The sequence below is a fragment of the Kordia sp. genome (assembly GCF_022447245.1).
Classification (GTDB): domain Bacteria; phylum Bacteroidota; class Bacteroidia; order Flavobacteriales; family Flavobacteriaceae; genus Kordia.
Genome location: NZ_JAKVBC010000041.1, coordinates 1 through 40860 on the forward strand (window position 1 = coordinate 1; position 40860 = coordinate 40860).

33 protein-coding genes and 3 pseudogenes are annotated in these 40860 nt (G+C 32.9%); 16 read left to right on the forward strand and 20 right to left on the reverse strand.

What is annotated here, in order from left to right:
* Positions 1–545 precede the first annotated feature (545 nt).
* The 3 genes from MK119_RS20820 (at position 546) to MK119_RS20830 (ending at position 4620) form a co-directional block, all read left to right on the forward strand.
* Positions 546–938 (forward strand): HU family DNA-binding protein, encoded by a 393-nt coding sequence (locus MK119_RS20820; protein WP_290682991.1) that lies wholly within the window; start codon positions 546–548, stop codon positions 936–938.
* Between the two features lie 100 nt (positions 939–1038).
* The gene (locus MK119_RS20825; protein WP_290682993.1) at positions 1039–1857 is read left to right on the forward strand and encodes a GLPGLI family protein; all 819 of its coding nucleotides are present in this window, start codon (positions 1039–1041) and stop codon (positions 1855–1857) included.
* 54 nt (positions 1858–1911) lie between these two features.
* Positions 1912–4620: a carboxypeptidase-like regulatory domain-containing protein gene (locus MK119_RS20830; protein WP_290682995.1), complete on the forward strand. Its 2709-nt coding sequence runs from the start codon at positions 1912–1914 to the stop codon at positions 4618–4620.
* Positions 4621–4750: 130 nt separating this feature from the next.
* On the opposite strand, the gene MK119_RS20835 is transcribed toward MK119_RS20830, so the two are convergent.
* The 9 genes from MK119_RS20835 to ffh form a co-directional block, all read right to left on the reverse strand.
* Positions 4751–5077 (reverse strand): hypothetical protein, encoded by a 327-nt coding sequence (locus MK119_RS20835; protein ID WP_290682997.1) that lies wholly within the window; start codon positions 5075–5077, stop codon positions 4751–4753.
* Between the two features lie 83 nt (positions 5078–5160).
* Positions 5161–5310 carry a hypothetical protein gene (locus tag MK119_RS20840; RefSeq protein ID WP_290682999.1) on the reverse strand — a complete coding sequence of 50 codons (150 nt, stop codon included), beginning with the start codon at positions 5308–5310 and terminating at the stop codon, positions 5161–5163.
* Between the two features lie 348 nt (positions 5311–5658).
* On the reverse strand, positions 5659–6069 hold the full coding sequence (locus MK119_RS20845; RefSeq protein ID WP_290683001.1) for a hypothetical protein: 411 nt from the start codon (positions 6067–6069) through the stop codon (positions 5659–5661).
* A gap of 64 nt (positions 6070–6133) precedes the next feature.
* Positions 6134–6376, reverse strand: a complete 243-nt coding sequence (locus tag MK119_RS20850) for an SRPBCC domain-containing protein (RefSeq protein WP_366512852.1) — start codon at positions 6374–6376, stop codon at positions 6134–6136.
* 3 nt (positions 6377–6379) lie between these two features.
* Positions 6380–6574, reverse strand: a complete 195-nt coding sequence (locus MK119_RS20855) for a hypothetical protein (RefSeq protein ID WP_290683003.1) — start codon at positions 6572–6574, stop codon at positions 6380–6382.
* A 46-nt stretch (positions 6575–6620) separates the two neighbouring features.
* Positions 6621–7214 carry a hypothetical protein gene (locus MK119_RS20860; protein ID WP_290683005.1) on the reverse strand — a complete coding sequence of 198 codons (594 nt, stop codon included), beginning with the start codon at positions 7212–7214 and terminating at the stop codon, positions 6621–6623.
* Between the two features lie 138 nt (positions 7215–7352).
* Positions 7353–8240 (reverse strand): tetrahydrofolate dehydrogenase/cyclohydrolase catalytic domain-containing protein, encoded by an 888-nt coding sequence (locus tag MK119_RS20865; RefSeq protein ID WP_290683007.1) that lies wholly within the window; start codon positions 8238–8240, stop codon positions 7353–7355.
* A gap of 86 nt (positions 8241–8326) precedes the next feature.
* Positions 8327–8602 carry a four helix bundle protein gene (locus MK119_RS20870; protein ID WP_366512851.1) on the reverse strand — a complete coding sequence of 92 codons (276 nt, stop codon included), beginning with the start codon at positions 8600–8602 and terminating at the stop codon, positions 8327–8329.
* A gap of 115 nt (positions 8603–8717) precedes the next feature.
* Positions 8718–10049, reverse strand: a complete 1332-nt coding sequence (gene ffh, locus MK119_RS20875) for a signal recognition particle protein (protein WP_290683009.1) — start codon at positions 10047–10049, stop codon at positions 8718–8720.
* A gap of 485 nt (positions 10050–10534) precedes the next feature.
* On the opposite strand from ffh, the gene MK119_RS20880 reads away from it, so the two are divergent.
* The 5 genes from MK119_RS20880 (at position 10535) to MK119_RS20900 (ending at position 18429) form a co-directional block, all read left to right on the forward strand.
* On the forward strand, positions 10535–11002 hold the full coding sequence (locus tag MK119_RS20880; protein WP_290683011.1) for a two-component regulator propeller domain-containing protein: 468 nt from the start codon (positions 10535–10537) through the stop codon (positions 11000–11002).
* Between the two features lie 54 nt (positions 11003–11056).
* Positions 11057–13354 (forward strand): sensor histidine kinase, encoded by a 2298-nt coding sequence (locus MK119_RS20885; protein ID WP_290683013.1) that lies wholly within the window; start codon positions 11057–11059, stop codon positions 13352–13354.
* Between the two features lie 83 nt (positions 13355–13437).
* The gene (locus tag MK119_RS20890) at positions 13438–14178 is read left to right on the forward strand and encodes a LytTR family DNA-binding domain-containing protein (protein ID WP_290683015.1); all 741 of its coding nucleotides are present in this window, start codon (positions 13438–13440) and stop codon (positions 14176–14178) included.
* A 326-nt stretch (positions 14179–14504) separates the two neighbouring features.
* The gene (locus MK119_RS20895) at positions 14505–17579 is read left to right on the forward strand and encodes a choice-of-anchor Q domain-containing protein (RefSeq protein ID WP_290683017.1); all 3075 of its coding nucleotides are present in this window, start codon (positions 14505–14507) and stop codon (positions 17577–17579) included.
* A gap of 28 nt (positions 17580–17607) precedes the next feature.
* Positions 17608–18429: a T9SS type A sorting domain-containing protein gene (locus tag MK119_RS20900; RefSeq protein ID WP_290683019.1), complete on the forward strand. Its 822-nt coding sequence runs from the start codon at positions 17608–17610 to the stop codon at positions 18427–18429.
* A 202-nt stretch (positions 18430–18631) separates the two neighbouring features.
* Here the strand turns inward: MK119_RS20900 and MK119_RS20905 are convergent, their stop codons facing one another.
* The gene (locus tag MK119_RS20905; protein WP_290683021.1) at positions 18632–20635 is read right to left on the reverse strand and encodes a LamG domain-containing protein; all 2004 of its coding nucleotides are present in this window, start codon (positions 20633–20635) and stop codon (positions 18632–18634) included.
* Positions 20636–20832: 197 nt separating this feature from the next.
* Here MK119_RS20905 and MK119_RS20910 point away from each other — a divergent pair, with 197 nt between their 5' ends.
* The 7 genes and pseudogenes from MK119_RS20910 to MK119_RS20940 all read left to right on the forward strand — a co-directional run bounded on the left by MK119_RS20910 (position 20833) and on the right by MK119_RS20940 (position 26423).
* Complete coding sequence (locus tag MK119_RS20910) at positions 20833–21348, forward strand: sigma-70 family RNA polymerase sigma factor (protein ID WP_290683023.1); 516 nt, start codon at positions 20833–20835, stop codon at positions 21346–21348.
* A gap of 116 nt (positions 21349–21464) precedes the next feature.
* Positions 21465–22361, forward strand: a complete 897-nt coding sequence (locus MK119_RS20915; protein WP_290683025.1) for a FecR domain-containing protein — start codon at positions 21465–21467, stop codon at positions 22359–22361.
* Positions 22354–23676 carry a TonB-dependent receptor gene (locus MK119_RS20920; protein WP_290683027.1) on the forward strand — a complete coding sequence of 441 codons (1323 nt, stop codon included), beginning with the start codon at positions 22354–22356 and terminating at the stop codon, positions 23674–23676. The genes MK119_RS20915 and MK119_RS20920 overlap by 8 nt, the downstream gene beginning before the upstream one ends.
* Before the next feature lie 24 nt (positions 23677–23700).
* Positions 23701–24660: pseudogene (locus tag MK119_RS20925) on the forward strand (TonB-dependent receptor); the annotation flags it as partial.
* A 122-nt stretch (positions 24661–24782) separates the two neighbouring features.
* Complete coding sequence (locus MK119_RS20930) at positions 24783–25232, forward strand: hypothetical protein (RefSeq protein WP_290683031.1); 450 nt, start codon at positions 24783–24785, stop codon at positions 25230–25232.
* A 99-nt stretch (positions 25233–25331) separates the two neighbouring features.
* Positions 25332–26039 carry a DUF6304 family protein gene (locus tag MK119_RS20935; RefSeq protein WP_290683033.1) on the forward strand — a complete coding sequence of 236 codons (708 nt, stop codon included), beginning with the start codon at positions 25332–25334 and terminating at the stop codon, positions 26037–26039.
* A complete protein-coding gene (locus MK119_RS20940; RefSeq protein WP_290683035.1) occupies positions 26040–26423 on the forward strand; it encodes a hypothetical protein in 384 nt (127 codons plus the stop codon). It abuts the gene before it with no gap.
* 21 nt (positions 26424–26444) lie between these two features.
* On the opposite strand, the gene MK119_RS20945 is transcribed toward MK119_RS20940, so the two are convergent.
* The 10 genes and pseudogenes from MK119_RS20945 to MK119_RS20990 form a co-directional block, all read right to left on the reverse strand.
* Complete coding sequence (locus MK119_RS20945) at positions 26445–29615, reverse strand: S41 family peptidase (RefSeq protein ID WP_290683037.1); 3171 nt, start codon at positions 29613–29615, stop codon at positions 26445–26447.
* Positions 29616–29837: 222 nt separating this feature from the next.
* Positions 29838–30950 carry a hypothetical protein gene (locus MK119_RS20950; protein WP_290683039.1) on the reverse strand — a complete coding sequence of 371 codons (1113 nt, stop codon included), beginning with the start codon at positions 30948–30950 and terminating at the stop codon, positions 29838–29840.
* Positions 30951–31136: 186 nt separating this feature from the next.
* Positions 31137–33047: an arginine--tRNA ligase gene (gene argS / locus MK119_RS20955; RefSeq protein WP_290683041.1), complete on the reverse strand. Its 1911-nt coding sequence runs from the start codon at positions 33045–33047 to the stop codon at positions 31137–31139.
* A gap of 77 nt (positions 33048–33124) precedes the next feature.
* Positions 33125–33538, reverse strand: a complete 414-nt coding sequence (locus tag MK119_RS20960) for an Rrf2 family transcriptional regulator (RefSeq protein ID WP_290683043.1) — start codon at positions 33536–33538, stop codon at positions 33125–33127.
* A 285-nt stretch (positions 33539–33823) separates the two neighbouring features.
* Positions 33824–35047 (reverse strand): DUF418 domain-containing protein, encoded by a 1224-nt coding sequence (locus MK119_RS20965; RefSeq protein WP_290683045.1) that lies wholly within the window; start codon positions 35045–35047, stop codon positions 33824–33826.
* Between the two features lie 76 nt (positions 35048–35123).
* Entirely contained in the window at positions 35124–36059 is a 936-nt protein-coding gene (gene ctlX / locus MK119_RS20970) for a citrulline utilization hydrolase CtlX (RefSeq protein ID WP_290683047.1), read from the reverse strand.
* Between the two features lie 111 nt (positions 36060–36170).
* The gene (locus MK119_RS20975; RefSeq protein WP_290683049.1) at positions 36171–37310 is read right to left on the reverse strand and encodes a tetratricopeptide repeat protein; all 1140 of its coding nucleotides are present in this window, start codon (positions 37308–37310) and stop codon (positions 36171–36173) included.
* Positions 37311–37640: 330 nt separating this feature from the next.
* The gene (locus tag MK119_RS20980; protein ID WP_290683051.1) at positions 37641–38201 is read right to left on the reverse strand and encodes a transporter; all 561 of its coding nucleotides are present in this window, start codon (positions 38199–38201) and stop codon (positions 37641–37643) included.
* Between the two features lie 41 nt (positions 38202–38242).
* The gene (locus tag MK119_RS20985; RefSeq protein ID WP_290683053.1) at positions 38243–39160 is read right to left on the reverse strand and encodes an arginine deiminase family protein; all 918 of its coding nucleotides are present in this window, start codon (positions 39158–39160) and stop codon (positions 38243–38245) included.
* 79 nt (positions 39161–39239) lie between these two features.
* Positions 39240–40526 (reverse strand): annotated as a pseudogene (locus MK119_RS20990) (citrate synthase).
* Between the two features lie 128 nt (positions 40527–40654).
* Here MK119_RS20990 and MK119_RS20995 point away from each other — a divergent pair.
* Positions 40655–40860, forward strand: a pseudogene (locus MK119_RS20995) (MOSC domain-containing protein); the annotation flags it as partial.

Consider the following 40860-nt stretch of genomic DNA (forward strand, 5'->3'; position numbering starts at 1 on the left):
TCAATAGAATATTAAAATTAAACAATTCAGAAGCTTCTCCGTAAGTAACATTTGATTCTTATCCTTATAAAAGCATTTCAAATCCATTTAATAACTCAATCAATCCATTTTGCCTAAAGACATTATAACTTTCAATTGCGGATCTATACCAAGCAATAGAACCTCCAATAGTAACATATGTTCATAGATATTATCTTCCCTAATTACAAGTTTATTGAATAGTTAGAAATAAATCAATATTTACAAAAATACAATGTAGTTTCCAGTAATTGTAATATAATAATTAACATATTACCACAAAACAACCCACACGCTCATCAACTATTCCTAACCATTTCCTCTTCACATTCCAATCAAAACATCAAAGAGTTTTAAAACTTTAATACGTATTAAAAATGATTTTGATACGTATTAAAAACAAATTTGATACCTGTAAAAATTATTTTTTGACTTTATAAACGTACATAAATATCAAGGAGTTTTGTTTAGATTTACTTGATGTTATGTGCAAAAGCTCTCTATAAAAATTAATAAACTACAAAATAATGGCAATAAGATATAAAGTTACAGAGCGCGGAACGCCAGGTGTAAAAGGCGGCGGTTCTAAAAAATACTATGCTTCTGCAACGGCACGTAAAAAGATAGACTTAAAACAATTAAGTGAACGACTTGCTTCTATTTCAACAGTCACTGAGATTGATACCATTGCAGTACTGCAAGGTTTGGTGCATCTGCTACCCGAATATTTATGCAATGGCAATAGCATTTCCTTGGGTGATTTTGGTACGTTTACAGTACATATTAAAAGTGAAGGAAAAGATACACCTGAAGCCGTAAATGCAACGTCTATCAAAGATATAAATGTTACCTTTAGACCAAGTGTAGAGTTTAAGAAACGTATGAAAGCAGTTGATTTTAAAAAACATAGCCTACCGTAGGTTCTACACTTAAAGAAATGTTAATTTCTTTTGATTCCAAGTTAATTGTTTAATGTTTTAGTATATTCGTTGAACAAAAATCAACTTAATCGCGCAAATCATGAAATCATTTTTACTAAAATTCCTGTCCCTTTCCTTGATAGCACTGCTTTCTTTTAAAGCAGATGACACACAAGAATTTAAAGGAAAAGCCTACTATTTTTCAAAATCTAAAATGCAACTCGGTAGTTGGGGCGCACGTTTGAGCGAAGCACAAAAGAAAGATGTCGCCGCACGTTTAAAAAACCGATTGGAGAAATCGTATGTCTTAAGCTTTAACAAAGAAGAATCCGTTTTTAAAGAAGAAGATAAACTTGACGCTATTTCTGGTGCAACAGATTCTTGGGGTGCTAACTTTTCTAGAGGATACCAATATAAAAATGTTAAAGATGTTACATTGGTACAAAGTCAAGAGTTCTATGGAAAAAAGTTTTTAGTAAAAGATAAACTCCATACCATCGATTGGAAAATGGGAAAAGAAACGAAGCAAATTGGACAATATACTTGTTTCAAGGCAACGGCAACTATTTCTCAAGCCGAATTATCTTGGTATAATTTCTCATGGAGTGATTTACGAAGAAAAGATGAAGACGGTGATGGAAATCCTGATGTTCCTATGGTAGAAGTAGAAGCTTGGTATAGCTTACAAGTTCCTGATAGTCATGGCCCTGCAGAATACTGGGGATTACCAGGATTGATTTTGGAAGTAAGTGCTGGCGATACAACCATGCTTTGCTCTAAGATTGTGATTAACCCTGAAGAGGAAATTAAAATTAAAGCGCCAACTGGTGGAAAAGAAATTACCAAGAGTAAGTATCAAGAGACCGTGAAGGGAAAAATGCAAGAAATGATGAGCAATAGAGGACGAAGAAGAGGCTAACATTTAGTACTTTCGTTTTGCAAAAAATCTTATAAATATATTCAATACTCGATCATGAAAAAATTATGCTGTTTGCTACTGTTCTTTGTGGCCACGATTTCTTACGCACAAATTAAAATGGAAGGAGTCGTTAAAGACAGCCTGAATAAGCCGTTAGAACTGGCGAATGTTATTGCTTTAAACAAAGCATCAGGTACCTTAGAATCATATGGGATTACGGACAAGTTTGGAAAATATCGATTGAAATTAACCAAAAATACTGACTATAAGATACAAGTGAGTTACATTGGCTTAAAAAACATCGAAGAAGACCTTTCTGCCAAAGAAAATGATATTAACAAAGACTTTGTAATGAAAAGTAGCAACTCACTAGAAGCTGTTGAGCTAACCTATGAGATGCCTGTAACCATTAAAGGTGATACTTTGGTCTATAATGCTGATTCTTTCAAGAACGGAACCGAGCGGAAACTGGAAGATGTCCTCGAAAAACTTCCTGGCGTCGAAATTAATGAAGATGGGCAAGTAGAAGTAGAAGGAAAAGTCGTAAATAAGCTGATGGTTAATGGGAAAGACTTTTTTGACGGTGATACCAAATTGGCTACCAAAAACATTCCTTCTAAGGCAGTAGATAAGATTCAAGTGTTACGCAATTATTCAGAAGTAGGACAATTGCGTAGCGTAACTAACAATCAAGATAGTGTTGCTATTAACATTAAATTAAAAGAAGGAAAGGAAAACTTTTGGTTTGGTAATATTACTGCAGGGAGCGGATCGTCACCCGATAATGAACTCTATTTATTACAACCCAAGCTCTTTTATTACAGCCCAAAATATAGTATAAATTTTATAGGTGATTTAAATAATATTGGAGAAGTGGCCCTATCTCGTCGTGATATTCGAGGATTTACTGGAGGCTTCCGACCGCCGAGTCGAAGTAGCGGAACCAATATCAATCTTGGAGATAATGGCTTGAACTTTTTGACAAGTCAGAACAATGCTTTAGAAATTGAAAGTAAATTGGCAACGGGAAATTTTAGTTATTCGCCTAACAAAGCTTTGGACTTGAGTGGATTTTTAATTTACAGCAGTAGCCGTATTTTATCAAGAGAAACAAGTTTTGTGCAGTACACTGATCCTGCATTAGGCATTCCTGATGAATCTACCGAGCAACGAAGTAGAGAGCGTTCTGACCAAGCAGTGGCAAAGCTCAGTGCTTCATATCAACCAAACCTTAACAATCAATTAGATTATGATGTGATTGGACGTATTGCTAATGATACCCAAAATCAAGGTGTATTTTCATCTGTAATTGGAAGCACAGATCAAATTGATGAAATAACTCCCTATAGCTTTAATCAAAACCTTAATTATTATTATACCCTTGACGAAAATAATATTTTCGCCCTAGAAGCCCAACATTTGATTAAGAATGAAGATCCTTTTTACAATGCTATCTTAGAAAACACAACCAATAGTGCTTTTGATACTACAGCAGATGCTTTAGGATTAGATACCACAGTTGATCAATATAATTTGAGACAAAACAGACGTATTAAATCCAATCAATTGGATGCCAAACTAGATTATTACAATATTTTAAATGCGCGAAGTAATATTAACATCACATTCGGATCTATATTGAGTCGTCAGCAATTCAACTCAAATTTATTTCAGTTTTTAGGACCTGGATTGATTACAAATCCAATTCCAAATTTTAATGATGGACGTGCTTCTAATGATACTGAATATAATTTTAGTGACATTTACTTAGGCTTTCATTACCGTTTAAAAAGTGGAAAGTTCACCTTTACACCAGGTTTTTCAGTGCATGCCTACGGGAACAAGAATAGCCAGTTTGGAGCAGAATACAAAGACAATTTCTTTAGAGTTTTACCAGACTTTGAAACACGTATTCAGTTTAAAAAGAGTGAAGCCCTGACCTTGCGTTACCAAATGCGAAATCAGTTTACAGATGTGACACGTTTGGCAGAAGGCTTGGTTATGAACAACTTTAATAGTTATCAATTTGGAGAACCAACTTTGCAGAATGCATTGTCGCACAATGTAAGTTTAATTTACACTAGCTTCAATTTGTTTAATTACACCAATGTATTTGCCAGAGCATCGTACTCAAGCAACATAGATCAGATTCGTGGCTTGACCGATTTTGAAAGTGTTATTCGCACAAGTACTTTCTTTAATTCAAGTTTTGCAGACGAAAATGTGAATGTTTTTGGGCGCGTGCAACGTACGTTTGGAAAGGTTCGTGCAACTTTGAATGCTAGTTTTAATTATAGTAAAATAAATCAGTTTATTGAGCGACGTAGATCTTTGAATGAAGGATTTACACAAACATACATTCCAGGCATCCGAACAAACTTTAGAATTGCACCCAATGTGCAGGTACGTCATCGTTATAGTATCACGGATAATAAACAAGGTGGACGTAATACACAGTTTATTACAAATGCAACTACTGTTGATTTTGACGCCTATATCTGGAAAAGAATCACATTTAGAACCGATTACACCTATACCAATCAAGATATAGGTAATGGTGAATCGCAATCGTTCCAAACATGGAATGCATCACTTTCATATAGAAAAGACAGAGATGCTAAATGGGAATATGAGATTAAAGCAACAAACTTATTAGACATCGATGCACGTGTACGAAACAGTGCGAATAACTTATCTGTATTCAGTCAAGAAACCTTTATTCAGCCACGTTTTGTTACGTTTAGATTTGTGTATACCTTATAAGGAATTGAAAACATAGAAATATAATAACCTTTGTTATTATTATTGTTAGTTAGGAACCGAACAGCAGTTTTTTATTGTTGTTCGGTTTTTAGTTTTATAGAAGCAGCTTCTTATTTATCAATAAAGTTTTCTAAAAGTACCTCTTAATTCCTCGAGTTTCAAAAATAATAGGATTTCCTCCATCTGGAGTTACACAAACAACATGTTTCTTTGACATGTAATATAGAATGATCAATATAATCCCTTCTACAACAGGAATTGTCGCTATTCCAATAATTGAGAACCATATATTACTTTTATAATATGCTAATTGCACAGAACTTATTTTATAGAGCATAATTGAAGTAAAATCTGAATTTGCTTTATTCGTTTCATAATACCGAAGTCTATGAGTTGTTAATCGTAATTGTCTATTAGTTGACTCTAAAAGTAGCTTTTCATTATCAATTCCTAACATATTTTCATTTTTGATATGCGTTAAAAGTAACTTAGATATTTACAATATTATTACGGTTTTCCACAAGTAAAATAAAGAACTAATTACATCTGCTCATTCAAATACAAATTGTAAAAACGTTCGGTATCCATATCAAATACAATGCCCCAAAGATGTGGACCACCATCACAAATGACCATAGGAAATCGTTTCCAATCTTGTCTATTTAAGAATTCAATAGGAAAAGCATTCACATACAAATATCGTGTGCTTTTGTATACGAAACCCACATATTGATACGCATATGCTTTTAAGTCTGTAATGGCATAAGGTATGAATTCCTCTTCCGCATGTTTTAGTTGGTATATTTTTTCAAAGTTTTTGTGTAGTGTATTGATATCATTTTCCGTGAGATTAAAAAACTGTGTAGCACCTCTGGGAGAAGGACGTGAACATTAACGTACTAGTTTTTCTCCTAAACTATCTTTAATGACTGTAAAATTTGTTGGCGTACATTGATAATTGATTGTATCACAAGATTGCAAAGACAACACAATACATAGTAGTGATACGATTCTTATTTTAAAACTCGTAATCACTTTCTATTTTTTAGGTTTATAATTATCAAAATTAACTCCATTGGTTTTAAAGTACAACCAATCGCGCTCAGCTGGCAAACCTTTAGTATTGGTTAAAGAAGATTTGTGTACTTCTATATGTTTTTTGTGTGTCCCTGAGGTAATTCCACACTTTTTCCCATCAATGATTAGTTCTATATAAATGGAGCCTAACTTCACTGCAATACTCTTTTCATATTCCATCTTAGCAAGTTCTTTCTTCAACTTTCCTCTTTGAGCAGCTGTCAATTCAAATTTCCCAGAATTGTTGTACATCGTAACTTTTTCTAGTTTTGAGAGATCAAGCACATCTCCCAAAGTAATTGCATCTGTAGTATTTTCTTTGTCTTTTTTAAGGTCTGTACAACCCACAAATACGACTACAGAGAGCAGCAAGAATCTAAGTTTTATCACAGTTAATATTGAATTGATTATACTATAACAACGAAGTTTTTAGCTATTATTTTAAACTTTTCAAAAAAGTAGTCAATCGTTCTTTGATAAAATAGTTCCAACCACCAACACAACTTTCACGTTTGAATTCAGGAATTTCATCAGAGAAATCTTCTATCACAGTTGCAGTTACCATAAGTAATACTTCATTTGAAAGCTCTTTTAGTTCAAAACTTACAAACGAATCGCCTTCCAAATCTTGGTATTTCCAATTATAGACGATTTTTTGTTGTGGAATGACTTCTGTAATAGTCTATAAATGAAGGAAATCGCGAGAAGATGCTTTTACATTGAACTTTGTTTGAAAACCTACCTCAGCTTTAAAATCGGGAATGTTATCAAAAAACCATTGTCGCATTAATGCTACATCTGTGATGGCATTCCATAGGGTTTCTAAAGATTGTGAAAAGTTTTGGGAGACGATTACTGGTGGTTCAGAGGTTTTCATTGTATTTTAATTTATACAATAAAGATAACCTCTTTAATCAAAGTACTTACAAGAAGTAATATTTTTTATTATACGTAAGAACTAGTCCTGACAAATCCTCATCTACGACTTGTAATACAGTTTCTGTCAACGCTTTTATTTCCAAGGAAACAGATTCTCCTTTAGTAGGTTCTAGTTCTAGCATTTCTTTAAATTCTGGAGCACTTGCAAGAACGTTTCTTGTTAAATCATCCATGGCAATTACCTTAGCATCTTCAGTAACTGTAACAAGTGTATTATCGTGCAGACTCCATGAACCTGATTGCTTTGCATAAAATTTTAAAGGTACCTCTTGACCTCCCATTTTTAGTGTTAACGTAAGTTCTCCTTCTTGATTGAAACGATTTCCTTTGATAAACTGATATTCATCAACCAAGGTTATCTCTCCACTCATTCCTTCTTCCATGTCATCTTTGAACACTTTTTTCACTTGATCTTCATTGATGAAAGTAGATGTTTTCCATGTTCCCAATAAAAGTGTTGATCTATTAATACTTTCTTGGCTTGTACTCGATCCATTCTGTCCTGCGCTTTTAGTATCATTTTTACAGCTGATGAAGAATGTAAGCGTCAAAACTAAAATTATATGTGTGTTTTTCATGATGGTTAATTTTAAAAACAAGTATAAGCTAATTTAAGTGTAAAAAAGTGAGGTTTACCACAATTCAAGTTAAATTAATCATTAAAAAAAAAGCGATCCTTTTTCAAAGATCGCTTTTCATATATAGTCCGTACTATTTTATTTTTTTGCCATTCTGTGACGCTCGCGTGCCAATAAAGTATTTTTTAATAACATCGCAATGGTCATTGGTCCTACTCCACCAGGAACTGGCGTAATGTGACTTGTCTTTTTGCTTACGTTTTCAAAGTCTACATCACCCGTAATGCGGTATCCACGTTTTCTAGTTTCGTCTGGAACACGTGTGATTCCTACATCAATTACTACAGCATCATCTTTTACCATTTCTGCTTTTAGGAAGTTTGGTTGTCCTAATGCTGTAATGATAATGTCTGCCTGGCAGGTAATCTGAGTAATATTTTTTGTGTGACTGTGTGTTAGAGTTACTGTTGAGTTTCCAGGAAAACCACGTCTTCCCATTAAGATACTCATAGGTCTTCCTACAATATGACTTCTTCCAATAACTACTGTGTGTTTACCTTTCGTTTCTACATCGTAACGTTCTAAGAGTTCTAGTATTCCGAAAGGAGTTGCAGGAATGAATGTAGACATGTCTAATGCCATTTTCCCAAAATTCTCCGGATGGAAACCGTCAACATCTTTATCAGGGTTTACAGCCATCAATACTTTCTGTGTATTGATTTGTGGCGGTAAAGGTAGCTGAATTATGAATCCATCGATATCATCATTTTCATTCAACTCATGAATCTTCTTTAGAAGTTCCAATTCAGAAGTTGTGTTAGACATACGTACCAAAGTAGATTCAAAACCGATACGCTCGCACGCACGCACTTTACTTCCTACGTATGTTAAACTCGCGCCATCATCTCCGACCAAAACTGCTGCCAAGTGTGGTACTTTTTCGCCGCGGTCTTTCATTTTCTGGACTTCCTGTGCTATTTCGTCTTTGATATCATTTGATACCTTTTTTCCGTCTAATAAAATCATGTATAATTTGTTGTGTTGTTTCTCAGTATTCAGTTATCGGTTTTCAGTCTTAGCCCCAAATTTCTTAAGGTAATTCATCAAATAATTTAGCAACTTCCCAACATTTTACTCAAAGTCTTCAAATTCTCTACTTCTGATGTAGCTAAGTAATTACAGGATAACGCAAAGTCTAACCATACAATAGTTACTGAATTTTCGGCATCCGCATGAGTCAGTTTGCTAACAAAATGCTTCACGTACTTTCTTTTCCTGTAAGCTTCTGCAATATTTACAGTTACTGACCTTGAAGAACGTCTTATTTGATCGGTTAAAGAATATACTTCTTCTTTAGGAAATCGTTTAGTGATTTCAAAAACTTGCACTGCTAACTCAAATGATTTTTGATAAGCTAATAATTTTTAAAATCCATGTAAACTCAATATTTCTATTTATCAAATGAAAAAACTGAAAACTGTAACCTGAGACTGCTAACTTCAATTAGCGTCCCATTCCTTTCATCATTTGCATCAGCTTTCTTCCGCCACCACCTTGCATCATTTTCATCATCTTGCTCATTTGGTCGAACTGCTTTAGCAATTGATTCATTTCTTGTACAGAACGTCCCGCTCCTTTAGCAATACGCTTTTTACGACTTGCATTAATCATTGCTGGCTTTGAGCGTTCTGCTGGTGTCATAGAGTGAATTAATGCTTCAATATGTTTGAAAGCATCATCTTCAATTTCCATTCCTTTCATTGCTTTGGAAGCTCCCGGGATCATTCCGACTAAGTCTTTCATGTTACCCATTTTCTTCACTTGCTGTATTTGCTTTAAGAAATCGTCAAAACCAAACTGATTTTTGGCAATCTTCTTTTGTAATTTTCTAGCTTCTTCTTCATCAAATTGCTCTTGCGCTCTTTCTACTAACGAAACAACGTCTCCCATTCCAAGAATACGATCGGCCATACGTGAAGGATAGAATACGTCAATAGCTTCCATCTTTTCACCAGTACCAATAAACTTGATTGGTTTGTTTACAACAGATTTAATAGAGATGGCAGCTCCACCTCGTGTATCACCATCTAATTTTGTTAAGATAACTCCGTCAAAATTTAAGATATCGTTGAAGGCTTTTGCTGTATTCACGGCATCCTGACCTGTCATAGAATCCACTACGAATAATGTTTCTTGTGGCGTAATGGCTTTGTGAATGTTTGCAATTTCGGTCATCATGGCTTCATCAACTGCCAAACGACCTGCAGTATCTATAATTACTACATTGTGTCCGTTTTGCTTCGCATGTGCAATACCTGCTTGTGCGATAGCTACTGGATCATTGTTTCCTTTATCAGAATAAACATCAACCTTAATTTGATCACCTACTACATGCAACTGATCAATCGCCGCTGGACGATATACATCACAAGCAACTAATAAAGGTTTCTTTGTTTTTTTGTTTTTTAAATAATTGGCTAGTTTTCCCGAAAAAGTCGTTTTACCCGAACCTTGCAAACCAGACATTAAAATAACTGTTGGTTTTCCAGATAAGTTGATTCCTGCAGCATCTCCACCCATCAATTCAGTTAATTCATCTTTTACGATTTTTACCATTAACTGTCCTGGCTGTAAGGTTGTCAATACGTTTTGTCCTAAAGCTTTTTCTTTGACTCTTTTTGTAAAGTCTTTTGCAATTTTAAAGTTTACATCGGCATCCAGTAATGCTCTACGCACTTCTTTCAACGTTTCCGCAACATTTACTTCCGTTATACTTCCATGTCCTTTAAGAACATGCATCGCTTTATCTAGCTTTTCACTTAAATTATTAAACATACGTTTGAATTCTTTTTTTGAGAAGTGGCAAAGATAGTGGAAACTTCTATATTTTGAAAGTATAAATAGACTGGTTATGCCCTGAATGCTAATTTGTTTTTAACTTTTTAAGGATTTGTGATTTTCTAGTGTTTTTTATTTCAAAAACTTAAAAAAATGATTCTTTGCGCAGATGAAAATTTAATATTCAGCATTTTATTCAGGATGATTTTGATCATTTTCGCAAGCAGTTAAACTATATGTTTTTACTTTCTACACTTAGAAAACACATATTTGATTATCAGAAGCATACAACTTAAAAAGAACTATCCATAATAAATAAAGGGCTTGCAAGGTGAATTTGTATGAAATGAAAATAGTTTTTTGTGATTTTTATGTTCTTTTGAATATATATATTTATTTTCCCCATAAAATTAAAATTGATTTCTAAAGCCTTCGTTTTTATTCTATTGTTTTGTGTATTCACTGCAAATGCACAACACCCTTTGTATCAACAATTGAGTGAAAAAGATGGTTTACCTGATATTGAGTTTTATGATATCGTTGAAGACAAAGACGGTTTTATTTGGTTAGCCGCTGATAAAGGTTTGTTTCGATATGACGGAGAAACCTTTAAAAATTATACGCATCCAGAAAAAAAAGGATTATCCGTTTTTGGACTTAAGTTTGATCATAAAGGTAGACTTTGGTGTAATAATATTTACGGACAGTATTTTTATATAGAAAATGATTCACTTCAATTGTTTACGAGCCTTAAAAAATATAGCAGAGGTCAACTAGGACAATTTCTTTTTTTTGATCATAAATTAAATGTTACATGTTTCCAATACAATTTGGAGATTGATTTAGAAACAAAGGAAATCAAACGTATACTTCCTGAAACAAAATCACATATCTCTGCATTTAAAAAAGGAGACACACTATTCTATGTAAATGATTATAATTTTAAATAAAAAACAATCACAAACGACTCCATAAAAACCCTAAGTTCGTTAGTATTGACTAGAATGTCTACTAATAACTTATTTAAAATCAATAATGATTTATTATTACAATCTATGGATTACTCTATTCCAGAGTTAAATCTATTTTTAAGCACGAACAATAAAAGCTTTACCAAACTAACTAGTGAGCAATTAGATTTAAAATTTCCTGTAGTCAACATTTTCCTTGAAGACGGATATATATGGCTTTGCGGAACCAACGCAGTGTATAAATACAAGTATGTAGGTGGAGAGTTTATCCTTGTAGAAACGCTATTTGAGAACAAAAAAATCACCAAAATATTTAAAGATAAAAATGGCAACTATTGGTTAACGAGTCTACAAAATGGCATCTACATTATTCCTAATATTCACATCAAAAAATATGCACTCCCCGAAGATGATGAACATATAAGTGCATTGGTAAAAATTGATGCAAATACACTTTTATACGGAACCAAGAAAGGGGCACTAATTCGGAAAAATATCTCAACAAATCAAGAAAGAAATATTGTACTTCCCAATAGAACACAAATAAACAAGTTAGCTTTTAATGGCTCTGATAAATTGATTGTTAGTATAGGTGACAAGGGATATATTCTGAATACAAGTGATGATTCATCATACAATTCAAAATTTCATGTAGGACTTGGTAATGCGAAAGGATTATCTTTTATAAATGAGCATGAATTTGTTATTGGAGGATTTGCCTTTGCAGAAATTCTGGATCTTACTCGTAATACAAATAAAAGAATTGGATTTCGTCGTGCTTATAATACTCATTATAATACCGCAACTGAAAAAATTTACGTGAGTTTTGTTGATGGCCTAGAATGGTATGGTAAAGATTTGATTCCACACGAAATTACATTTAATGGACAACCTATTTTTGCCATCGACATCGATAATACTTCAAATAATATTGTTTGGGTTTCCACTTTTTCCAATGGTATCTTAGGAGTTAAAAATGGTAAAACTATTTATAATTATACTGTTGAAGATGGATTATTATCGAATAGAACTAGAGCGATAAAAGCAGATGGAAATTATTTGTGGATTGTGACCGATAAAGGAATTCAACGCTTTAATACAGAAGAGAAGACTTTTAAAAATTTAACGAAAAGAGATGGTTTGACGAGTTTTAATATTTCTGAAATTTTAATCTTTGATGATCAATTAGTTTTTGGCTCTAACAAAGGCTTGTACCAATTAGATAAAAACAAGGTATTTAAGCCAGTTATACTGCAAGATTTCTATTTTACAAAAATACAGATTGAGGATAAAGAAGTACCTATTAAAGATCAATATGATTTGCCGCATGACAGCAATAAAATCAAGTTTGAATTTCAAACTAATGGGTATTTATCTGAAGAAAGTATGTCCTATTATTATCGTTTACTTGGTTCAAACGATACGTGGTCAGCTGTTACCCAAGGTGTCAATGAAGTTGTATTTAACAGCTTATCTAGTGGAAACTACACTTTTCAGCTTAAAGGTGTTGAAATTAACGGAAGTAAAGAAACTACTATAAGAGAAGTTGCTATCAAAATCAATTTGCCTTTTTATAAAACTTGGGGATTCATTGGAATTATTTCACTGCTTTTTATATCGGTTATAGGTTTTGGCTTTTTACAACGAGAAAACAGCATCAAAAAACGTCAAAAGCAACTTTTAGAAAAAGAACGCTTGGAACGACAAATGGTATCTTCTAAACTGAAAAGTTTGCAATCACAGTTAAATCCTCACTTTGTTTTCAATGCTATGAATTCTATTCAAAATTTAATTTTAAAAGATGACAAAAAAGACGCCTATGCATACTTAACTAAGTTTGCTTCTTTAATGAGAGAGAATTTAAACATGAGCGAAAAAAGCTTTGTATATTTTGATGAAGAAGTATCGCATCTTAAAAAATATTTAGAATTAGAAAAGTTGAGATTCAGAAATAATTTCACCTATACTTTGGCAGGTCAGGAAGACATCGAAGACATTAAAATTCCGTCTACAATCATACAACCATTTATTGAAAATGGCATCAAACACGGATTGCTACACAAAAAAGAAGGCAAGAGAAATATTGAAATCACATTTTCTCAAGAAGGTGAAGTTTTAAAATGTGTTATTGTTGACAATGGCATCGGAATTGAAGCAGCAAAAGCGATTGAAAAATCAAATGAATTAAAATCCGAATCCTTCTCTACCAAAGCTATCAAAGAAAAGTTAAATTTGTTGAAAAAGTATTACGATACAGATATTGGTTTTCATTATGAAGACGTAACCATAGGAACAAAAGTTATATTAAAAATACCCGCAAAACTATCTTAAAAGCACTTTAGGAAATAATTTTTTAGCATTCGGAAAATTTATCCTAAATACTGTTTTAAAAAAGTGATTTTTACACTTGAATTATGAATAAGAGCATTACAGCCATACTCGTTGACGATGAAATAAATGCAAGGGAGAATTTAAGATACTTATTGAATTTACTCTGCAAACAAGTAACTATAGTCGGTGAAGCTGCTAATGTAGATGATGCCAAACAACTCATCAATCAAGTTCAGCCACAATTGGTATTTTTAGATATTCAAATGCCCGAAAAAAGCGGCTTTCAATTGCTTGATGCTTTTCAAAACTTAACTTTTCAAGTAATTTTCATTACGGCATACGATCATTATGCCATCAAAGCATTTAGAGTTTCTGCTATAGATTATCTATTGAAACCAATTGATACGGAGCTATTACAAAAAGCTGTACAAAAAGTAGAAAAACACCTTGAACATCACACCGTTAGCAATCGTATCTCAACCTTAAAAGAAAATAAAAAACAAATACAAAAAATCGCAATTCCCTATAAAAACGATTATGTCATCATCAATATTAAAGATATACTTTGTATGGAAGCTGATAGAATGTATACCATTATTCATACGGTAGAAAAGAAACAATATATTGTAGCCAAAAAACTTCGATATTATGAAGATTTATTAAAAGATCATAACCTTGTAAGAGTTCATAGATCTTGGTTAATACACCTAAATCACATCGAAACCTACTCTAAAAAAGAACGTGCTGTAACACTCAACCCCCAAAAGAAAGTCCCTGTAAGTAAAGGATTTAAAACAGCTTTTGAAGAAGTCTTTCATTCTTAAATTTTAAAAAAAACCATTCGGAAATAAATACGATTCATTCGGAAGTAAAAAGGAATTACTTGTGGTAATGAAAATATCTTCGCATTAAAATATTATTCCTCTAAACTGAAATTTACAATGCGAACAAAGTTGCCCAAAGCATTTGCTAGATTCAATAATGTAATCTATGCCCTGCCCAATCTAAAAATTCATACAACAGAATACGCCACTACGTATTCTTTTTCAAGTAGTATCAACTTTCATTATCAGCTAGCTAGCTAAGATAAGAAGCTACTAAACACACAACGTACACATTTAATAGTCAAACAAATTATAAATTAAAAAAAATGAAAAAAATACTACTTTTTATGCTATGCATAACTTCTTTTGCCTATGCACAATATCCCATAGGCGGACTTACTGCTGCATACGAATTCAATGGAAACTTAAACGATTTAGCCAACGGTAATAACATGAGTATTGTCAATGGTTCAATGTTGTACCCAACAAATAGAGTGAACACTCCGGCAAGCTCATTAAATCTGCTTTTTGGAGACGCCAAATGCCCTAATATTGACTATCAAAATGCAGGTGTTTATAGAGATTTGATGACCTATAGTTTTTGGGTGAAAACGTCCTTAGATGACGCAAATCGCAGAGTAATCATAGAACAATCTGATCGTTCTAGTGATTCAGATACGGAATATAATGGTACAGTCATTTACTTAAAAGATGGCAAAGTAGGAATTAACAACACACTTCGTTTAGGAAATTCTGATTATAGAATTATGAATAAAGAAATGCCTGATGTTATTAGTGATGGTAATTGGCATCATATATACATTAGCGTAAAATGGAAGGAATATTTAAATGATACTAGAGTGGATCATTTGATTACAATTGCAATTGATGGAAATACGCTCTCAACTTCAACCGAAACGTATGGTAAACCATCTCATGTTTCTGTAGCATCATACGATGTAATTAATGCCGATATTGCCATTGGAAACAATTCAGCAGGAAATTTACCTGCTTCAAATAGATTTCCAAATCAAATTGACGACTTGTTAATGTATGGTATCGAATTGTCAGCAGCAGATATTCAAACTATTACCAATTCTTTAAATTTTTGCTTTGTACCTAATTCAGATCTTATAAGTTTTGCAAACATTCAAAATACAAGTGTAGAAGTTCTTATAAATGGTTCCGATACTTATGATGTAGCCTATGCACCAGAAGGAACTCCAATTAATCAGGCAACCATTGTTAATAATGTAACCTCCATGACTACACTTACTGGATTGGATGCTAATGTGAACTATGAAGTATACATACGTAAATTATGCGCAAATACCACAAGTTGGTCAGCGCCAAAACTTTTTAGAACTACTCGTACTACAGGTGTTTTATATGTAAATGAAAATGCTACAGGAATCAACTCAGGTACTTCATGGAGTAATGCGTATACAAATTTACAATCGGCTCTAGCAGATGCAATAGATGGTGAAGAAATTTGGATGACAGGCGGAACATATAAACCATCAATAAGCGGTGATCGATTTGATACGTTCTCTGTGAACAATTTTGTGTCGATTTATGGAGGCTTTGCAGGGAACGAAGCTGCGAAAGAAGATCGAGTATATGGAACAAATGAAACCATTTTATCTGGAGATTTAAATGGCGATGATGATGCTATCATAACCACTGAAAATACGCTGCGTAGTGATAATAGTTATCATGTAATTTCTATAGGTGCCTTAACTACAACTACTGGAGAAAAAGTAGTATTTGATCGATTGACAATTAGTGGAGGTAATGCCAATACTGTTATATCTGATATACATAGAACAGGTGCAGCCATTTTAAAAGATGATGTTGTGAGAGGTTTAGAAATCACAGATTGTGTCATTAAAAACAATTCATGTAGATTTGGAATTATTTCAAGTTCATTTGGAACTGGATCTGCTGCACATTTGACCATAAAACGTTGTATTATAGATAATAATTACAGTGGAACAGGAACTATATATGCCTTATCTTCTTCAAACTTTTCTTCTGTAGCATTTTCTGTTAGTATTGAAAACACACAAATCACTAACAATATAGCTACAGATACCAATGTAAGCATTGGAACCGCAGGAAGTGCTTTATTTGTGAGAGCAGGAAATGTGAGCTCAGCTACTGTGCGTATTGAAAACTGTACCATCGCAAACAATCAAGATGTAGGAACATTCAATGGTTATAATAATTTTAATAGAACTCCTATTATTGCCCAACGAACAACGACCTCATCTGCTGCTTCCAATACCACAGTTCGTGTATACAATTCTATTTTTTATGGAAATACCACTGCTAATGGCTTGACTTCACGTGCTATTTCAAAAGGAAATGAAAGTACTCCAGAGCCATTAGTTGAAATATTTAATGCTATAGATGAAAATAACTTTTCAAATATTCCTGTTGCCAATGTAACCAATGGGAGTAGCGCAAATCCTGTTTTTACAAATGCAGCAAATGGTGATTATACATTGCAAATAAATTCACCAGCTATTGATGCAGGAGACAACTCAGCAGTGAATTCTACCATTGATCTAAATGGAAATACGCGTATTATAAATTCAGTAGTAGATCTTGGTCCGTATGAATATTTTACATCGCTTGTTGTAGCTCCACAGGTATATTTACAAGCTCCTATGTTAGGGGTTGGTGGCACAAATATGAATGATCTTTTGAGAACTGGAAATTATTTACCAACCACTTCTCCTTACGCCGATGGAGCTACTTGTGATCCTGCTGTTTTTTCAACTACTGGAAATGATGCTATTGTAGATTGGATTTGGGTAGAATTAAGAGATGCAGCAATGAATACAACTGTAATAGACTCTCAATCTGCTTTATTACAGCGCGATGGTAACGTAGTTGCAACGGATGGTGTTTCAAATCTAGTGTTTAATCAAGCACAAGGAAGTTATTACATAGTGCTAAAACATCGAAATCATTTAGGAATTATGACAAATACAGCGTTGAACTTAAGTCAAACAGTTACAAATGTAGACTTTACAGATGCAAATAATCAAATTACTTTCGGCACAAATGCACAAACAACTTCTGGAATGCCAGTAGGCTTGGTTGCTATGTGGTCAGGAAATGCAAATGGAGATACCATAGTTCAGTACTCAGGAACTACGCCTGATGCACCTAGTATCTTATCGCAAGTACTGAATGATGGTGGCAACTTCCTAAACTTTCCAACATATATCGTTACAGGATACAATGCGTATGACATAAATATGGATGGTAGCATACAATACGCAGGAATAACACCAGATACTCCAAGCATTTTACAAAACGTACTAGCACATCCTGGAAACTTTTTAAACTTTAGTACATATCAAATTCAAGAGCAATTACCAGAAAATTAAAAACATCCTATCAGATAAGATTTATATTATGAATAAAATTAAAATACTCAGCCTTTTCCTTCTTGTATTCAATTACTATGCAAATGAAATTTTTGCCCAAGATGGATATACATATACCTTGGCACATAATAGTGGATACAGTTTCACAGTACAAGCTGTACCAAATGCAAGCGCTAATAACTTTACGACTTCTGTTCAGAGTTACGGATTCACCATCATTCTACCAGATGGAGTTACAATAAACACAGGATCGACAACTTCTTTAGGAAACGCAGCAAGCGCTACTTTTTTCGATGGAACTAATGTAGCACAGCCAACACTAGATGGATATTTAGTTACAGAAACATTAGGAAGTCCAGTAGCATTGCCTGCTCCATCTGCAGCAATAAATTCTAATATATTTACATTCACGGTAAATGGAAACCCAACAAGTGGAGAATTAAAGATACTAGAAAATAATTCAGCATTAGCAACTACAGTTACACCATTAAAATCATTTATGCAAGCAGATATGATCGATAATGGAATGGCTCAATTTGTAAATGTTGTAGATCCAAATGCAGCAGCGGTATCTGGAATGAGTACATTCAATTTTGCTACATTAAGTAGACCAGAAGTTGAAAAGACAATATTTTCCATATATCCCAATCCTGTAACAACTGTTTTAAATATTAGCATGGAAGCAACTTCCTTCTTAAAAGCAGAAATATATGACTTGCAAGGGAAAAAGCTTTTCGAAAGTAAAAAAACAAATATTGATGTTTCTCACATATCAAATGGTATCTATATATTAAAAATTATAGATACTGAAACTAGCGTTATTAGTACTGAAAAATTTGTAAAAAAATAAGTGTTTACATACTCTGAACCTGAACTAGGTTCAAATAAAGATATGTTTTAAACTAAATAGAATTATTAACAAACAAGCGAACTTCGGTTCGCTTGTCTTTTTAGACAACTATAATGCAAAAAAGCTGCCCTAATTCAACGAAAGGCAGCTTTTTACGATAGTCACTAAACTAACTTAAATAAACACTTAACTTTTTAAAACTTTATAAACAATTGTTGCAATCGGCTTCCAAGTTGTATAACGTTGTAACTTGGTTTGGATTTAAGGCAACTTTGTATACTCTGATATCATCCAAATGACCTTCAAAGCCATTTCCTAACATATAATTCATTAATGGTGTGCTTCCAATATCAATAGCAGCATTTTCGTCTACGTTTCGCTGTACACCATCGCGATATAAACGTACCGTATTATTACTATCAACAGTAACTACTAAATGATGCCAATTGGTTGTATCTGTTGGCAAATCTGGATCCGTATTCCATGGATCATCCCATAAACCATAACCAGAATCTGCATCACTGAATACAGGCGTATTTAAATCAAATACACTAATTTGAAAACCTTCACTAACAGTATTTCCTTTTTGGAATAAAATCTCATAATTAGAAGGATCTGTATTTTGCATTTTAAACCATAAACTCACGGTAAATGCGTCTCCTTGCACAATTTGATTGTTATTCGTTATAGGAATTTCTACTGTTTCATTTCCATCAAAAGAAATTGCACAAGAACTATTTCCTGATCGGTCAGAGACATAATTATAATTTCCTGAAGCTTCCCAGTTACTCACTAAATCTTTGGTTTGGTTAGCAAATGGCATATATAAAATCATATCATCTGTGAGCACAATATCATTAGTACAACAGTCTTCTACAGAAATTGTAATTGTATATATTTGAAAAACACCTACTGAATCTTGAATTCGCAAATACAAGGTTTCTACTTGTGACGTATTTGTATATGGGCTTAAAAGTGGATTTGTGCTTGCTACTGCATCTGATTCTGTAATATGAAATGAATAGGTATACTCTTGTGTACAACTTACATTGTTAATGAATAATGCTTCTAAGTCCATTGCCACAAAACCATCAAACGGATTTTCTTCGTCACAAAAAGTGATTTGCATATTTTCAAAACATTCAAAAGGTGTAGCATTCTCACATACTTTTTGCAAGGTGATTTCTTGATTTCCGCTATGCAATAGTAATTGATCTTCACTGCATTCATCAATGATCCATGAACCATTAAGCATGGTTAATTCGGTATCAATATTACTAACGTTCAATACTAAATTTCCTTGTTCAACTGTGACTTCCCAATTTCCTGTATTTTCTGCTCCATTTGGATCTGTAGAAAATGTAAATGAACCATCTTCATCAAAATAGAATTCATACGCTAACTCCGTATTTCCTACAAAATTGGTGATTCTCCAAAAACAGTTTATCAAATTAGCTGTGATTTGTTCTTCAGTACAATCAGCATCATTATAATTGTTGTCATCATCTTCATCGCAAGTATCTTCCGCTAAAGCAATCGCAGCCTCTAATTCATCATTACTATTTACAGAAATTACAGTTCCGTCCGCTTTAATTAAATTGATGGGATAATTAATACTCGCCACTACTCCATCCGCCAAGGTTTCTAAAAAATAGAACAATGTTTCGTCATCCGTAATATTTTGAGTTTCTATGACTTCAAAATTCACATTAAAAATGGCGATACTAAACGGATATTGAAAGTCGATACATTCTATATCAATATCTGGCTGATTTGGTCCTGAACAATTGGAAATCTGCGCAATCAATTCTTCCTCATTTTCAACAGTAACTTCCGAATAATCACTTAAAATTATTGTAATTGGATAGGTAATTTCGACAGAATTGTTATCAGACTGACTTAACAATTCAAGAATTACAGGATAATCACTGGTACTATTTACAGTACTTGTAACACCATTGATTGTCACCGTTACTGGCAAATCAACCAAGAAACAATTGGCATTGTCTATAAAATTATCTGTAGAACCATCTAATAAGGTTACACGTTCCATTAAACGTGGTAAAGTTGTATTGGCTACCAAAGTAGCTCGTGTATCAGGTTCAGTAGTTTGTATTCTTTCCTCTTGGCAAGCTTGGAAACTGAGGCATATCGCGCAAAGCGAAAACACCATTTTTACAACTTTAATTAGGGCAATTCTATTCATAAATTCAGCAAGTTTACATACTCTACTCTTTTAGTATGCTATTACTAAAACAACTGAAACGACAAAATTCCCACCTTTATTAATAAAAAATTTATGTTTACTTTTAACCCAAATTCTGCATTAGAAAATCTATTACAAGACTGAATTACGATGTTCTAATACATAATTTGAACCTAGCAATTATTTAGCCAACAAAAATGCCAAAATCCCTACAAGATAATATATGTAACGAAATGATGTTTTCTAGTTTTTTCAAGAAACATTATCAAAGCTTGTATTCGTATTTGTACTATAAGTTTGGCGATTATTTAAATCCGGAAGATAAAGCTCAAGAAGCATTTAGTAAACTTTGGCAGAACTGTGGAAAGGTAAAACCTGAAAAAGCCAAAAGTTATGTATTTACCATTGGTAATAATATGATGCTAAACGAAGTAAAACATCATAAAGTAGTACTACAACACCAAAAAATTAAGCCGAAATCACATACCAATGAGAGTCCTGAATTTTTAATGCAAGAGCAAGAATATTTACAAAAATTAGAGCGTGCCATTGAAAATTTGACTGAATCAGAACGTACTGCATTTTTAATGAATCGTATAGAAGGAAAACGTCATAAAGAAATTGCTGCTATTTTAGGCATTTCGAGTAAAGCGGTCGAAAAACGTATTTACAGAGCGTTGGGTAAACTGCGTGAAGAGATTAAGGAACTTTGATTTTGGGTTTTGGAAAATGCTAGTGTTAAACGTAAAAATTTGAAAAAAAGTATATTTAATTTAAAAATGGGTGGGAATTTTTGATAGTAAGTTGTTATATAGATAAGTAACGATATATGAGACGAGAAGATTTAATACAAAAATGGTTGGATCATGCGTTAACTCCTGAGGAATTTGAAGCTTTTAAACAGCTTGAAGATTATGAGGAATTGACCAAGATGCAATCTGCTTTACAGTATTTTAAAGCCCCTGAAGTTGATGTAGATGCTGCCTACAATACTGTAACGACTACAAGAAAAGACACATCAAAACCTACTTCATGGTTCAAGCCATTACTAAAAATTGCCGCAATTTTAGTTATCGGATTTGGTACATACCTTTATGCAACATTACCAACGCTAACAACGCACGAAACAATTGCGGCAAATAAGACTTTAGTGAAATTGCCTGATACATCAGAAGTTGCCTTAAACGCAGTTTCAAGTTTGTCATTTGACGAAGATGCTTGGGAAGAAAAGCGTGAAGTAAATTTAGACGGTGAAGCGTATTTTAAAGTAGCCAAAGGCAAGACTTTTAACGTAATCACAGATGATGGAATTGTAACTGTATTAGGAACTGAATTTAATGTAAAACAACGAGACGACTTGTTTGAAGTGTTTTGCTACGAAGGTTCTGTGAAAGTTACATACAATGATACGAGTGTTGTTCTAAAGCCAGGACAACGTTATTTGATACTTGATGGGAAAGAATTCCGCAACGAAGAAGAAAATCGAAAAGAACCTACTTGGATACACAACGAAAGTTCTTTTAAAAGTTTACCTTTACAGGAAGTTATCCAAGAATTTGAACGACAGTATAATGTAACTGTGAAAGCCAACAATATTGACACTTCTCAAATAGTGACAGGAAGTTTTACACATTCCGATATTGATGCAGCTTTACAAGCGATTACGATGCCGTTGAAATTAAAGTATCAAAAGAAACAAAACTCGATTATTCTAAAACGTGATTAAAAAACGCGTACTCACTTTTTTCACTTTTTTTTGCTTCTTTCTTAGTTTTCAATGCATTATTGCTCAAGAAAATCAAGGGAATAAAATTTTACTGTCCAAATTATTACCCGACATTCAAAAACAGTTTGATGTCGTTTTTTCGTATGTAGACAATACGTTAGATACGGTTTTGGTAACTCCTAGAGAAAAAAATGTACCTCTGAAAGATTTACTAGAAGGTTTTGAATCAGAAACGAATTTACGCTTTACCACTATTAACGGACGCTATATTGCCATTACTGTTTTTGTAGATCAAATTCAGGAATTGGACGAAGTATATTTGACCGAGTATATTGCTTCTGGAATTTCTACAAATAGAACTGGACAAATTACCGTAAAACCAAAAAACTTTAGTATTCTTCCTGGCGTAACAGAACCTGATGTTTTACTGACCATTCAAGCATTACCAGGAATTTCTAGTATTAATGAAACCGTTTCTAATATCAATATTCGCGGAGGTACCAACGATCAAAATATCTTGCTTTGGGACGATATTAAAATGTATCAATCTGGACATTTTTTCGGGTTGATTTCTGCATTTAATCCATATTTTTTAAAGAAAGTAACCGTTACAAAAAACGGAACTAGTGCGGAATATGGTGATGGTGTTTCTGGAATGGTTCAAATGGAATTGGATGAACATGTAAACGATTCATTGATCGCTGGTGCTGGAATGAATTTGATTCATGTAGATGGTTTCGCCAAAGTACAGCTCAATAAAAAAATGGAAGTGCAAGTTTCTACACGTCGTGCCATTACTGATTTGATAGAAACGCCAACCTACGCTATTTATTTTGATCGTATTTTTCAAGATACTGACATTACAAATAACAATCAGGAAACCAATAGTACGACCACCACCAATAGAGATTTTTATTTCTATGATATGAGTACAAAGTTCATTTATGATATTTCTAAGACAGACAATCTACAGTTTAGCTTTTTGAATATTTTTAATGACTTAAGTTATACCGAAAATGCGACATTAAACAATATTCCACGATCGGTAAATAGTGGAATTACCCAACGAAATTTGGCTACAGGTTTGACCTATAATCGTGAATGGAATCCTGCGTTTAGTTCGCAAATACAATTGTATACTTCCAATTATAATTTGGAAGCCACCAATTATAACATCACCAATAATCAACGCTTGTTTCAAGAAAACGATTTGGCAGATAGTGCGATTAAATTGCATACAAAATATCGTATCGATGAAAATTTCACCATAGAAGGTGGCTATCAGTTTTCAGAGATTGGAATCACAAATATTTAAGATGTAAGCAATCCACAGTTTCGTAGCGACCGAAAAGATGTGATGCGAAATCACGCCTTGTATTCAGAGGTTCATTATTTCTCGGATAGTTATCGCACGATGTTAACATTTGGTGTTCGCGGAAATCGTTATGGGAAGATTGACAAGTTTCGCTTTGAACCACGTTTGAACTTTAGACAGCAATTTTCTAATTATTTTAGCGTGTTGGTATTGGGAGAATATAAAAGTCAAGCCATTTCACAAGTTATCGATTTACAGAACGATTTTTTAGGTATTGAAAAACGCCGTTGGACTTTGGCAAACGGAACCTCAGTTCCTTTAATTGAAAGTAAGCAAGCTTCTATTGGTGTTCAATACAATAAAAACAACTTATTGATTACTGCCGAAGCTTATATAAAAGATGTAGATGGAATTACTACACGAAGTCAAGGTTTTCAAAATCAGTTTCAATTTGTCAATGCTGTTGGCAGTTATGAAACGTATGGAATTGACTTGTTATTCAATAAAAAATGGCATGATTTCAATACGTGGTTAAGTTACACATTAAGTAAAAACGAATATACGTTTACCTCGCTGAATAATGGAAATCCATTTCCAAACAATATAGATATTACACACAACATTACACTTGGAGCAACTTATACTTGGAACGATTTTGAGTTTTCTTTAGGAAGCTATTATCGTACTGGAAGACCAACAACAAGTATTGGAATGCCATCAGTTGAAAATGGTGTCATCAATTACAATTCGCCAAATGCTTCAACTTTAGAAGACTATTTTAGAACGGATTTTTCTTCTACTTATCGTTTGATACTCTCTAAAAAGAAAAAAATCTATTCCAAAATCGGCGTGTCAGTTTGGAATGTATTCGATCAGCAAAATGTATTGAATGAATATTACAATTTAGACAACGAAGTGGTTTCTCAAATTCAAAATCGCGCACTCGGTATTACGCCTAATTTGAGTTTTCGTTTAGATTTTTAAGTTACGTATAATGCAAACTTAATTCTTTGCTTTAACAGAAAAATAGCTGAGTTTTGTAATTCATGTTAAAAAAATTATAAGCAGTTTTGATCTTTAATTATATTATCATAATTTTAGAATGCATGGAAATAACTATTGGAATTTTAGCCCTTATATTAATCATCGCTATTGTTGCTTTTGAATACCGTCTCTTTTCTAAACCAAAAGAAGAAAAAGTAGTAGTAGAGACTGATCCTTTAGAAGTACAATTTAAAGCAACCCAGAAATTATCAGAAGAAGTTCAACTTGACCTAGAGAATTATATTTTAAAAGCAAACGCTGCAGATAAACTCTTATTTAAAGATATGACATTTGCTAATTATTTGGCTCACATGAAGGAAACTCACAATGAAAATTTGTCTGATAGTTTGTATGAAAGATTGAGTGACTTAGAATTAACGAAGAGTAATACAGTCTTTATTATTAAAAGTCTTGAATTCCAGTTTTCTGCTTTACTCCAAATGAAAACTAAAATGCAATTGTTAAACCTGGTCTATTCAAAAAAATTAGTGCTTACGGAAAGTTCAAATTGAGTTTTTTTTGTGGTTTTTAGGTGAAGTGTTTTTTATCTTATGAAATATTGAGATGATTGAATTTGTTATTAAATTTATAAAAAATGTTCATCTGTAAAAATGAAATATAATACTATATATGAAGATACTTTTGGAACAATAAAAGGTAGTATTGAAAATAATTTCTCAGAAGATTTTGACCTCTCAAAAAATTATACAATTGAATTAAATTTAGAAGGCATTTTATTTAATGGAGCTACATTCGATGGGTTGGAATTACAAAATGAAGATTACTATACTAAAGAACAATTGCATAGATATTCTTTTTATAACTACGAAGTATTTGGCACTAAACAAATTATTAAAGAACTCACTAATTGTAAATTTCAATTTATACTACAATTAAAAATAGTAGATAAAAAATCGTTTCAAATACATAAAGTAAATGGAAACTTAACTGTACTGTTAGGAAATTTTAGTCCTGAAGAATATTCTGTTTTTCAATATGATTACTCCCTCAATGAAATAGATCATTCAATAATGGGAGATTCATTTGAAAACCTATTTGACAAGTTAAAAGAAAAAATTAAAGAAACTCATTTTATAAAAAATTGTTATGGATGTAATTATTCTGACTATAGTCCATACGGAAGTGATCATTTTGGAGACATGCTATGCTTTAAAAACTCCAAGGATAAATATCTAAAAATCAAAAACAAAGAAAGTTATTTTCGACTTCTAGGCAATCAAAATCCTATATATGTTCAAGAAACACATCTCTGTGATGAATTTGAATTTAGGAAAGAAAATATTGGATATAGAGGGTAAATGAACAAACTCAGAACAAGCTGGTCAAAGAAAAACCCACCTTTTGGTGCTTTTGATGATTATATTATTATAGAAGCCATTGATAGCAATGGGCGAATTTTAATTCGTCCAGAAGAATTCGATTTTTTAGCTTCGAAATTGTTAGACAATTGGAACAAAGACAAATCAAGATACATCCAAATACTCAAGGAATGGAATGAAGTTATCAGATTTTACGATGTTCTAGAAACACCTTCTGTCCTACTCGATGTTTCCGATACCATTGATGCAATGCAATTGATACACGAAGTTGAAAGTATGGAATTTGGTAAACTAGTACAAACCGACATACAACTCATTGTTGACTATTTAATAAAAAATCAACTTCACACCATAAAAATCTAGAAAGAATAAATTCAGGTTTCTTTATTTTTTCAACTCTTTCAGAATAACCTCTATCGCTTTATCTAATTGTGGGCTTTCTCCATCTAAACGTTCTTTAAAACCTTTTTTAACATATATATCTGGCGAAACTCCATGTATTTCTAAATCTCTACCATCCAAGGTATAACAACCCCAACTAGGAATTCGGTATGAAGAACCATCAACTAAAGACTTACTTGTTGTAAAAATAATCCATCTATAAGTTTCTGTTCCTATGATTGTTCCCAATTTTAATTCTTTAAAGCCTGCAGCCGTCATTTCAGCATCCGATAACGATTGTTCATTTATTAATAAAACAATGGGTTTGTTTGCATAATTAAAGTTTGATTGACTTGTCAATTTCCCTTCGCGATACTTCCAATTTAGATATTGTTTTTGACGTAAGAAATTCAATACCGCATCATGAACATTTCCTCCAGTATTAAAGCGTAAATCTAAAATTAGTCCTTCCTTATACGCTTCTTCACTCATCAAATCATAGTAAAATTTAGTAAGTTCTGTTTGCGACATATCTTTCATGTGAACATAGGCAATCTTATTATTTGACTTTGCATCAACATATGCTTGATTTTGATCTTGCCATTCATCATAAATTAAATCTTTGAGATTCCAATACGAAATTGCATGTACATTTACTTGAAACTCTATATTATTTCTACTGAATGTCAGGCTAATTTCAGCGTTAAATTTTGGGTTAGCGAAATACTGTTCTCTATTCAGTTTTTCATCTACTCTTTTACCATTTACCGCTACTAGCCTATCGCCTTTTTTAAGATCTTTTCCTTTTACATCTGTCGGACCTTCAGAAACGATTCGTTCTATCATAAACGGATCATTTTCATTAAAAATAATTCCTGTTTCTGATGTACTAGTTCCATGATATATTTGTTCCTCTTTTCCAGAAGAATAAAATCCAAAGTGAGACGTATTTAGTTCGCCAAGCATGTCATTAAAAATCAATCGTAGGTTTGCTCTGCTAGATACATACGGTAAAAATTTTGCATAAGCATCTCTTAATTTTTCCCAGTTTTCGCCATGAAAATTTTCATCATAAAAATTCTCTTCCATTCCAGCCCAAGCTTCATAATACATTTGATCAAATTCTTTAGCTAATGATTTATTGAACCGATGATTTATGGTAATTGGCTTTAACTTATTCGCCTTTACATCTACTGTTTGGATAGTTCCTCCAGATAAGAGATAATGTTTTTTCCCAGAAGTAACAAACTGATAGCCATACATAGGCGTATCGCTTAATTTTACTGTTTTATTTTTTTCAAAAGGTTCTAGCGTTGTTTTCCACAATTTATATGTTCCTTCATCGTGATTTGATATGTATAAAATATGGATTTTAGCTCCATCTTTCACAACTGTGATATTGCTTTGATTACCAAATCTAGGACTTATCCTTGTCAAACGATCCATCAATCCTTTTTCATTAATGGACACTGTAACTTTTTCTTTTTTCTTAGTTGTTGCTTTCTTTTTATCGTCTTCTTTGTCCTTCGTATCTTTATTTTCCTCCTCGTTAAAAAGTTCGTTTATTTTATCAATTTTAAACGGCTTTTCATAGGCATCTAAAGCCATTTGATATATTTTAGATTTACCACTTCCTCCACTTGGAAAATTTGGTTTTATTCTTTCTGAAGAAGAATAAATATATTTACCATTCGGAGACCAAATAGGCCCAGTTTCTGAAACTTTAGTTTTGGTAAGGTTGATCGCTTTTTTAGAAGCTATATCGTAAGCAAAAATATCTGTTTCAAAATCTCTATACGCATTGTACACAATATATTTATCATCAGGAGAAAAGTAAGGATTTGAATTATAAAAGCCCCATAATTCGTCTGTTACCACCAATTCACTTTTAAAGGTTTTAAGGTCAATGATATAAATTTCATTTCTTCCACTTAAATATACACCTTTGGTTTTATCAGTGTTCAACGTAATTTGCCTCTTATTAGAAGGACTTTTTGTGAGTTGTTTCGTTTTAAACTTTCCGTTTGCGCTCGTCACGAACCAATTGTAGTATCCTTTCGCTGAGCGAGAAAATAGTAAAGAATTATTGTCCTTTAACCATTTTACTTCCTTTACGGCTTCCAATGGATTGGTCACGACTTCTTTTACAAATTTTCCTTTTACATCAGATACAAATAGTTTCCCTCTAGATACAAAAGCCATCTTTTTTCCATCAGGGGAAACATCAAAATATGAAATTGCTTTTTTGATATCGTATGACTGTTCTTTTTCTATGGTTGAATTGGTATTGATATTAATGTCTAGCTTTTTCGTAGTTTTTTTAACAACATCATAGATGAACAATTGATAATCTTTTCTAAACACTATTTTTTCACCATTTGCACTTACTTTAGGCCACATAATTGAGGTAGAAAAATTAGTCAATCGCTCTGGAGTACCATTTTCTAGTTTATATAAATTGTATTCTCCATTATCTCTGTCTGATAGAAAATATACATTTCCTAATTTATCAATGGTTGCTGCAAAATCTTTTCCTTTGTATGTTGTATACTGCGTATATTTTTTGGTCTTTTCGTCATACGATTTTATATCAGGGTTGTAATCACCTTTGTATCTTTTTCTATGCGCAAAACGTGAACTTTCCCATGATTCATTAAAATATATTTCCTTTTTTTTTGGATGTTGCACTACATTATGAACCGTATTAAAGTAATGCTCAAATGTTCTTTTAGGTGTTTCGCCATCAATGGAAATTGTATAATTAGTGATGGAATTATATCTAGCTGACTCAAAGTTGATGGTTTTACTATCCCAATTCCATGAAGATACCCTATCATTACTTTGGTGAAAAGTTAGCTGTGTAATTCTGCCTCCTTTTAACGGCATTATATAGACATCATTGTTTCCGTATTGATTGCTTGAAAACGCCAACCATTTTCCATCTGGAGAAACACTAGGATGGTTTTCTATACCTTGCATTGCCGTTATTCGACTTGCTTCTCCTCCATTAGAAGCAACTTTCCATAAATCTCCTTCATAACTAAATATTACATACTTAGCATCAGGAGTCAGAGTAGGTTTTAATGTAAAATAAGCATCATCACTACTTTTTTGTTGTCCGTGAACAAGAGACACTATCACAAATGTGAAGAGAAGAATTATTTTTTTAATCATAATTAAAAAGTATACGTTTTTGATTGAAATGAAATTTTGACTACGATTAGTAACACTATAAAAAGTTGTTTATTAAAGACATACCCAAAGACAACGAAGATATAAATTAAAACACAAAAAAAGTGATACTGTTAAGCATATAACATAATCTTTTTAGAGATAAATTTTATCTTTTGCATGCTTTACTAAGAAAACTTTCATAAATACGAATGCATAAAATATTTACTTCGTTTGTATTTTAAATGTTTTTAGAAATTCATCAAAGCGTTTGACATTGCCTTCATAAGTATCTGGCGTTGCATTGAACATAACTAAGCCGTAATGCGTTTTGGTTTCAAAGGTCATTTTTTTCGCATGATACAATCGCATCGTACCTTTAGGCATGTATTGAAGTCGCATACTTTTGCCATTGATCTCTCCTATATTTTGAAGCTCTTCCTTTAAAAGTAATGTCATACGACCATCGTCTTCTCCCATTTTTCCTTGCGGTAAAATTTCTTTATTAAATGCTTCTAATGAATCAAACTCGGTTTTTTCTGTCATTCGGATTACAACAGCATTTTTGACATTATTGACATCTGGAAAACTTGCTGACCACAACATTGGATCATTAGAATTTACAACATTCAAATAATCGGGAACGACAAAAGAAACATTAGCTTCTACAACATCAACTACTAAATCTTCATTGTCTTTGTTTAGTACGCGCCTTCTTAGAAAGTCTATATCAATATTGGCAGGAAAGATGGCTACAGATTCGGTAAGTGCTTTGATATATGCTGTTTTTTCAGCTTCATTTTCAGACTTAAATAAAGGAAAACTAATTGTTGCCATTTTATCATTTACAATAAAACACAAAATATTCATACGTTTTAAATAGTCTTCATCCGTATTCACTTTATCAAGTGGAATATCCATAGAAAATAGATAAAATAATTTTCCATCTTTATTGGAGAAAAATTCTTCTTTCACTGTCATTTTCTGTTCGCTGAATTCTTCAAAATACTTTAATTCTACATCTTTATATGCTTGCAAAACCCTCTTCTCTTCTTCTATTCCTTTGGTATTATTATAAATAGAAGTATCATAATCAGTCTCTATGAGTGTTATAAGGTGATCTTGAATTTTGAATGCTCCATTGTCCATGTATTCTACATTTTCACCTAAAAATTTCATCGTATAAAAGTATTGGTCATTTATATAATGAAATCCATCAGAGCCTTTCATAAAGTAGACATCTTGTGCTGGTTGCAAAGAAGCTTGCGAGTCATTTTGAGAAAATCCATATACACTTAAACTAGCGCAAATAAGAAAACAGAGTAGATATTTTTTCATATAATCGGTATGTTAATGACTTTCAATATACTAAAATTATTTGCGATATTCTTTAAATTAAGAAGAGGAGAACATCTTACATTCTCAAAAAGTCTACAAAAAAAAATTCCACTCAATCTTAAATAAGAAAAAGTGGAATCAGAATATGAAATACTGAATTGAATTCAGCTTAATTTTTATGATACTTTACATACGTTCAGGTACCTGAATGCCTAGCAATCCGAACGCAGCTTTGATAGTGTCTCCAACTTTTTTAGAAAGTTGTACTCTGAATATTTTCTTAGCTTCGTTTTCTTCTCCTAGAATGTAAATATTTTGGAAGAATGAATTGTACAATTTCACCAAATCATACGTGTAATTTGCAATAACCGCAGGACTTTGATTGCTAGCAGCTAATTGTACTGCTGCAGGATATCCTTGTAGTTGCTTTACAATTTCTTTTTCACGAATATCCATATCAATTCCGCCAATTTCAGCTGAATAGTCAAAATCTGCTTTACGCAAGATAGATTGAATACGCGCATAGGTATATTGAATGAATGGTCCTGTATTTCCTGCGAAATCAATAGATTCTTTTGGATTGAAAAGAATACGCTTTTTAGGATCTACTTTTAGAATAAAATATTTTAATGCACCCATTCCGATCACTTTGTATAGCGCTTCTTTTTCCTCATCCGTATATCCTTCCAATTTTCCTAATTCTTGTGAAATTTCTTTGGCAGTTTTTGCCATTTCTACCATTAAATCATCTGCATCTACAACTGTTCCTTCACGACTTTTCATTTTCCCTTCTGGTAAATCTACCATTCCATAAGACAAGTGACTTAGGTTTTTAGACCAATTGAATCCTAGTTTTTTCAAGATTAAGAATAATACCTTAAAATGATGGTCTTGCTCATTTCCAACCGTATAAATCATACCGCCAATATCTGGATAATCCTTTACACGCTGAATTGCTGTTCCAATATCTTGTGTCATGTATACTGCCGTTCCATCAGAACGCAATACAATTTTTTCGCTTAAGCCATCATCTGTCAAATCACACCAAACAGAACCATCTTCTTTTGTATAAAAAACGCCACTTTCTAAGCCTTCTTTTACAAAGTCTTTTCCTAAGAGATAGGTGTCACTTTCATAATACAACGCATCAAAGTCAACCCCTAAGTTAATATATGTAACTGCAAAACCGTCATATACCCATTGGTTCATTTGCTTCCACAACGCTACTGTTTCTTCATCTCCCGCTTCCCATTTTCGTAGCATTTCCTGCGCATCAGCACCAATAGCACTTATTTTTGCGAAATATTCATTTTTGAATGATTTCTTGAATGCTTTTATGATTTCTTCTGAAAGGTCTTCTCCGTTTTCATATTTTTCTGAAAACTTCTCTTCCAACATTTTTTGCGTTTCAGGCTTCTTAGCAAATTCATCAACCTTATCAACACCTTCCGTAGTTTTTATCCATTCAGAGAACTCCATTTGAAATACTTTTTCAAATTCTACATAATAGTTTCCTACTAATTTATCTCCTTTTAAGCCTGTAGATTCAGGTGTTTCACCGTTTCCAAAAAGCTTCCAAGCCAACATCGATTTACAGATGTGAATTCCACGATCGTTGATGATTTGTGTTTTGTAGACTTTTTTTCCAGCAGCTTTAATAATTTCGGCAACACTATATCCTAATAAATTGTTACGGATATGTCCTAAGTGCAATGGTTTGTTTGTGTTTGGTGAAGAATATTCAACCATCACAGCACTGTCACCTTCAGTTGGTGTCACATGTCCGAATGTATCATTTTTAGTAATATTCGCGAAGAAGTTTAAATAGTACGAATCGTCAACAACAAGATTTAAAAAACCTTTTACCACATTGAACCTACTGATTTCTGCTACATTCGCTACCAAGTATTGTCCTAGCTCTTCACCAAGTTGTGCAGGATTCATTTTTTTTACCCGTAGCATTGGAAATACCACTACTGTGATATCACCTTCAAAATCTTTTCTTGTCGCTTGAAATTCTACATTTTCTAATGCAGCGCTGTACAAGTTTTCAAATGCTTCTTTGACTTTTTCCGTTAATACTTCTTGAATATTCATGATCTCAAAAAATTTAAGATGCAAAGATATCAATTATTAACAATGAACAACGAAAAGTTGATGCAGATAATTAAGATTTATAAGCTCGTAAGATCTTCTAGGGTTTTATTGTCTAATACAGCTAGCATATTATCACGTACTTCTAACATTAAGTGATGTAATCCGCATGTTGTTTCATCAATACAGTCATCACATTTTTCGTAGAAATTTAAACTCACACATGGCAACATGGCAATTGGACCTTCTAAAATTCGGATTAACGAAGCTACTTTTATTTCGCCAGGTGTTTTAATAAGATAATAACCGCCACCTTTACCTTTTTTTGAACCTAATAAACCATTGTTCTTTAATTGTAAAAGGATAGCTTCTAAGAATTTTTTAGAGATATTTTCTTCTGTAGCAATTTCAGATATTAATACAGGAGCATCATCACCTTTTCTGGCGATGTATGTTAATGCTTTTAGCCCGTATTTTGTTTTTTTAGATAGCATGATACTATTATTCTAATGTAAGGGAACTTGTTTCGAGGCATTCCAATCTAGTGCATAAAAGTAATTGGTTGTTTGTTAAAAACAAAAGTATTCATTAATTATCTACCATTTTTATGGAGATATTGCCAATTTCCAACGTGTTTTTTACTTTTTTAAACCTTTTTTGCCATTTTTTATAGTATGGTTTACAGTTGCATTTAGATGCTTCTTTAGTATTAAATTTACTTAAATTATACTATTTTTTTATTGATTTACTAGAAATTTCCACCAATATTGATGATGACCTTATGGTGTTACTTTCTTTCTTATTGGAAGCACTTTTTTATATGTCAAGCAACGCCAAATCCATTCTAATGGTCCAAATTTGAAGTAGGTTAACCAGAGTTTACTAAGGAATATTTGTGTAATAAATACAAGTATTGCTGTGGCTAATGTTTCTGATGGACTCAAGGTTTCATACCATCCAAATCCGATAGAAGAAAATAGTATCAACCCAATAAAGCTTTGCATGATATAGTTTGTCAAAGCCATTCTTCCTGCATATCTTAACGGTTTTAATATTTTTCTCCAAGAAGTGTTGTACCAAAGCCAACCAATAATCCATAAATAGAATAAGCCCATAAAGGTATCAGAAAGCACCATTATTTTGATGAAAATTTCTCGGTATTTAGCAACTCTAAAAATATCTTGATTTACTAATACATATAAAAATAATACTCTGTAAATGTTTGTGACCAATGCAATGATTAGCATTGGTTTTTTGATTTTTTGGATAAATTTATCTAGAGAATTGTAGATTTTATTTTTCCCTAAATACAATCCTAAAAGAAACATTGATATTGCCACAGGTGCAAGGAAACCGACTAACATAGGAACATTAGCTAAATATTCTGAAACTCGAAGTTTCATACCTTCAAGATAAGTTCCGTTTTTTATGATTTGATTGACTGTTTCACCTGTATGTCCAGCTAAATAGATTTCTGGTTTATAATTTATCAATTCAAAAATATATCCTAAGATTTGATCATAAAATGGAAAGAATAGAAAAACAGCTGACAATGTTAGTATTAACTTGTTGGAACGTTTGATCATTAATGTGGTAAACAATCCCAGAATTGCATATAAGTTTAACACATCGCCCGACCATAAAAATAGTATATGAAAAACACCAATTAAGAACAAAATAAACATTCTTCGTGCAAAGAATACAAAGGATAGTTGCTGCTTTTCAAACATTTTCAACGCTTGCATCGAAATTCCCAATCCAAAAAGTAAGGAGAAAATTGGGAAGAATTTGGTGTAGAAAAATAGTTTTAAAATATCTTCTGCGCCTTTATCGATGGTAGCTGTCCATTGCAATGCAAATTCATCCTGATTTAAGAAGGTAGAATTCATAATCACAATATTCACCACAAAAATTCCAAGAATGGCAAATCCACGATATACATCTAAAAGTTCAATTCGTGTTTTCTGATTGGTAGGCTGAGACTTCAATGATTCGTTTTTCATTTTGGTGTATAAAAAAAGTACATTTCGACGATGCTCAATGTACTTTGGTATGTTTTCACTTTTTATGTGAGATATACTATTTCTTCGGCAAGAAAACCTCAGCCATCATACAACGAGCACTTCCGCCGCCACAGGCTTCAATAGTATCTAACGAACTAGATACTATTTTGCAATGTTTTTCTATAGCCTCAATTTGAGTTTTTGTTAGCGACTGATGTGCTGCTGCGCTCATGATTAAGAAAGGTTCATCATTTGCTCCTTTTACTTGCAGCATGTTTCCAGCAAAGTTGTTTACTTGTGCTTCTGTGATAGCAATGATTTCTTTTCCATCTTCTTTAAGATGTTTTTTTACGTTTTCACGTTCTTTTTTATCATCAATACATTCTAGGCAAATTACTGAGAAGGTTTCTGCCAGACACATCATTACATTGGTATGATAGATTGCTTTTCGCTCGCCATTTACTGATTGATTTGCAGTAAATATTACTGGTGAATATTCAAAGTCTTCACAAAACTCAATGAAGAGTTCTTCATCTGCTCTTGGTGACAACGCACAGTAGGCTTTTCTGCTCACTCTATCCAACAATAAACTTCCTGTTCCTTCTAAGAAAATTTCTTCATCTTCCGCAGATGTATAATCTACAATGTTTTCTATGTGATAACCTGCCTTTTCAAGTTCAATCAATACATCTTCTCTACGTTCTTGACGTCGATTTTCGGCATACATTGGATACAATCCTACATTTCCATTTTCGTGAAATGAAATCCAGTTGTTTGGAAAGATTGAATCTGGCGTATCAGGTTCTTTTGTATCTTGAATTACAACGACATTGACACCAATAGCTCTTAGTTTTTCTACATAGTCATCAAACTCTTGTGCTGCTTTGGCTTGTACCGTTTCTGGTAATAAATCTTCTAATACTTTTTGATAGTAGTTATTTACGGCGGTTTGTTCGTTCATTCGAAACGCAACCGGCCGTACCATTAGAATTGTATTGGTAATTTGTTGCATTATGTATAGCTAACTTTTGTTGTTGTTTTTAATGTTGTAAAATTACATAAAAACTGAGATAACAAATACTAGTTATACCTTTTTTATATTGATTTTTTAAGAGGTACTGTACTACTGTTTTTTTACTTTGGTAGAACTAGCACTTGGCTTTACTTTTCCTTCTAAAACTACAAGCACCGTTTTCTTTAAGTCCACATAATTAAAGTCCTTTTCAAATCCATATTTAAACGTTGAATGTGTTCCGTCTTTGTCCATTCCAAGGATATATTTAGGGCCGCCCATTTCTATGGAAATTGGAGAGTTTTCGGTTTGAATGGTAAACTCACTGTTTCCATCTTTGCCTGTTACATAAAAAACATGTTTGTAATAAAGTTCTCCTTCTTTTTCAGCAAATCTTTCATAGGCTAATATTCGCTTGTCCTTCCATACAAATTGATCAAAACAAAACATATTTTTTAGCACGCCTTTTAAGACTCCTTGTTCATAAGCTTTGTATAGTTTTTCAACATAAGGTTTTGCTTTGTCATATTCTTTTTTTGCGTAAAAAACTTGAATGAGTTTTGTGTAGGATTGAAAGTCCTCTGGAGCTAAGGTCACAAGTTCCGTGAGTGCTTTTTCAGAAGCTTCATAATTTTCATTTAAATATTCGTAAAGTCCTATGTTGTATAATGCTGTAATGTACGAACTCGATTCTTTTGATACTTTTTCTTTTGAGATGTAAAATGCTTTTAATGCTTTTTCAGACTTTCCAAGTTCTGCATAAATTTGAGGAATCATAGCATACGGTCTGTCTAGGTGATTTTCTTTTTCTGTAGCTGCAGTATACGCGCTTAAAGCCAACTCATATTTTCCTGTATTTAGATATGAATCTCCAAGTCCGCTGTGGTAATTAGCATTGGCATCGTCTAGTTTAATTGCCGTTTTGAATGCCTCGATTGCTTTTGGGTATTGCTCCATGTAGTTTAACGACATTGCTTTGATGTAATACGCATCTGGATCTGAATTGTCTTTACCTATTGACATATCCATTAATTTAATTACATTTTGATCGTCAGATTTCATGTAGTACGCCATACCAACATAGTAAATAGCCTTTGCTGGATATTCGTTTATTTTTGCAGCGTGCTCTGCGATAATTGCATCGTATTGTCTTTGCTGATATGCATTTTGAAGTTCAGTTGTAATGGCATCTTGAGCAAAAACCGAGAAGCTTAAGAAGCAAATAATAAGGAATAATACTTGTTTTTTCATTGTGTTAGGACATATCGTTGTAAAAACTAGAGCTAAGACAATTCAAAAGAAGATCAAAATTTAGATAAAGACTTGTTATTAAAGTTGATACGTAAGTCCTGCACGATATGCAAAACCTTGAAATACATTTCTTCCTGAAATGGTGTACGAAGGCGCTATATAAATTCCTGATTTTTTTGATATTGGAAAGTGATATGTTCCTCCTACTTTGTGATAGCTAACACCAAATTCTTTGAAATTCTGTGGTCTTGGCGTACTGCGATAGTCAATACCTCCAAACGCATGTTGAAAGTCATACCAAAAATCAAAGTAACTTTTGTCACTTGCTTTTCATATTTTGAATGTAAATGGAAAGCTGTTAGGTACTTCTTCAAACTTAAAGGAAAAACCACTTTGTATGTTTGCAAACCAGCCTGATTGTTTTTGATAATGAAGTAAAGTTCGTGTATCTAGAATTTTTGCTTGTTGCCCTAAATCATTGAGTCCTCCTGAACGATAATCACTTACATTTGTTGAAAATCCTGCTGCGAATGATAGTTCTAGTTTTCCAGTTTCGTAGGATATTTGTGTAACTCGATATTTTACAAAAATTTGTGCATCTTGAAGTCCGTTTTGATGATTGCTTGACAGATATGGTAATGAAGCTTGTACATTCAATCTATCACTGATTCCATAGACTCCAAATATAGAAATGCTGTAAAGATTTCTACTTAAATCACTTTTTTCTCTTCCGATAAAATAGTTTTTTGAATCTTCAAAACCTGCTCCAAGTACGAGTGTTGCTATTCCTTTTTTATTGTAAAATCCACTAATAGAACCTTGTGCTATTCCGTGATAAGAACAGCTTAAAATACTTGTAAAAGTAACGATTCGCATACAATGTTTCCACATATAGACTAATTTTTGGAGTTAGTCCACAAAAAAAAGAAACCTTACTTCTCTCTTATGAGCGGCATTGTGCTACAACGTAATAAACCTTCTTGTTTTGCAATTTCTGCGTACGGAACTTTTTCTACTGTAAATCCTTTTGATTCCAACCACTCATTTAAACGTGTAAAGTTTTGTTCTGAGATGATTACTTCTGGTGAAATAGAAAATACATTACTATTCATGTTGTACATTTCATCTTTTGTAATTTCAAAGATGTTTTCTTTTCCAAAGAAATTAACCAACCAATTGTATTCTTCTTCCACTAAGAAACCATTTTTATGCAGGATTGCTTTATCTTTTCCTATAGGTTGAAAACAACAATCTAAATGCAATGCATTTTCTTTTGGTTCTGTATTGGATTTGCGAAGTTCGAATGATTTTACTGTTTTGTTCGGGAATAATTCTTGTAACACAATAACGGCATCTGTATTGGTGCGTGCCGTAATGTAATCTGGATAATCTTCTCCCGAATAAGTCCCTACAAAAATATAATCACCCCAAGGCATAACATCACCACCTTCAACATGTACTTCTTCTGGCAATGTGATGACATTTTCTGGATTAATTTGATTAATTACATGCTGAATCGCATCTATTTCTCGGTCACGATCTGGTAATACATTTGACTTGACGAATTTGTCTTCTATTACAAAAGCAATATCTCTTGAAAATATTTGATTATAATCTTCAATGACTTTTGGTCTAAATACTTTTACATCGTATTTTTCAAAGACAGCAGCGACAGCTTCCATTTCAGGAACCATATCTTTTTCCAAAGGATACGTTCCTGCAAGTACGTGTTGTTTTGATTTTGGATCGTAACAATCTTCTGCTTCTGGTGTAGACCCACAGCTTTCAGCAGTTCCTAAGACAACTACTTTTAGTTTAGAAGTTTCGTCGTTTACGTATAATTCTAACATGTAATTCGGGGGTGTTGTATGTATAGTAAAAAAGCTTCACAGTTTTTGAACCTATGAAGCTTAGTGGTGTGTTTTTCTGTTATCTTTCTGAGATTTCTTTAAAACCTCTATAGTTTTCTCCAATGTATATTTGACGTGGACGTCCAATTGGTTCTTTGCGTAAGCGCATTTCTCTCCATTGAGCAAACCATCCAGGTAAACGTCCTAAAGCAAACATTACCGTAAACATTTCTGTTGGAATTCCCATAGCTCTGTAAATAATTCCTGAGTAGAAATCTACATTTGGATATAATTTTCTATCTACAAAATATGGATCTATCAATGCTTCTTGCTCTAATCCTTTAGCGATATCTAAGATAGGATCTTCTACTCCTAAGTCTCCTAATACCTCATCAGCAGCTTTCTTAATGATAGTTGCTCTTGGATCAAAGTTTTTATATACTCTGTGTCCGAATCCCATTAAACGGAAAGGATCATTTTTATCTTTTGCTTTTGCCATGTATTTTTTCGTGTCTCCACCATCTTGACGAATAGCTTCTAACATTTCTAATACAGCTTGGTTTGCTCCTCCGTGTAATGGTCCCCAAAGTGCAGAGATTCCAGCAGCTAATGATGCAAATAATCCTGCGTGTGATGAACCTACAATACGTACTGTAGATGTAGAACAGTTTTGCTCATGATCTGCATGTAATATTAATAGTTTGTTTAATGCATTTGAAATTACTGGATCAACTTTATATTCTTCAGTTGGCATACCCCAAGTCATGTGCATAAAGTTTTCAATATAACCTAAATCATTTTTAGGGTACATAAATGGATGTCTCACAGTATTTTTGTACACCATAGCAGCCAATGTAGGTAACTTAGCGATCAATCTGTGGATTGTTAATTTAAATGCCTCTTCGTCTCTATTAGGATTTTGAGATTCAGGATAAAAAGTTGACATTGAACAAATCATAGACGCCAAAACACCCATTGGATGAGCCTTTGCGGGATATGCTTCAAAAAACCTTTTCATATCCTCATGCACCAAAGTGTGGTGATTGATTTCTTCTTTAAAAGCTTTAAATTGCGCCGTAGTCGGTAACTCACCATTTAATATTAAATATGATACCTCCTAAAAAGAGGCTTTATCTGCTAATTGCTCTATTGGGTAACCTCTATATCTTAAAACACCCTCTTCTCCATTTAAAAACGTAATAGCACTTGTACAAGAACCGGTATTTTTAAAACCTCTATCAATGGTTACGTAACCCGTTTGAGCCCTTAACTTTGAGATATCAATTCCCTTTTCATTTTCAGTACCTTCAATAACTGGTAATTCAATCGTTTTACCTTCTAATTCTAATTTTGCTATTTCACTCATGCTCTAATCTGTATTTTAATTGGTTAATTAACCCGATAAATATAACATGAAAAACTCTATTTTTTATATATTTATCACATTATTTTAAGAAAAAAAATAATCAAAATACGTTCAATATAAAACTGCATATGGAGATAGTTTCAGTTAACATTGGTGATAAACAAGAAGTTGAATGGAAAAACAAACTAATTGAGACTGGTATCTTTAAATCATCAACACAGCAAATAACATTAGGTTCTGAAGTTGTTCTAAATGACAATGTGATTGACAGAAAATATCATGGTGGGATTGATAAAGCCTGTTATGTCTATTCTGAAGATCACTATTCTTTTTG

Coding starts and splice junctions, on each gene's coding strand:
- MK119_RS20820 (WP_290682991.1), top strand. CDS start 546: ATGGCAATAAGATATAAAGTTACAGAGCGCGGAACGCCAGGTGTAAAA.
- MK119_RS20825 (WP_290682993.1), top strand. CDS start 1,039: ATGAAATCATTTTTACTAAAATTCCTGTCCCTTTCCTTGATAGCACTG.
- MK119_RS20830 (WP_290682995.1), top strand. CDS start 1,912: ATGAAAAAATTATGCTGTTTGCTACTGTTCTTTGTGGCCACGATTTCT.
- MK119_RS20835 (WP_290682997.1), bottom strand. CDS start 5,077: ATGTTAGGAATTGATAATGAAAAGCTACTTTTAGAGTCAACTAATAGA.
- MK119_RS20855 (WP_290683003.1), bottom strand. CDS start 6,574: ATGAAAACCTCTGAACCACCAGTAATCGTCTCCCAAAACTTTTCACAA.
- MK119_RS20860 (WP_290683005.1), bottom strand. CDS start 7,214: ATGAAAAACACACATATAATTTTAGTTTTGACGCTTACATTCTTCATC.
- MK119_RS20865 (WP_290683007.1), bottom strand. CDS start 8,240: ATGATTTTATTAGACGGAAAAAAGGTATCAAATGATATCAAAGACGAA.
- ffh (WP_290683009.1), bottom strand. CDS start 10,049: ATGTTTAATAATTTAAGTGAAAAGCTAGATAAAGCGATGCATGTTCTT.
- MK119_RS20885 (WP_290683013.1), top strand. CDS start 11,057: ATGTCTACTAATAACTTATTTAAAATCAATAATGATTTATTATTACAA.
- MK119_RS20890 (WP_290683015.1), top strand. CDS start 13,438: ATGAATAAGAGCATTACAGCCATACTCGTTGACGATGAAATAAATGCA.
- MK119_RS20895 (WP_290683017.1), top strand. CDS start 14,505: ATGAAAAAAATACTACTTTTTATGCTATGCATAACTTCTTTTGCCTAT.
- MK119_RS20900 (WP_290683019.1), top strand. CDS start 17,608: ATGAATAAAATTAAAATACTCAGCCTTTTCCTTCTTGTATTCAATTAC.
- MK119_RS20905 (WP_290683021.1), bottom strand. CDS start 20,635: ATGAATAGAATTGCCCTAATTAAAGTTGTAAAAATGGTGTTTTCGCTT.
- MK119_RS20910 (WP_290683023.1), top strand. CDS start 20,833: ATGCCAAAATCCCTACAAGATAATATATGTAACGAAATGATGTTTTCT.
- MK119_RS20915 (WP_290683025.1), top strand. CDS start 21,465: ATGAGACGAGAAGATTTAATACAAAAATGGTTGGATCATGCGTTAACT.
- MK119_RS20930 (WP_290683031.1), top strand. CDS start 24,783: ATGGAAATAACTATTGGAATTTTAGCCCTTATATTAATCATCGCTATT.
- MK119_RS20935 (WP_290683033.1), top strand. CDS start 25,332: ATGAAATATAATACTATATATGAAGATACTTTTGGAACAATAAAAGGT.
- MK119_RS20940 (WP_290683035.1), top strand. CDS start 26,040: ATGAACAAACTCAGAACAAGCTGGTCAAAGAAAAACCCACCTTTTGGT.
- MK119_RS20945 (WP_290683037.1), bottom strand. CDS start 29,615: ATGATTAAAAAAATAATTCTTCTCTTCACATTTGTGATAGTGTCTCTT.
- MK119_RS20950 (WP_290683039.1), bottom strand. CDS start 30,950: ATGAAAAAATATCTACTCTGTTTTCTTATTTGCGCTAGTTTAAGTGTA.
- argS (WP_290683041.1), bottom strand. CDS start 33,047: ATGAATATTCAAGAAGTATTAACGGAAAAAGTCAAAGAAGCATTTGAA.
- MK119_RS20960 (WP_290683043.1), bottom strand. CDS start 33,538: ATGCTATCTAAAAAAACAAAATACGGGCTAAAAGCATTAACATACATC.
- MK119_RS20965 (WP_290683045.1), bottom strand. CDS start 35,047: ATGAAAAACGAATCATTGAAGTCTCAGCCTACCAATCAGAAAACACGA.
- ctlX (WP_290683047.1), bottom strand. CDS start 36,059: ATGCAACAAATTACCAATACAATTCTAATGGTACGGCCGGTTGCGTTT.
- MK119_RS20975 (WP_290683049.1), bottom strand. CDS start 37,310: ATGAAAAAACAAGTATTATTCCTTATTATTTGCTTCTTAAGCTTCTCG.
- MK119_RS20980 (WP_290683051.1), bottom strand. CDS start 38,201: ATGTGGAAACATTGTATGCGAATCGTTACTTTTACAAGTATTTTAAGC.
- MK119_RS20985 (WP_290683053.1), bottom strand. CDS start 39,160: ATGTTAGAATTATACGTAAACGACGAAACTTCTAAACTAAAAGTAGTT.